Source organism: Bhargavaea massiliensis, from assembly GCF_050480245.1.
Taxonomy (GTDB): domain Bacteria; phylum Bacillota; class Bacilli; order Bacillales; family Anoxybacillaceae; genus Anoxybacillus.
The window spans coordinates 1-57,671 of record NZ_JBCNEQ010000055.1; the positions used below are offsets into that span (position 1 = coordinate 1).

Annotated in this window: 54 protein-coding genes and 5 pseudogenes (1 of these 59 running past the window's edge); 19 read left to right on the forward strand and 40 right to left on the reverse strand. The window is 36.6% G+C overall.

What is annotated here, in order from left to right:
* Nucleotides 1–301 precede the first annotated feature (301 nt).
* The gene (locus ABEV15_RS10630; RefSeq protein WP_498853178.1) at nt 302–430 is read right to left on the reverse strand and encodes a hypothetical protein; all 129 of its coding nucleotides are present in this window, start codon (nt 428–430) and stop codon (nt 302–304) included.
* Nucleotides 431–695: 265 nt separating this feature from the next.
* Between ABEV15_RS10630 and ABEV15_RS10635 the strand changes: the two genes are divergently transcribed.
* Nucleotides 696–851, forward strand: a complete 156-nt coding sequence (locus tag ABEV15_RS10635) for a hypothetical protein (RefSeq protein WP_498853179.1) — start codon at nt 696–698, stop codon at nt 849–851.
* A gap of 309 nt (nt 852–1,160) precedes the next feature.
* Nucleotides 1,161–4,673, forward strand: a complete 3,513-nt coding sequence (locus ABEV15_RS10640) for a CDC27 family protein (RefSeq protein WP_498853180.1) — start codon at nt 1,161–1,163, stop codon at nt 4,671–4,673.
* 427 nt (nt 4,674–5,100) lie between these two features.
* Here ABEV15_RS10640 and ABEV15_RS10645 read toward each other — a convergent pair.
* Nucleotides 5,101–6,759, reverse strand: a pseudogene (locus ABEV15_RS10645) (IS1634 family transposase).
* A gap of 160 nt (nt 6,760–6,919) precedes the next feature.
* Between ABEV15_RS10645 and ABEV15_RS10650 the strand changes: the two are divergent.
* The 9 genes from ABEV15_RS10650 (at nt 6,920) to ABEV15_RS10690 (ending at nt 22,807) form a co-directional block, all read left to right on the forward strand.
* Nucleotides 6,920–7,246, forward strand: a complete 327-nt coding sequence (locus tag ABEV15_RS10650) for a helix-turn-helix domain-containing protein (protein ID WP_498853181.1) — start codon at nt 6,920–6,922, stop codon at nt 7,244–7,246.
* A gap of 385 nt (nt 7,247–7,631) precedes the next feature.
* Nucleotides 7,632–8,261, forward strand: coding sequence for a BREX-6 system BrxE protein (gene brxE / locus ABEV15_RS10655; RefSeq protein ID WP_498853182.1), 630 nt, complete (start codon nt 7,632–7,634; stop codon nt 8,259–8,261).
* Complete coding sequence (locus tag ABEV15_RS10660) at nt 8,261–9,049, forward strand: BrxA family protein (protein ID WP_498853183.1); 789 nt, start codon at nt 8,261–8,263, stop codon at nt 9,047–9,049. Before brxE ends, ABEV15_RS10660 begins: the two co-directional genes overlap by 1 nt.
* Nucleotides 9,050–9,062: 13 nt before the next feature.
* On the forward strand, nt 9,063–9,575 hold the full coding sequence (locus ABEV15_RS10665; RefSeq protein ID WP_498853184.1) for a BREX protein BrxB domain-containing protein: 513 nt from the start codon (nt 9,063–9,065) through the stop codon (nt 9,573–9,575).
* 24 nt (nt 9,576–9,599) lie between these two features.
* Nucleotides 9,600–13,223 (forward strand): BREX system P-loop protein BrxC, encoded by a 3,624-nt coding sequence (gene brxC, locus ABEV15_RS10670; protein ID WP_498853185.1) that lies wholly within the window; start codon nt 9,600–9,602, stop codon nt 13,221–13,223.
* A 21-nt stretch (nt 13,224–13,244) separates the two neighbouring features.
* Nucleotides 13,245–16,754 carry a BREX-1 system adenine-specific DNA-methyltransferase PglX gene (gene pglX / locus ABEV15_RS10675; protein WP_498853186.1) on the forward strand — a complete coding sequence of 1,170 codons (3,510 nt, stop codon included), beginning with the start codon at nt 13,245–13,247 and terminating at the stop codon, nt 16,752–16,754.
* A gap of 64 nt (nt 16,755–16,818) precedes the next feature.
* The gene (locus ABEV15_RS10680) at nt 16,819–19,341 is read left to right on the forward strand and encodes a PglZ domain-containing protein (RefSeq protein WP_498853187.1); all 2,523 of its coding nucleotides are present in this window, start codon (nt 16,819–16,821) and stop codon (nt 19,339–19,341) included.
* A gap of 8 nt (nt 19,342–19,349) precedes the next feature.
* Nucleotides 19,350–20,678 carry a BREX system ATP-binding domain-containing protein gene (locus tag ABEV15_RS10685; RefSeq protein ID WP_498853188.1) on the forward strand — a complete coding sequence of 443 codons (1,329 nt, stop codon included), beginning with the start codon at nt 19,350–19,352 and terminating at the stop codon, nt 20,676–20,678.
* Nucleotides 20,675–22,807: a DEAD/DEAH box helicase gene (locus ABEV15_RS10690; protein ID WP_498853189.1), complete on the forward strand. Its 2,133-nt coding sequence runs from the start codon at nt 20,675–20,677 to the stop codon at nt 22,805–22,807. Before ABEV15_RS10685 ends, ABEV15_RS10690 begins: the two co-directional genes overlap by 4 nt.
* Here ABEV15_RS10690 and ABEV15_RS10695 read toward each other — a convergent pair.
* The 9 genes from ABEV15_RS10695 to ABEV15_RS10735 form a co-directional block, all read right to left on the reverse strand.
* Entirely contained in the window at nt 22,793–23,134 is a 342-nt protein-coding gene (locus ABEV15_RS10695; RefSeq protein ID WP_498853190.1) for a tyrosine-type recombinase/integrase, read from the reverse strand. The two genes, ABEV15_RS10690 and ABEV15_RS10695, sit on opposite strands and share 15 nt — an antisense overlap.
* Before the next feature lie 12 nt (nt 23,135–23,146).
* Nucleotides 23,147–23,533 carry a tyrosine-type recombinase/integrase gene (locus tag ABEV15_RS10700; protein ID WP_498853191.1) on the reverse strand — a complete coding sequence of 129 codons (387 nt, stop codon included), beginning with the start codon at nt 23,531–23,533 and terminating at the stop codon, nt 23,147–23,149.
* 383 nt (nt 23,534–23,916) lie between these two features.
* Nucleotides 23,917–24,111, reverse strand: coding sequence for a hypothetical protein (locus ABEV15_RS10705; protein WP_498853192.1), 195 nt, complete (start codon nt 24,109–24,111; stop codon nt 23,917–23,919).
* Nucleotides 24,112–24,257: 146 nt separating this feature from the next.
* Entirely contained in the window at nt 24,258–26,162 is a 1,905-nt protein-coding gene (locus tag ABEV15_RS10710) for a vWA domain-containing protein (RefSeq protein WP_498853193.1), read from the reverse strand.
* A 10-nt stretch (nt 26,163–26,172) separates the two neighbouring features.
* Entirely contained in the window at nt 26,173–26,994 is an 822-nt protein-coding gene (locus tag ABEV15_RS10715) for an AAA family ATPase (protein ID WP_498853242.1), read from the reverse strand.
* A 195-nt stretch (nt 26,995–27,189) separates the two neighbouring features.
* Nucleotides 27,190–27,453 (reverse strand): metal-sensitive transcriptional regulator, encoded by a 264-nt coding sequence (locus tag ABEV15_RS10720; protein ID WP_003397198.1) that lies wholly within the window; start codon nt 27,451–27,453, stop codon nt 27,190–27,192.
* Nucleotides 27,454–27,516: 63 nt separating this feature from the next.
* Nucleotides 27,517–27,891, reverse strand: coding sequence for a replication termination protein (locus tag ABEV15_RS10725; protein WP_498853194.1), 375 nt, complete (start codon nt 27,889–27,891; stop codon nt 27,517–27,519).
* 168 nt (nt 27,892–28,059) lie between these two features.
* Nucleotides 28,060–28,959, reverse strand: coding sequence for a formyltetrahydrofolate deformylase (purU, locus tag ABEV15_RS10730; RefSeq protein WP_498853195.1), 900 nt, complete (start codon nt 28,957–28,959; stop codon nt 28,060–28,062).
* A 72-nt stretch (nt 28,960–29,031) separates the two neighbouring features.
* Nucleotides 29,032–29,859 carry a formate/nitrite transporter family protein gene (locus ABEV15_RS10735; protein ID WP_498853196.1) on the reverse strand — a complete coding sequence of 276 codons (828 nt, stop codon included), beginning with the start codon at nt 29,857–29,859 and terminating at the stop codon, nt 29,032–29,034.
* 242 nt (nt 29,860–30,101) lie between these two features.
* Between ABEV15_RS10735 and speE the strand changes: the two genes are divergently transcribed.
* The gene (gene speE / locus ABEV15_RS10740) at nt 30,102–30,950 is read left to right on the forward strand and encodes a polyamine aminopropyltransferase (RefSeq protein ID WP_498853197.1); all 849 of its coding nucleotides are present in this window, start codon (nt 30,102–30,104) and stop codon (nt 30,948–30,950) included.
* Nucleotides 30,951–31,014: 64 nt separating this feature from the next.
* Here speE and ABEV15_RS10745 read toward each other — a convergent pair whose 3' ends face one another.
* The 4 genes from ABEV15_RS10745 to ABEV15_RS10760 all read right to left on the reverse strand — a co-directional run bounded on the left by ABEV15_RS10745 (nt 31,015) and on the right by ABEV15_RS10760 (nt 36,371).
* On the reverse strand, nt 31,015–31,401 hold the full coding sequence (locus ABEV15_RS10745; RefSeq protein WP_498853198.1) for a PilZ domain-containing protein: 387 nt from the start codon (nt 31,399–31,401) through the stop codon (nt 31,015–31,017).
* Between the two features lie 69 nt (nt 31,402–31,470).
* Nucleotides 31,471–33,867 (reverse strand): DNA topoisomerase IV subunit A, encoded by a 2,397-nt coding sequence (parC, locus tag ABEV15_RS10750; protein WP_429634294.1) that lies wholly within the window; start codon nt 33,865–33,867, stop codon nt 31,471–31,473.
* 4 nt (nt 33,868–33,871) lie between these two features.
* Nucleotides 33,872–35,845 (reverse strand): DNA topoisomerase IV subunit B, encoded by a 1,974-nt coding sequence (gene parE / locus ABEV15_RS10755; RefSeq protein ID WP_498853199.1) that lies wholly within the window; start codon nt 35,843–35,845, stop codon nt 33,872–33,874.
* Between the two features lie 121 nt (nt 35,846–35,966).
* Complete coding sequence (locus ABEV15_RS10760; RefSeq protein ID WP_498853200.1) at nt 35,967–36,371, reverse strand: CoA-binding protein; 405 nt, start codon at nt 36,369–36,371, stop codon at nt 35,967–35,969.
* A 136-nt stretch (nt 36,372–36,507) separates the two neighbouring features.
* Here ABEV15_RS10760 and plsY point away from each other — a divergent pair, with 136 nt between their 5' ends.
* On the forward strand, nt 36,508–37,089 hold the full coding sequence (gene plsY, locus ABEV15_RS10765) for a glycerol-3-phosphate 1-O-acyltransferase PlsY (protein ID WP_498853201.1): 582 nt from the start codon (nt 36,508–36,510) through the stop codon (nt 37,087–37,089).
* 1 nt (nt 37,090) lies between these two features.
* Nucleotides 37,091–38,455, forward strand: coding sequence for an RsmF rRNA methyltransferase first C-terminal domain-containing protein (locus ABEV15_RS10770; RefSeq protein WP_498853202.1), 1,365 nt, complete (start codon nt 37,091–37,093; stop codon nt 38,453–38,455).
* A gap of 27 nt (nt 38,456–38,482) precedes the next feature.
* Here the strand turns inward: ABEV15_RS10770 and ABEV15_RS10775 are convergent, their stop codons facing one another.
* The 11 genes from ABEV15_RS10775 to ABEV15_RS10825 form a co-directional block, all read right to left on the reverse strand.
* Entirely contained in the window at nt 38,483–39,043 is a 561-nt protein-coding gene (locus ABEV15_RS10775) for a YpmS family protein (RefSeq protein ID WP_498853203.1), read from the reverse strand.
* Nucleotides 39,044–39,046: 3 nt separating this feature from the next.
* The gene (locus tag ABEV15_RS10780; protein WP_429634306.1) at nt 39,047–39,796 is read right to left on the reverse strand and encodes an SGNH/GDSL hydrolase family protein; all 750 of its coding nucleotides are present in this window, start codon (nt 39,794–39,796) and stop codon (nt 39,047–39,049) included.
* Nucleotides 39,797–39,861: 65 nt separating this feature from the next.
* Complete coding sequence (locus ABEV15_RS10785) at nt 39,862–40,434, reverse strand: SCO family protein (protein ID WP_498853204.1); 573 nt, start codon at nt 40,432–40,434, stop codon at nt 39,862–39,864.
* Between the two features lie 12 nt (nt 40,435–40,446).
* Nucleotides 40,447–41,289: a DegV family protein gene (locus ABEV15_RS10790; protein ID WP_498853205.1), complete on the reverse strand. Its 843-nt coding sequence runs from the start codon at nt 41,287–41,289 to the stop codon at nt 40,447–40,449.
* Between the two features lie 143 nt (nt 41,290–41,432).
* Entirely contained in the window at nt 41,433–41,684 is a 252-nt protein-coding gene (locus ABEV15_RS10795) for a YpmP family protein (RefSeq protein ID WP_429634350.1), read from the reverse strand.
* Between the two features lie 97 nt (nt 41,685–41,781).
* Nucleotides 41,782–43,050 carry a threonine ammonia-lyase IlvA gene (gene ilvA / locus ABEV15_RS10800; protein ID WP_498853206.1) on the reverse strand — a complete coding sequence of 423 codons (1,269 nt, stop codon included), beginning with the start codon at nt 43,048–43,050 and terminating at the stop codon, nt 41,782–41,784.
* 123 nt (nt 43,051–43,173) lie between these two features.
* Nucleotides 43,174–43,692, reverse strand: coding sequence for a dihydrofolate reductase (locus tag ABEV15_RS10805; RefSeq protein ID WP_429634372.1), 519 nt, complete (start codon nt 43,690–43,692; stop codon nt 43,174–43,176).
* The gene (thyA, locus tag ABEV15_RS10810) at nt 43,679–44,473 is read right to left on the reverse strand and encodes a thymidylate synthase (RefSeq protein WP_192948441.1); all 795 of its coding nucleotides are present in this window, start codon (nt 44,471–44,473) and stop codon (nt 43,679–43,681) included. The genes ABEV15_RS10805 and thyA overlap by 14 nt, the downstream gene beginning before the upstream one ends.
* 94 nt (nt 44,474–44,567) lie before the next feature.
* On the reverse strand, nt 44,568–44,795 hold the full coding sequence (locus tag ABEV15_RS10815) for an AIR synthase-related protein (protein WP_498853207.1): 228 nt from the start codon (nt 44,793–44,795) through the stop codon (nt 44,568–44,570).
* A 10-nt stretch (nt 44,796–44,805) separates the two neighbouring features.
* Nucleotides 44,806–45,525, reverse strand: coding sequence for a twin-arginine translocase subunit TatC (tatC, locus tag ABEV15_RS10820; protein ID WP_498853243.1), 720 nt, complete (start codon nt 45,523–45,525; stop codon nt 44,806–44,808).
* A gap of 87 nt (nt 45,526–45,612) precedes the next feature.
* Nucleotides 45,613–45,807 (reverse strand): twin-arginine translocase TatA/TatE family subunit, encoded by a 195-nt coding sequence (locus tag ABEV15_RS10825; protein ID WP_429634376.1) that lies wholly within the window; start codon nt 45,805–45,807, stop codon nt 45,613–45,615.
* 92 nt (nt 45,808–45,899) lie between these two features.
* Here ABEV15_RS10825 and ABEV15_RS10830 point away from each other — a divergent pair, with 92 nt between their 5' ends.
* Entirely contained in the window at nt 45,900–46,262 is a 363-nt protein-coding gene (locus tag ABEV15_RS10830) for a GIY-YIG nuclease family protein (protein ID WP_498853208.1), read from the forward strand.
* A gap of 24 nt (nt 46,263–46,286) precedes the next feature.
* Here the strand turns inward: ABEV15_RS10830 and ABEV15_RS10835 are convergent, their stop codons facing one another.
* From ABEV15_RS10835 to ABEV15_RS10850, 4 genes are all read right to left on the reverse strand, one after another.
* A complete protein-coding gene (locus ABEV15_RS10835; protein WP_498853209.1) occupies nt 46,287–47,507 on the reverse strand; it encodes a dicarboxylate/amino acid:cation symporter in 1,221 nt (406 codons plus the stop codon).
* Between the two features lie 190 nt (nt 47,508–47,697).
* Nucleotides 47,698–47,829, reverse strand: coding sequence for a YuzL family protein (locus tag ABEV15_RS10840; RefSeq protein WP_077428359.1), 132 nt, complete (start codon nt 47,827–47,829; stop codon nt 47,698–47,700).
* Between the two features lie 34 nt (nt 47,830–47,863).
* Nucleotides 47,864–48,640, reverse strand: coding sequence for a class I SAM-dependent methyltransferase (locus ABEV15_RS10845; protein WP_498853210.1), 777 nt, complete (start codon nt 48,638–48,640; stop codon nt 47,864–47,866).
* Between the two features lie 41 nt (nt 48,641–48,681).
* Nucleotides 48,682–49,116, reverse strand: a complete 435-nt coding sequence (locus ABEV15_RS10850) for a BrxA/BrxB family bacilliredoxin (protein WP_498853211.1) — start codon at nt 49,114–49,116, stop codon at nt 48,682–48,684.
* 146 nt (nt 49,117–49,262) lie between these two features.
* Here ABEV15_RS10850 and metA point away from each other — a divergent pair, with 146 nt between their 5' ends.
* The gene (metA, locus tag ABEV15_RS10855; RefSeq protein WP_498853212.1) at nt 49,263–50,171 is read left to right on the forward strand and encodes a homoserine O-acetyltransferase MetA; all 909 of its coding nucleotides are present in this window, start codon (nt 49,263–49,265) and stop codon (nt 50,169–50,171) included.
* Nucleotides 50,172–50,290: 119 nt separating this feature from the next.
* Here the strand turns inward: metA and ABEV15_RS10860 are convergent.
* Nucleotides 50,291–50,611: pseudogene (locus ABEV15_RS10860) on the reverse strand (class I SAM-dependent methyltransferase); the annotation flags it as partial.
* A gap of 34 nt (nt 50,612–50,645) precedes the next feature.
* Between ABEV15_RS10860 and ABEV15_RS10865 the strand changes: the two are divergent.
* Nucleotides 50,646–50,780 carry a hypothetical protein gene (locus ABEV15_RS10865; RefSeq protein WP_498853213.1) on the forward strand — a complete coding sequence of 45 codons (135 nt, stop codon included), beginning with the start codon at nt 50,646–50,648 and terminating at the stop codon, nt 50,778–50,780.
* A gap of 183 nt (nt 50,781–50,963) precedes the next feature.
* Here the strand turns inward: ABEV15_RS10865 and ABEV15_RS10870 are convergent.
* From ABEV15_RS10870 to ABEV15_RS10895, 6 genes and pseudogenes are all read right to left on the reverse strand, one after another.
* Nucleotides 50,964–51,053 (reverse strand): annotated as a pseudogene (locus ABEV15_RS10870) (DUF1445 domain-containing protein); the annotation flags it as partial.
* Between the two features lie 10 nt (nt 51,054–51,063).
* The gene (locus tag ABEV15_RS10875) at nt 51,064–52,254 is read right to left on the reverse strand and encodes an NRAMP family divalent metal transporter (protein ID WP_498853214.1); all 1,191 of its coding nucleotides are present in this window, start codon (nt 52,252–52,254) and stop codon (nt 51,064–51,066) included.
* Between the two features lie 30 nt (nt 52,255–52,284).
* Nucleotides 52,285–53,055: a LamB/YcsF family protein gene (locus ABEV15_RS10880; protein WP_429632452.1), complete on the reverse strand. Its 771-nt coding sequence runs from the start codon at nt 53,053–53,055 to the stop codon at nt 52,285–52,287.
* Between the two features lies 1 nt (nt 53,056).
* Complete coding sequence (locus ABEV15_RS10885; RefSeq protein ID WP_498853215.1) at nt 53,057–54,067, reverse strand: 5-oxoprolinase subunit C family protein; 1,011 nt, start codon at nt 54,065–54,067, stop codon at nt 53,057–53,059.
* The gene (gene pxpB / locus ABEV15_RS10890) at nt 54,051–54,773 is read right to left on the reverse strand and encodes a 5-oxoprolinase subunit PxpB (RefSeq protein ID WP_429632447.1); all 723 of its coding nucleotides are present in this window, start codon (nt 54,771–54,773) and stop codon (nt 54,051–54,053) included. Before pxpB ends, ABEV15_RS10885 begins: the two co-directional genes overlap by 17 nt.
* 181 nt (nt 54,774–54,954) lie before the next feature.
* Nucleotides 54,955–55,131, reverse strand: a pseudogene (locus ABEV15_RS10895) (ATP-binding protein); the annotation flags it as partial.
* Here ABEV15_RS10895 and ABEV15_RS10900 point away from each other — a divergent pair.
* A pseudogene (locus tag ABEV15_RS10900) lies at nt 55,125–55,516 on the forward strand (IS3 family transposase); the annotation flags it as partial. The pseudogenes ABEV15_RS10895 and ABEV15_RS10900 sit on opposite strands and share 7 nt — an antisense overlap.
* A 72-nt stretch (nt 55,517–55,588) precedes the next feature.
* Here ABEV15_RS10900 and ABEV15_RS10905 read toward each other — a convergent pair.
* Genes ABEV15_RS10905 through ABEV15_RS10915 form a run of 3 tightly spaced genes read right to left on the reverse strand, consistent with a single transcriptional unit; the run spans nt 55,589 to nt 56,826 of the window.
* Nucleotides 55,589–55,741, reverse strand: a complete 153-nt coding sequence (locus ABEV15_RS10905) for a hypothetical protein (RefSeq protein ID WP_429632444.1) — start codon at nt 55,739–55,741, stop codon at nt 55,589–55,591.
* Between the two features lie 42 nt (nt 55,742–55,783).
* Nucleotides 55,784–56,260, reverse strand: coding sequence for a ribonuclease E activity regulator RraA (rraA, locus tag ABEV15_RS10910; protein ID WP_498853216.1), 477 nt, complete (start codon nt 56,258–56,260; stop codon nt 55,784–55,786).
* A 44-nt stretch (nt 56,261–56,304) separates the two neighbouring features.
* The gene (locus ABEV15_RS10915; RefSeq protein ID WP_498853217.1) at nt 56,305–56,826 is read right to left on the reverse strand and encodes a metal-dependent hydrolase; all 522 of its coding nucleotides are present in this window, start codon (nt 56,824–56,826) and stop codon (nt 56,305–56,307) included.
* Nucleotides 56,827–56,996: 170 nt separating this feature from the next.
* Between ABEV15_RS10915 and ABEV15_RS10920 the strand changes: the two genes are divergently transcribed.
* Nucleotides 56,997–57,671, forward strand: partial view of an acyltransferase gene (locus ABEV15_RS10920; RefSeq protein WP_498853218.1) — the 5' portion only. Its footprint extends 432 nt past the window's final position; only the first 675 of its 1,107 coding nucleotides appear in the window; the start codon lies at nt 56,997–56,999; the stop codon falls past the right edge of the window.

Below are 57,671 nucleotides of genomic sequence, written 5' to 3' on the forward strand. Positions count from 1 at the left end.
TCCTCCTTGGTCTGATGATAGGTGATTGTTGGTACCCCTGCATCATACCAAGAGGGCTTTTTTCTTTCAAGTCCCCGAAAACCTTTCTAACAGGAATGCTCCCTTTTTTCTTTTGTTCTAGCAAAATGCTTTACACAAACTTTTATACATCATCTAGATATGCAACGAGAAATTTTAAGAATAACCTAAAATAAGATAGGATGTGTCCAAAAATAGGGGGGATCAATCCGTATTTATGTTCAAACTCTCATTTGCTGAGCGGTCTAACAACGTTTATAGTGAAGGTAAGAAATTTTTTCGTTTATGATGGGGCACTGATGACAAGCTGATGATCTCTTCTTAACTGAATGGTCAGCTTGCGATATTCGTAGGCAAATCCTTCTCCCATCACAATCTCAGATAGCCATTCTTCGATTTGTTCGTCTGGCACTTTATCACCAGTTGTCGTTAGAGAGTAGCCGAGTGTTGGACGTCTCCCACCTACTGTTTTCTCCTCGACATTAGGGGGCTAATGAGTTAGTATAAATGATTGAAAAATCTTTTTCGGTCGAAAGTGGAGCGGAAATAACATAAAAAATCACATAGATTTATAATAAGAAGAATAAATCAACTCTTCCTATTTATGGTTAATGATGATAAAATAGAATTACTAAAATATCCATTTTAAAAATCATAAGGAGATAGAGGGAATAAAAATGAGCATAATAAAAGATAAAACATTCTGGCTAAAAGTTATTAAATTTATAATTGAATTAATCCTCGAAGGAAAATCTAAAGACAAAGCCTTTGCAGAAGCTTCAAGAAAATTTGCTGTATCTATAGACGAAATCAAAAAACATTATAAAAATTGAGTCATAAAATCAGCAAAGAGATCTTAAAAAAGAGAATAAAATGAACAATTGTACGACTGTACGACTAAAAAAGGGATTACGAACGGGCAGAAGCATATTTCAATACGCTTTAAAACTTCGCCCAGATGATGAGTATGTGAAACATAGATCAGCGGTTTATGAGCATCATTTATAATTCTTTACAACACAACTAAAAATGTGAGACATGTTGACTACACAAGGATTCATGTTTTTAGAGTAAAGTTATAAAAAGATATAAGATTTTAACAGTGTTAATAACGTTAATAACAAGGAAATTAGGTGATGTATGTGGATATAAGTTTACTACTAAAAGGTCTAGCAAGTGCTTTTTTTACTTTCACTATACCCAAACTAAAAAATTTAAAAGCTGTTCGTGATTTTAAAGATAAGTGGATGAAGGATAATTATTCACAGAAAATAACGCTTATGTTTCAAGCTGGTGTAGACGATGCAAAAGCGATTTTAGATCTCCCTGATGAGATAATAAAGGATTTACTTGAAGATAAAATAAATAGACAAGAAATTTTTAGATGGATTATTGAAGGAACATCGGATGATGACTTTAAACCAGATCATTTCTTTTTGGATCCTTATTTTGAAAAATATCCTCAACATCAGGATAAATTACTGCCGTTTTTTCAATTGATACTACTAAAAATAAATGAGTATAAAGAAAAAAATTGGGATCCAGAATTCCAAAATATCTTACATGGGATGGAAAGAATAAGAGAGGAACTTCGAACTGGCTTCGAACGTTTAGAAAAACAGAATGAAAGAAACATGAATCAAATTCAAAAAAATATACAGTCAACAATTCTTAATGCACTTGGTCCAGTTGGATACGATGATTTAAAAGAACTCCTTGAAAAAGAAAAAGTCACTACTGCACGAAAAAAAGCAGAGGAACGAATAAAGCACGCTCATTCTAATGAAGAAAAGCTAGAATTAAATGCAGTGATAGCAAACAGTTATATGAGTTCTGGTAACGAAAATGAGGCCATCCCATATCTATATGCAACCATCTCTTATTGTCAAGATGAACCAAGAAAAAATCGGCTATATGCTCTTATCAAAATCATCGAAGATAAACTAGATGAGGCTCTTGTATATGTTAATAAAAATGTATCTTTGGAAGGCTATACCCCAAAAAATATTGAACTACTTTTAAATATTTATTTTTTACAAAAGGATTATGAGAAATGCCTTTCTTTATTAGAAAAACATGGTGATACGGGTGTAAGAGAATTAAAAGCTCGAATATTACTATTCATAAATAAATTCGATCAAGTCTTAGATTTGACTAATGAGGAACTAAATCAAAACCCTCTTTCAAAAGAATGGATGTTGTTAAAAGCAGAGGCTCATGTTTTGCAATCGGAACATTTAATATCGAAAGGAATGCTAGTAAACCACGAAGAAACATTCAAGCTTGTGATCCCGCTATTGGAGAAAATTGAGGAAGAAAATGAAAACAGAAGACATTTAAGAAGAGTAAAGGAGCTCTATGCTGCTCTTTACTTCCGAACAAGACGCTTTAAGGAAGCAGCTTTATGTTATGAAGAGTTATATAAACTTACTTCGGATGATAAAAAAGATTCCTATTTTCAGAATTTGATTTGGTCTTATTATCTTTGTAAGGAATGGGAAAATGCAATTGAATTACTTGAGAATAAGATTAAAGATAGCAATCATGTAGAACATGTCACCTTATTAGCTAGAATTTATATGGAATCAGGAAATCCAAAGAATGCGTTACAGACATTAAGTGATTATGAAGATTCAATAGAGTTAGATGATAATCTCCCAATAGAATATTATTTTGTGAAACTTGAGATTCTCTATCGTTTATTTAAGCACAAAGAAATCATTTCCTTTATCAAAGAAGTGGAAGAAAAAGGCCAAGATCACCTTAAAGCTGTTATTAAGGGATATTATGCAATTTTACTAGATGACTGGGATACAGCAATTTCAAATTTTGAGTATGCAGTAAACCACTGGAAGGACCGAAATCTATTAGAAATAAAAATTCAATTAGTGGATGCCTACAGAAAAAGAGGCACCTTTGATGATTATCAAAAGTTAACAGAACTAATTCCTACTATTCCACATTGGATTCATTATGAATTATTTGTTAACACTTATATTCTCTCGTTGTACAAGCTTGGTCAATACGACAAAATTATATCTCTTTACTATAACGAATTAAAAGAACCAACTGTATTTGTTCAGGATATAGTAGCTACAATATTTTTTCAATCAGATTGGTACGAGATTTCAAAAGAAATGTATGAAAATCTTTTCCATCAAACAGAAGATATCAAGTTCTTGTTTCGATACTCTAGTTGTCTTTTCCGACTTGGTGATACAGAAGGGTGCTTAAACACCTTAAAATTAGCAGAAAAGAAAGTCCGTGAGAATGCTTCTATTGAAGATTTGCAACTACTAACCTTTGCCTATTTGGATGCCATGGAATATGAAAAAGCATTGGAGTATGCTTATCAGACCTTCAAATACGGAGAAAAAAACCCTGATGTTTGGCGTGCTTATTTTTGGCAATTCGTAGAAATAACACAAATACTTGAAAAACCTAAACAAGAGCATGTTAATTCTTTCCATAAAGTTATGAAAGAATTTCACGAAACATTCCCAGAAGAAGAAAAATTATTTGAGCAATTTCAGGCGATTGAAAATGGTCAATTATCAAAACACTTCCTGTCAAAACTTGAATCCCTTCAAACTTCACAAAAAGAGGTAGAGAAGCTTTTTATAAAATATAGAATGCCTTTACAAATTTTTTGTGATTTAACGAAAGAAAAGCCATATTTACTATGGGGATACGTAGCTAGCCAAAGAAAACTCCATTTTTGGGCGTACGAAACAGGAAATATTGAGGAAGTTCAAAAGGGACTACAATGTGTTTTATCATCAAAAAATATACTATGTGATTTATTTTCCATTCTGACACTTGATTATTTAGGTTTACTTGAACATTTATCTAAAGAATTTCGTGTTTATATTTTTCAAGAACAATTTAGTTCCCTGTTTTTTGAGCATTCGCAGTTAAAGTTGTCTCGTTATAAAGGACTTACGAGTATTTCATATGCTAATGGACGAATTATAGCTCATGAATGGACGTCGAAGGAAGTAGAAGAGTCACTTGCAAAGATGGAAAAGCTCATAAAGTGGATCAATGAAAACGGGAGAAAAGTTGGAAAAGCCTTTATTAATCCATCCAACAAACAAGAGAAGAATTTTTTAGATGACCAACTTCAATTATGCAAAGATAGTTTATTTACCATGATGGTGGACAGTTTTATAGTAAATAAATATGCAAAGTCTCAATATGAAATCAATACGTTTTCAGTTGTTGATTTTGTGAATTATTTACTGCTAAAAGGGGTGTTAGATAAGGAAACCTATTATGAAACGATTGGAAAATTAATCATGATCGGGTACCGTTATATCACGGCAAAAGCGGATGTTTTCATTTATTTTCTTAGGAAAAACCAATTTAACTTAGAAGAAGAGGTTGAATGGTTGTTTAGATACCTTCGGGAAGAAGAAGTAAACAGAGAATACGTCTTCTCTATAGTATTAGAAATTCTAGACTGGTTGTCGAAAGAACAAACGGAAAACGTAGAGCAATTATTAGAGTACTTATGTGATGTATTAGTAGGGGAAGAGAAAAAAATCGAATGGTTAGATAAACTTTTTTTGCTGTGTGACAAAGTATTCAAAGGAAACGATGAATATCTCAAAAGATTGAAAAAAGTACTAGAAAAGAAAATTATGGGTGAATAAGTTTATTTTGAATAACATATTGAAGTTGACACAACAGGAAAATTATCGAGTTTGGGTCATTTGGATATGAAATGGAATAATATCACCTCTTCAAATTCCTAAATCATTAAAAACCCAAAAACAATAACCTTGTAAGAATCAAGGAGATAGTTGTTTTTGGGTTTTCTACATCCTGTATTCTTAGAAAGCAAAAGAATCCTTGTAAAAGTAATGAAATGTTAGAAGTGTAAAAGTGATCATACAAAATTAAGCAACTCCTCATACTAGCATTTAATTAAATTACACTTACTTTCATTTAACTCACATTTCGCACCCCAGCAGTGCAGAAACAAAGGATTTTTTATTCATTTTTTTAAAATATTTTTTGAGCCAACACAACAAGCGACGGCAATCCTTTTTTTACCATCGTTCATCATTCCTTATGAGATTAGACATAAATGCTTTCGTCCATTCCCAACTCTTGCAGAATCCTTCGCTGCTCGTAGGTGAGCGGTTTACCCAACGCGCGTTGGATTTTCCCATCCGGCAGCTCCAACAGGACGACTTTCACATACCAGAACAACTGAAAAATCGCCTGCCCGGTCGGACGGGTCAGCTTGCGGCCCCCTACGCCCTTTAACGGGCGCTCCGGCGTAATAAACTGACGCACCCGGCGCTGGAAGACGCGGTAAATGGCCAATGCGAGGAGAAACAAATAGCCCAACACCGCCACTCGTTCCGGTTTTTTCACGTAAATCTCGTCCGTAAAGAACGGATCTTTCAGGAAGGAGAAGTTCATTTCCACCGAGATCTGCCCTTTATACAGCTTCAAGATCTCTTTCGCGTCCATTCGTCGGTCCTCGGTCCTTCCACTCCTCCGGCACCGTTGTGACGAGAACAAACCGGGACGCTTTCCGTCTCGCCTGTTCCCACGCGTCTTGGTCGAATTCCACGCTCAGGCGAAGGATGTACAGCGTCTCCATTTCCGGTTCCGCCCCTTTTTTCGGCCGTCCGCGCCGTTTTTTCGGACGCACGATCTCTTCGACGACGGCCTCCACTCGATGGAACCGGGGACGAAGGGATGCCTTGAGGGATGCCAAGGCTTGTTCGGCGTCTTCCCGGCACGAAAACGGGTGGCGCTCCCAACGGGCTTGTTCCTCGTGAAGAAACTCCGCTTCTTGTGCTCGTTCTTTTTCGAGCGTCTTTCCTTTCCGTTGGTCGAGGGCGCTCGATTCGACAACGACCAGCCGAACCGAATGACCTTCGTACGTCGATGTCGTTTCCCATACCCGATACGTGGCGCCGTTTTTCTCCGCCAGCGAAAATGGATCGCTCCACGTCGTGTCCCTGGCATCGGCTTCGGCCAGCGCGGTTTTCACGATCCGGAGCGACGACGGGCCTCTGGTGATCAAAAAGGCGTTCGCCGCTTTCGTTTGCGCCAGCGTGTCCTTCGTCATCGCGGCGGAATCTGCCACGTAAATCCATTCGTCCTCGATCTTCGCTTGCTTCAGCTGCTCATGGACACGGGACAGCACCTCGGGATTCCACGTTTTGTCCGGCAGGTTGCCGTCGTGCACATCTCCATAAAAAGGAACGCCATCCTCGTTGCCGATCAGTCCGAAGCCGATCTGCTTTTGCCAACGGTGTTGTCGGTTGTAACCATGGGCAATATGCAGGGTATCCGGCGAGGCCGATTCATACGTGCCGTAAACAGATACATCGGTCGTATCGGCATGGAACACCCGGAGGGGGATGCCTTCCTTCTTGTAGATCTGCACAAGGCAAGCCGAAATGACTTGATGGATGTTGGCATCATACAGGCGATCCAGATGGCGGGCGATGGCATCGTCATTGAACCAAGAAGGCTGGAGCTCCGGCCGGATCAGCTTGGGCAAATCGATTTCATGCGCCCATCGTTCCAAATGAGCTTGCCGACCGCTCAAGATATCCAAGGTAAGCAGCCAGACAACGTCGCTGGCTCGAGTTTGGCATTGAGGGTCCACGGGAACGAGACGATCAATCAACCGAGGGAGGCCAAGATCCTTGAAGATGGCACTTATTATTTCAAATAGGAACTTTCATAAATAGCACGAATTCGAACGTCCATGGTGTGGAAACTCCTTTGCTTTCCTTGTATTCCAAGGTTTTATTCGACAGGAAGATAAAAAAATCCTCCCGATTTTTGTCGAGAGGGTGCGAAATGTGAGGTAAAATGAGAAAACGATAAACTAAATACGAACTAATAAGTAAAAGTCGGGGATGTAGTGATGGATATAAACAAAAAAGTAGGAGAACGCATTAGGGAAGTTCGAAAAAAATATAATTTATCAATGATGCAATTAGCGGATGAGTTGGGAATTTCACAGCCGCGACTCTCGAGAATCGAAAATGGAGATCAGGAAATTCCTATTAGCTTAATCCAAAAATTCTGTGAAAGGTTTGATATTCCGCTAAGCAGCTTTTTTAGGTCGTTAGAAAAGGATGAGAAAGCGGGAGATAGTCTTATAAACGAACAATTAGAACAAGTTTTAGCTTCACTAAATTATGAACAAAAGAAAGCGCTGTATGTGTTTATCACTTCTTTTCAAAAATAAATGTATGTACGCCTTACAAGCTTAGCTACTTACCAACCTTACGCATGGCTAAGCCCCCAAAAAATCTTTTAATGCGGCAAATAAATGAAGATAAAGAGAGATAGCTACGCCATTCTAGAGAATGACGCAGAATTAACTCTAGAAACTTTATCACGTATTTTAAGCCGCTATATCGATTTTTCTTTGAAGATAAAATTGATTAGTCATTTAGGTGTTGAATTAGGTGTTGAAACAGAAAATAATTTACTGCTACAAAACATGCACTTTTACGATTATTAGTAAAAATGCATGTTTTTTATCGTATTTTATTCGACATGGATCTTTTTTACTACTTCTTTCTATGCCATAATAAAAGATAGATTATTTGTTGTAGAGGTGTGTTGCATTGAAAAAAGTTTATGAAATGATTTTACATACTCTGAAAGACAGCGATATACAGGATCGACGTGTTTCAAAAAAGCATCTTGCTAAGATTATTTATTACCGTTTAATGATTGCTAGACTCGGTGAAGAAGATAATAATTTTTGGTGGGAATCACGAATTTTGAGTTCGGTTGGACGTTTAAATTTGTTGCCATTTCTTCCAAAGACGTTTTATAAGCAAAGATTTGATATGGCTCAAAAAGTTGTTCGCCAAAAAGAAATTGACGCTATCAAGGTAAACAAAGTAATTACTTTATTTCATTTTGGTTATGATTTTGAAACTAATGTATTCAATCCTGCTATCAGAATGCTAGTAGAGAGACCTGATTGGAAAAATATACTTGATGAAGTGGAAAAACTTGAAAACATTTTTTTTGAACCCCACTGGGCAAGGGAATTTTTCAACGAACCCCGATTAGAATCATTTGATAATGTGACTGGTGAATCGTTTGAAATAGGTACAAAGAGAAGATACTTTTATATTTATCCAGAAGAATTAGAAGAAGTAATTCATAATCTTATTTCCGTATATGATTACGCCAAAAAAGGATTTGTTACTATACCATATTACAAGAGGGTTGCTGTGGAGTAATGAACGAAAAATTTACTGCAGATTTAAAAACAACAGGACCAGTACTAGATGATTCACTCCGAATACTTAAAAGGTTAAGCGAATTGAAAAGTATAGATGCTCTTGAAAAAGAACTTTTTGAGAATAATCTGTTACTTAAAGCATCTAAACGCCGTATTGAGAATGTATACAGATCAATAAAAAAACGATATCTACACAATCTCGAAAAACAAGATATATCTGTGAATCCTTTATTATTGGCAATACAATATTTAAGTAAAGAGGAATGTTACTTTTTGCTTTATTACCATATGTGTCGTTCGGATAGACTCTTGTTTAATTTTGTAAAAGAAGTGGTTTATCCTCGCTACATACAAGGCTTTCTTGGAGTTTCAAATGAGGATTCAGAACAATTTTTAATCGCTTCTTCCAAAACACACGAAGAGATGAGAAATTGGACCGAACGAACATTTAGAGATTTAAAAAGTGCATTGATTACTGTATTATTGGAAGTTGGTTTTCTAAAAAATAGAAAAAATCCAACCTTTAATGATGACATATATTTATCAAGTCGAGTTTTTGGTTATGTTCTTTATTCAAATATCAACTCAATCCAAACTCTAGAAGATGTTTACGAACACGATGATTTTGAGCTTTTTCTTCTAGATAGACAACAGCGAAAAATGTTAATTAAAGAACTAGAGGTTAGTGGAGTTATTCACCTAGAAGAACAAATAGAAACAAAAATAAATTACAAATTTCCATCTTTAAAGGAGTTTGTTATCCATTATGTTATCGGAGAAGATTAATCGTGTAAAAAACATGATTCTTAATCATCAACTATCGTGGAGTAGACATTCAGGTGTACCGTTTATTTTAGTTGCTATTAATCCTAGTGAACAATTATATTTGCTGCCGAAACTTGAAGATATAAAGCAAGATGGAGAAGCACAAGGATACAAGGTAGAAATTGTTAATATCGAGAAGCTACTCTACGATCTTTTACTGGAAGATGAAGATGGAGATTTAAATGACCTTTACGATTTTGAAAAGGAAGAATACATTGAGTTTAAAAAAGAAATGCAAGGGATTATGTTTAGATTGCTTTATGACTGGATTTTAGAAAAAGTTGATCAATTAGGTCCAAATGGAAGAATTTTATTTACACGTGTCGGGAGTATAGCTCCACATATTAGGCTTGTTCAATTACTTTCAAGGCTAGAAAACAAAGTTTCTATTCCATTATGTTTTTTCATTCCCGGTACTGTTAATTCATCTAAATTTATGATGCTTGACGATATAGACATTAGTGGTTCAAGGGCGTTTTACTTATAGAGAGATTTTAGAGAGGTGAGATTATTGACAAAGATACATTCAATATTTCGTGATGATATAAAAAGGGATATTAATTCAGTTGTCAAAGTTCAGGACGACAATTTAAAGCATATTCGTCAAGAATTACGCGAATATGTCATAACGGAGCAAATTCGAGGGCATTTCAAAAAAGCTTTTGATAAATATCTTCATGGTGATAAATATTGCTATTGGATCTCTGGATGGTTCGGATCGGGTAAATCCCATTTCACGAAATTATTTGGACATGTACTAGGTAATTATCAATTTGAACATTCGACAAGTGCCGACGAATTTTTAAGTAGGGATGATTCAAATGAGTTACGTCCGCTAGTTGAGCAAATTCGTGATAAATATGACACCGAAGTATTAATGTTTGATATTTTAGAAGCCACAGCATATGACCAAAGTGGGCAACAGGAAAGCATCTCCATAACAATTTACAAGCAATTTCTCCAATTTTTAGGTTTTTATAGTGATATTTTATGGGTTGGGGAACTCGAATATGATCTATTTCAACAGGGCTTGTATGAGGACTTTAAAAATGAGTTTGAAAAAATAAGCGGTAAGAGCTGGACTGAGGCACGCCAAAAACCACATCGTCAAAAAACAAAAATAGCGAAAGCGTTGTGCAAGGTTAATCCAGATGATTATCCGTCAGAAACGATTGCTAGTGACGCAATCAATAGTATTCAAAACGATTTCTCAATGTCACCTAAAAAATTAATTGAAATTCTAAAATCCTATGTTGAGAAACGAAATAGTCTAAATGGGAAAGAAGCTAGGTTATTCCTACTTATTGATGAGATGGGACAATTTATAGCACGAGATGACCAAAAAATTAGTGAATTGCAAGGAATTGCCCACCAAATAGAAATAACAGGTCAGGGAAAAATATGGCTTGGGGTAACGGCGCAGGAAGAATTAAAAGCTATTGTTGAAGATGCAATAAAATTTAATGACAAACTAGGTAAAATTGCTGATCGTTTTGAGGTGAAAATTCATTTAACACCTGAAAACTTAGATTCTGTACTGTACGAACGAATTTTAAAGAAAAAACCAGAAGCAAAAGAAGAGTTAGAAAATAAGTATGATAAGTATTCCGGCAAATTAGAAACCATTTTAGAATTCACAGATGCAGACAGAAAGTTACCTAAATTATCGAAAGAAGTTTTTGTTAAGGCGTACCCATTTCTTCCTTATCAGCTAGGAATTATCAAAGATATATTCGTGAAATTCCTTCAACGTACTGAGTCAAACAAGAAACTCGGTGGTACTAACCGTAGCATGATTAAAACAACACAAGGCATATTAATAAATCCTGAAAATCGTTTTGAAGAAGCTAACGTTGGATCGCTAGTTACACTAGATCAAGTTTTTGCAGAGGCAAGAGCAGCAAATTTCGTTCCTTCAACTGTCATCGATACTATAAATGAGGTAGATAAAGCTGATCCGGAAAATCCCGATTTTACAAAAAAAGTGTTGAAAGTTTTATATCTGCTTGACTCTATTAGCTATATACCAAGAACTGCTGATAATTTGACAAAGATGCTTTTTAGTGATATTGAGCTTAACTTTCATGAATTAAAAGGGAATGTAGAATCTTCCCTCAAGAAACTTTTAAGAGCTGGTTTGATAGAAAAAGAAGGGGAAATATATAGTTTCTTGTCACCGGAAGAGCAAAATTTTCGACATGAAGTTTTAGCTGAACAAGAATATATTAGAACTAGAGCGATTTCAATATACGTACGGGATATCGTAAAAGAGTTATTTAATCAAAACAAGGTTTTCTATAAACAAATTCGCACCTTTTCAGTAAATATGGTAGCAGATGATGAAAAATATTTAACAGGAAGCGAAATCACTTTTGAATCATTGAGCCCGGTTGTGCTTGCAAATGATGAATCTCTAAGGGATAAAAAGAAAAGAGATTCTATAAAGGACGAGAGACGAATATATTGGCTTGCTGAACCAAATGACGAAATAGAAGACATGGTTCGAGAATATCTCGCCCGTCAATCAGCAATAAGTAAACAGCGCGAGAAAGCTGATGAAGAAAGAATGTTCTTTTTAAGAAAAGAGGAACAAAAAAATCAAAATTTAGCCGCTGAAATAAAACGAAAAATAAGAGCAGCATTTCTTTCCGGTTCTTATCTTTACCGTGGAAAAGAATATGACCTTCCTAAAGGAGAAGAAATCAAATCAATATTCGACGCATTAATAAGTCTTATTATCCCAACCGTTTATACTCGTTTTGACGATGTTGGGGTAAAAATTGATCAATCTCATATTGCAGAATGCTTTAAAGAAAAACTTTACTCAGTCTCTTCGGTTTTTAAAGATTTAAATGTACTGGACGATGAACAACAAATTAATTTGAGTTCTAAAGTGTTAAGCGAGGTTCTAAATGAAATAAAATCTCGATACAATCGTTTCGGCATTTGCACGGGAAGTGATTTATTAGACTATTTTGGTGGTAATCAATATGGTTGGGATTCATTAGCTATCCGCTTTTTTACAGCATTACTGTTCCGCGGCGGGTTTATTGAGATTGAATTGAAAGGAAAGACCATTAGAAGCTATACCGAATCAGGCGTAAAAGAACTATTTGAAAAAGAACCACAATTTAAAGCGTGTCAGTTTATTGAAGTGAAAAATGTCGATCCCGCCATACGTCAACAATGTAAAAAGATATTAGAGTCTGATTTTGATGAAACTGTAAACACGGATACAATTCCTGAGTATTATCAGAAAATAGTCAAGGTAGCCAACCGAATTTTACTTCAAGTTAATGGATTAATTATTTCTGCTAGAGAAAATCAATTAAATATTATTGATAGATTGAAAAAAATTGAAGATGGTTATAGAAGTGTTGTAAATAAAAATCATTCCAGCGAAGCCATTATTACTTTCGTTGATGTTTATCAGAAATTAAGAGAAGAAATGTCTTTTATGAGAAAGTTTGAACGATTTGTTGAAAATGGAAACCTAAAATTCCTACAAGAAATACGAAAATTTATTTCCGATGTTTGGAATCCGCAGCATTTTCCGAAAGATGAGCTTCGACAGCAAAAAGTACAAGCTATAATTACTGAAATAGCATCAAACACATTTATAGACAATTGGACCAGTATCCAAACAGATTATTTAGATTTAAAAAATTATTATGAAGTGATCTATAATAATCTTCATTCACGTGTGATGAAAAGAATAGAGGAAACAATGGAAGAAATCGAACATTTTCCATTATTTGATAGATTTGATGCGTTTGAACAAAGGAAAGTTTTAGAACCTTTAAATAGACACTATCAACCTGATCCATCACAAGATCGACGTAATTATGATTTCCTAGAGCAACTGGAGAACGCTTTGCCTAGCTATAAACAGGCATCGATTGAAATATATGGTCAATTGATTGAGGAATTAAATAGGCCCGTTTCGCCTTCAACAGATACAAATGATGGGGATAGCAAAGCCGATAAAAAGCCGAAATTTAAACATATTCGAGTTAGTGAAATAATGAAAACTAGACAAATTTCTTCTGAAGAAGAATTGAAAGATTACTTAAATACGCTAGAAAAGAAATTAAAAGAAGAATTGAGAAAAGTGGATTATTTCTTCTTATCCTAAAAATGCAAGAGGGATGAAGTTATGAAACCTGAACAAAAAAAAGCGATAAATCGTACGATATTAAAGTGTCGTGCCATCTTAGAGAAAGATATAGAAAATCAGCTTATAACATATGGAATTATTATAGATGAACCTTGGATTGAAAAGGATAAGTTATCACTTACAGACGAACAAGAGCAGATATATAAAGATCTTCGTGATGCAATTGCAAAGGAAATGAAAGGTGGGCTTTCTGAAAAGGAAGCCCTAATCTCCTACATACGTGAAGTAACCTATACGTACCTAAACCGGCTTGCAGCACTTCGGGTAATGGAAGTACGGGGACTAATGGAAGAAGTGCTTATTCAAAGAGATGAATATGGCAATCGTTCATACGGACATCGAAATTTCTTTGAAGTAGCTCGTGAATTTTGTAAATCGCAATCTGACGAAGGGTTATCTTACTTTATTTCGTTAATTTTCAACGAAATATCATCAGATATTGGTTTATTATTTAACACCGATGATGAATATTCGATCATCTCACCAAGTAATCAAGCTTTGATTGAAACGATTCGGCTATTAACTACTGAAATTGATGAAGATGCATGGCAGCAAGATGAGATTATTGGTTGGATTTATCAGTATTTTAATGAAAAAGAAAAAGATAATGTATTTGATCGTTTATATAATAAAAAGGAAAAAATAAGAAGTATTGATATTCCAGCGGCGACTCAATTATTTACGCCAGATTGGATTGTTGAATGGATCGTTAATAACTCTTTAGGGAAACTGCGGGAAGAAATTATTAATGGCGAACGAGAGTATAAGAAACTTGAGGATATCAAGCTATTGGACCCTGCTTGTGGGAGCGGCCACTTCTTAGTAAAAGCATATGATTTATTTTATAAATATTATGTTGAAGACGGGTATCCTAAAGAAAAAATTCCATTTTTAATACTGCGTCATAACTTACACGGTATTGATATTGATGCTAGAGCAATACAACTTACAGCACTGATATTGTATATTAAAGTAAGAACATCACTAAAAAATATTGGTATTAATGAACTAACCGAGAATATTACAGTTAACCTAGTTTGTGCAGATGCAGTTTTGCTAAATGGCGAACGTTTAGCAAAACTGAAAAAACAATTTGAAAACAATCCAACTGTTCTCAAAATGATTAAAATTATTTATGAGGAATTTACTGAGACTCGTTTAAAGGGAAGCTTAATTCAACCAGAAAAAAGATTAATAACACTAATAGAGGAATATAAACAACAAAAACAAAAAGACTTGGAAAAAAGCAAGAAAAAGGAAGACTTGGGCTTTTTTGAAGGACTTGAAGGGTTTGAAAAAGAGCAAGAAGAATTAGTGTTGACAAAAAGTGAGAGAGAATTGCTTCAATATCTAGAGCAAATATATATTCAAGCAATAAGAGCAAACGATATTAACAATTTGTTATTTGCGAATGAAGCTAAAAAATCTATACATTTATTGAATATTTTATTCCAAAAGTATGATATTGTGGTGACAAACCCTCCTTATATGGGTAAATCTAACATGAATGACATTCTAAAGAATTACGTAAATAATCATTATTCTATTGCTAATCAGGATTTATACTCAATCTTTATATTAAGAGTTTTTGACTTTGTAAAAGATAACGGATTCATCGGGATGATTACTCAAGAATCATTTATGTTTATTAAATCTTATATTTCATTGAGGGAATTTATTTTAGAAAATTCCTTTATATTTAAGTTTGCTCACTTGGGAACCAGAGCATTTGATGATATAAGCGGAGAACGAGTAAGTACGGCTATGTTTGTTTTACAAAAAAATAGAGGTATAAGAAAAAATTCTAATAGTTTATTTATAAAATTAGATCATTATTCTAATTCAGAGGAAAAAAGAGCAAATCTCAATAATCAGAAAGAACATTTCTTTATTCAGCAAAATTTCTTTAGAAAATTTGAAGGAAGTCCATTTTTATACTATATTCCAAATGAGATAAGAGAAATTTTAGAAACAAATCCTTCCTTTCTTGAAATTTTTGGTGAAGCAAAAACAGGAATTAACACAGGCAATAATGATTATTTTGTGAAATTTTGGTGGGAAGTTAAAGGAGAATCCGAAAGAAATTTTGTACCATATGCTAAAGGTGGGGGATCAGAAAAATTCTATGGAGCGCTAAGAACGGTTGTTGATTGGCGACCGGAAAAAATGAAAGAATATCAAGGTTGCAGACTAATGAATCAAAATCTCTTTTTTAAAGAGGGTCTTACATTTTCTGGTGTGGGAAGTAAAGGTTTTGGAATAAGATTTTTGCCAGAGGGATATATATTTGATTCAGGTGGATCTTTTATCAATATAAAGGATCATAATAATATCTACTATATTCTTGGGATTTTAGCTTCTGACTTTGTCGATTATTTATTAAATTTGTACAATCCTACAATTAATTTTAAAAACAATGATATACATAGACTTCCAGCAGTCTATAATGAAAAACTTCACGAAAAAATATCGAACAATGTAAAAAAAATAATTCAGTTAAAGAAAGAAATACTATCATTTGACGATAAAGAGAGAAATTTCAAAATTGAGAACTACTTAGATAACAATGGTTCATTTATTGATCTAGTAAAAAAAATTCTTAAAATTGAGAAGGAGTACTTACAGTTAGTCGAAAAAAATAATTCTTTGGTTTTTGATTTATATGGTATTGGAGAACAAACGAGGGATTTTATTACACAAGAAGTTAAGAAGATTAGAAAAACAATTGACCAAATAGAGGATAAAGAAAATTTTGAAAAATGGTTTGATAAAGAAGGAAAAAATGTTAATCGACTAAATTTAATTGAATACATTGAAAAAAATAATTTTCTTCCGAACAGAATTTTAAAGGATTACTTTACTACTTTCGTTTCAATTGTATTGGGCATTTTATTTGGAAGATGGAATATTAATCAATTTAATAATGTACAAAAAGACGGAATTATTATTTTGGATGAGAATTTTATCGAAGATTTATTTTATAATTTAATAGAGCGAATATTCGGTGAAGATAATTTTGAGAATATTATCGAGAATGAATTTCCGAGAATAATGGGAAAGGATTTATTGGAATGGTTCAATAAAGATTTTTTTGCCGAACATATTAAGAAAGAACAATATCAAAATCGACCTATTTACTGGCATGTTTGCAGTCCTAATAAGACATTTAATGCTCTTATATACTACCATGCTCTAACTTCTGATACTCTTTACAAGCTAAAGTCTAATTATTTAAAACCGATGTTAGAAAACATACGTGAGGATTTAAGTTTTTACCGTGAGAAGATGAAAACTGCTGGTGATAAAAAACAAGCAAAACAGTTTGAAAAAAGAGTGATTGAATTAGAAAAACAAGTGGACGATTTGGAAGCTTTTGATAAGCAAATCGATGATATTATCGCTTCAGGTTATGAACCAGACATTGATCAAGGTGTTTTATATAATATCAAACCACTGAATCCGATTTTAGCAAAAAAAATCGAAAAATAATGTAACGGAAAGGAGCAAGAGAAGAAAGCACCTGCAGATTATTGTAGGTGCTTTTATACAAAATATGAAAAAGACATTTTACGACATGATCGAAAGTGATTTGAATAAATGTTTTCAAAAAAGATCAGTTGTAATTTGGTTAGATCTCTATCAATCATTCACAGCTGAATACGAAAGGTTCATTCAAGAAAAAAATTTAAATAGATTCGTGTTTGAAGGAAGTTCGCTTCAATTGAGACACAATATCGTTAAATACTCCCCAAACTTTGAAAAACCGATATTAATTTACATTCCGGGTAGGGTCCAAGACTTATCGCTACTAAAAGAATACTTTTGGTTAGCTGAAGTATTTGACGATTCCATTCAAGATTTATTATCAAAACACTATAATATTCATTTACCATTGAACGATGGCGAACGTTTACAAAAAAAATTATTGTTTGTAAAAACAAAATGGGATATTTTATCAGAAGATCTAATCGAAAATTTAAACGAAGAAACATTGGAACAATTTATCTTAAACGATCATTTATCTATGGATGAGCTTGATAAAAAGGAAACGGTTCTCCGCTTTATGACAGATCAAACTTATTATCAAACTTTGAAAGAATTAGAAAACTTACATGCTTTTTGTCAGCTTGCAAACGAATATTACGATTTCCATTTGAATGAGCAACAATCATATGAGGAAATTGTTGAGGTAATCGCAAATGCATTAATTAAAACGGAACTTTCTTTAGATGCGCCAGATGATATACAGTATAAAGAAACTGATCCTAAAATAGCACACCGACGAGAGGAACTATTTCATCTTTGGTCTAAACATGATTTTTATCGTAGTCATTTTGAAGAATGGTCTAAACGTTTATCCGATAAATATAAGCAGAAGATAGCCGTAAAAGATACTGAGGAACTATATACTATAAAAGGATTCCCAATCATTGATGAGGAATTATGGGAGAGAATGGAAAAACAAATTCTTACTAATGATGGTATTAATATTGATGTTTTAAAATCACCGACAATAGATCAACTCATTTTGATTGCGAATGCGCGACTTACAAGAGCAACAGATGAAGAGTTTATTCAAAAGTGGGATGCTTTGTCCCAGTTATTGAATTTTATCTTGGAATTAAACAAATTCAAGGATTACATAAATCAAGGATCACGCTTTCAAGATGCTGAACGGATTGTAAAAGAATATATCCAGCAAAAGTGGTGGGCAATAGATTATCATTTCCGCAAAGCTCAAGAACTCTATAATGAAAATAACTCACTAATTTTATCGCTTATTAAATATGCCAACGGTCAGTACGTGCACCATTTCTTAAAACCATTAAATACTCAATTTCAACAATGTCTCGAATCTACACAAGATTATTCAATTAGTGGAATTACCCATCAAAGGCATTTTTGGCGTAATTACATTAAGGATTCACGTGGCAAAACAGCTGTTATTTTTGTCGATGCTTTACGGTATGAAATGGGCGTTGAATTGCAGCATATGATTGATGAAGAATGGAATATTGAAATTGATACACTACTTTCATCATTGCCGTCTATCACTAAAGTTGGGATGACAGCTTTATTACCATTATCGTCATCAATATTAAAATGGGAGAGTGAAAAAGGGGATTATAAAATCTACACAGAAGACAATATCCCGATGAATAAAAAATCTGACCGTGTCCATTTTCTTGATAACGTTTTAGGGAACATTGGTAAAGTCTATAACCTTGAAAATTTTTATCGCCTTTCAGAACAAGAAATTTCAGATGAAATCAATGATAAAGAAAAAATCATCATATATACTAATGAAATTGATGCTACTGGAGAAAACATTGAAGATTCTGCTGTTTATTTATTCCCTAAACTTTTGAAAAAAATTAAAATTGTAACGGAAAAATTATTAAAATCAGGGATTGAAAAAGTAGTAATTACTGCAGATCATGGATTTTTACTAACAAACGGACTGGAAGGATGGAATGAAATACGTTTGTCAAATGAAATTGAAACGGTAAGAAAATCTCGGCGATACGCTATTGCGACTAATAAGGTAAAGGGAGATTGGATTGTTAAGGAATTGTCTTGGTCACACCATGATGGAAATTTGTATCAGTATTATCCTTTGAGTAATTATTATTTTACAGCAAGTGGTGGAGCTAAGTTTAGTCATGGAGGAATATCAGTTCAAGAATTAATACTCCCTGTTCTAGTAGTTTCAGCAAAAGTACAACAGAAAGAGTATATAATCGATCCTAGATTAGAGCAAGAACAATCCGTTTTAGAAGAACTTACAAAAATGGATGAAACGTTAAATGTACAAGAACAAATTAAATCATTCCTAATGGTACAGGGGGACAACCTGTCTAAACGTGAAAAGTTCTTGTTAGAGTGTTTTCTTGATAGTTCAAAATGGAATGAAAATGAGCTTATTCAGGGAGCTTCTTCTAAAGGAATTAAGTTTAAATCTGTTCTAGTATCTGAAGCTATGTCAGATTTAATTGAAATGTTAAAAAATCAAGGAAAAGATTGGTTTAAAGTTGAAATGATCAATGGCACAATTTATGAATATTCAATTAAGTAGGTGAGAGTATGGAGAAAAATATTGGCGAAGCTATATTACGTGCATTACGCAATGGTACTGTACCAAGTGTTGGAACACATTTGCTACTTACCGGAAATAAAGAAGAAAAAGAATACTTAAACAAAGAATTAGACTATATTTCATTTGAAAACGACAATGGGCATGCTGGTTTTAAATTTATTTATGGGCCATATGGTTCCGGAAAATCTTTTTTATGTGAAGTACTAAAAGAAGATGCATTTAAAAAAGGATTTGTGGTATCTGAAGTGGTAATAAGTAAAGCTGTTCAACTCCAAAATTTTGAAACAGTATACCAAGCAATCATGACTGGACTGAGGACTAGTTCTCAAAGGGAATATTCTGCATTTAGACAAATAATTCAAGAATGGCTCTCAAAAGAAAAGAAAGATATTCTTCGTAAGTTTAATCTTGATCCAGACGAAAGTGATGAAGATGAGAAACAATTGATGGAACTTTTAGAACAAAGAATTAGCGATGAATTATCAAAAGCAAATGCAACGACACCCGGTATTGTTCAAGCCTTTCATAGTTTTTATAAAGGATTAATGGACGGTAACCGGCAGCTTTCTGACTGGGCACTAGGTTGGCTTGCTGGTGATAGTAGTATAGATCGAGCGGCTAAAGCAAAAATTGGAGTGACTGGTAAGGTTGATAAAACTAATGCTTTTGAGTTTTTACTTGCACTTCTTCATATTTTAAAATTGTCTGGATATAAAGGATTGTTAATCATTATTGATGAAGTAGAAACGGTACGGAAAGAGCGTAAAGATGTGAGATATCAAGCGTTTGAAAATTTAAGGTTTTTAATCGATATGGTAAGTAAAGACCGTCTAAAAGGATGTTACATGTTGTTTACAGGTACGGAAGAGCTAATTGAAAATGAGGATAGATCAATTAAGGAGCACGATGCCTTATTTTCAAGAATCAAACCTCTTTCTTTACAGCAAAAAGACGGGATCAATAAAGTATTTTCTACTCCTTTGATGAAATTGAATCGCTTTTCAACTGATCAATTAATTGAAATTTCCTACAAAGTACGTGATATTCACGGAATAGTTCATGAATGGGTACCAAGTACGGTTATTGATGATTCTTTTATTTCACAATATGTCAAGTCGTTCACTGTAGCGTTTGACCAAGAGATTACAGTTTTGCCTCGAACATTTCTGAGAGAATTCATATTTGTATTAGATGCGGCAAAAGAAGGAAATGATGTTAGATCATTGTTAAATATAGATTCTAATACTGTAGAGAGAATAAAACATAATATTGAAGTTGCTGGTGGAAGAGAAATGGCAGTTGATTTAGAATTATGAGCCAGTCCTTTCGATTGTTAACTAAGAGACTTCAACAAGGTATTATCGATCAATTAGGTTGGAAATCATTAAGAAGCGTACAGGAAAATAGTATTCCAGAAATATTATCAGGAAATAATGCCATCATACAAGCAGCGACTGCGGGGGGAAAGACAGAAGCTGCTTTCCTCCCTATATTAAGTATTATACACGATGAAGGTTTAGCACCTTTGTCAGCTATTTATATTAGTCCTATAAAAGCATTATTAAATAATCAAGAATATCGTTTAAAGAGGTTTACCTCATTAGTTGGTATTGATGCATTTAAATGGCATGGCGAAGTTTCGTCAAGTGATAAAAAACAATTTAAAAAAAGCCCTGAGCATATCATGGCAACAACACCTGAATCATTAGAAGTTCTTTTGATGAATGGAACTAATCGTTGTAACAGTCTATTTGAGAATCTTCGATTTATTGTCATTGATGAAGTACATTATTTTGCAGGGAATGATCGTGGTATACAACTAATGTCAATTATTGAGCGGATTCAACAATACTCTAAATATGATATTCAAAGAATTGGGCTATCTGCAACCATTGGAAATCCTAATGAATTATTAAATTGGATGCAAGGTACTAGTCAAAGAAATCAGTCGTGGATACAACCGGAACCAAATAGTAAAAGAAAAACAAAATTGTTTGTTAGATATATGAAGGAATGGTCCGACGAAGAACTCTCTAGAAAAGTAATTCCAGTATTAACAAAGCAAAAAAGTTTGTTTTTTGCTGATAGTAGATCTCTAGCTGAAAAAATCGCAAATACAGTGAATAATTTAGGTATTAAGAGCCGACTTCATCACTCTTCGATATCTAAAATTCATCGAGAATATACAGAATCCCTTTTGCAAAGTGAAAATGAACTTATGGTAGCTTGTACTAGCACAATGGAGTTAGGAATAGATGTAGGTGACCTAGATGTCATTTTACAGTATAATGCTCCAAATACTGTTTCTTCTTTTTTACAGCGGTTGGGACGAACCGGACGGAGAGAGGGAAGGCCTGCTCATTATGAATTTCTAACTGTTGACAGAGAAGCTTTGTTAAGAAGCATTGCCTTAGTAGAGTTAGCTCGCGAAAAGTGGGTGGAATCTGTAAGATTCTATACTCATTCTTATCATGTATTAATCCAACAAATCTTTTCGACTATTAGAGAAAAACAAGGTGCCACTCAAAAGCAACTGCTAACTTTGCTAAAGGGAAATCTAAATTTCAGCAGTATAAATGAAGATAGCTTCCGACAACTCTTAAATGGCTTAATTGAAGTAGGTTATTTATCAATTGTGGATGGAGTGTATTTTTTATCAGACGAGTTAGAAGAGAAATTTGCTCGAAAGAACTTCTTAGAGTTATGTTCGGTCTTTGAGACTTTTCCAGAGTTTGTTGTAAAGTATCAAAATCGAGATATTGGATCATTAGATTCGTGGTTCGTACAAGCTTTTTACAAGAGAAATGAGCCGTTTCTTTTTATTCTAAACGGTTACGTATGGAAAGCAGTTGAAATCGATAAAAAACGCTTTATAATCCATGTACAAAGAGCTGAAAAAGGGGCCATTCCATTATGGCAAGGTTCTAGCCAAAAAACATCATTTCATATTGCCCAAAAGATATTAAAGATTCTTTCAAGTAACGATGAGTATCCCTATATTGATCGAGATGCTAAAGAAAAATTGCAAGAATATCGAACAGATTTTCAATACTTCGGAATGAAACCCGGAATGATGGTAATTGAGGAGGAACCTAAAGGATTTACTCTTCATACTTTTGCAGGAGATGAAGTCAATTTTACATTGGCACTACTATTAAAACATTACACAGGTGCAGAAGTAAAATCAAATTACCAAAAAGTAAAGTTTAATTTGGAAGGCTATCCATCCGAACGACTTGAACAAATACTTGATCAGATAAAAAACAATACTAGTGAAGATGAATTATTAGAATTAGTACATTATGTTGGAGATATCAAAATCGCGAAATTTCAAAAATACTTGCCCGAATTCGCTGAGAAGTGTTTTCTAAGGGAGAGGTTGTTCGATTTAAATTTATTAAAAACTTTTCTGAATAATTGTGAGATCGAATTAAGAACTTTGTAAACTGATACTTTTGTTTATTAAGACTATGTGTAAGATTTCTTTAAATATCTTATGTAAACCACGCGGATTCAGTTTTTTGCCGTTTTTATTTAAAAATACCGGTTGGGAAGGATGGAGCTGATATTCTTCTAAACTTCCCATATAGCTCTTAATTAAAGGGACAACCATGGGATGAAGAGGGAGTAAGCGCTCTTTTTTTCCTTTCCCATATATGCGTATCGTGTTGTTCGATAAATCAATTTGTTCCCAAGTTAGTTCAACAATTTCAGATCTTCGCATACCCGTAGTGGCTAACAGTTTAAATAGAAGATGGTTTCGCATCGCCATTCGGCTATTGTCTTACTCCAAAAAATGGAACAGCTTTCGTAGTTCAGACAAAGACATATAAGTCGGTAATTTGCTATCCGTTTTAGGAGTATCAATTCCGATCATAAAATCGCTGTCGATTAGATTTTCTTTGACACAGTATTTACTGAACGATTTCAAGCAAGAAATTCTCCGATAGACCGTTCTAGGCTTGACATTTTCTTTTGTAATCTGATGCTGGATGAAGCGACGAACATGCGTTTTTGTAATGTCATGAAGTTGTACAGAATAACCGTGTTGAATTAAGAAGTTCTCGAAACATCTCAAATCATAAGCATAACCATCAACGGTGTTAAGTGAATAGTTTTTTTCAATTTGCAAGTACAACACAAATTCATCAATGGCTTGTCGAAACAACATAAAAAACACCTCCAGTTGATAATCAACGACCGATGATAATCGATAAAAAAATAATGATAACTCGTTTAAAAAATGATAATTCGTAGACACAAAAAATTATGAGGAACTTAGGTTAACAAGTTCCGGATAATTGATTTTATGGGTACTTGAGGGAAGAAACCCTCAAATTTCGGGAAAATTGATAAGTTTACATAACATAAATTATAGGAAGTTGAAAGAAAGAAATCTCAATAAATAAGTAAACTTTTGTTTTTGAGACAAAACAAAAAAAATATAAACGCAGCTGTTTGCTGTTTATAGTTAACTACAAAAACGAACAGCTGCGTTTGGCGATGAACTACGCACCACATTATCCGTCCTTTCTCATTTCACAAAAAATAAAATTAAGCAATATCTTCGTTGTAATAGCGAACACCTTTATATTGAATGCGGATCGGAATTTGTTTCTCACGCTCATGCTGGCGACATAATTTTTTTGCTTTTGTGCACGCATCCATCATTCCATCAGCAATAATTGCTTCTTCCCATACAATTGGTTGTTGATGATGTGTGCTAAAAGTGAAAATGTACTGTTTCATATAAATCCTCCTTTCTTTTTCTTTTATATTCAACCATTCATTATTATAATGTAAATCTGTATTACAATAAAGATTGAAACTGTTACAACATTGTAAACTTTTACAATAAAGTTTGTAAATAAAAACACCCGAAACATTGGGTGTTTTTACAATTTGTATAACAATAATTTCCTTAACAATGGCGCTAAAAATGTTGGCAATTGCTCTACATTTGGAACAAGTACACTATAATGCCCATATATATTTTCGATCGTTTTTTGTTGACTTTCGGTAATCATTCCGTTAGCTAAAAACACATTTACTACTTCAATTTGTAATTTCCGCGCTTCCATGACCGCTTCATGTGTATCTACAATTCCGTTTTGATCATACCCGAAAGCCGCTGGTTCTCCGTCAGAAAAGACAAGTAAAAATTTTTGTTTTTCACTTCTTTTCTGCAACTCTTGCGTCATTAACCGAATAGCAAAACCATCACGATTATCTTCTTGGGGTTCAAGTTGCATAATCTCCGTACCATGTCTCATTTTTAAAGACATATCAAAATCGATAACGGTTTGGAAATAATTTGGTTGATAAGATGAGTTTGCTTCGTTTGTATCCTCCCAAAAACCGACAATTTTATGCGGAACACGGAGCGATTTGAGCGACTCGTGGAATAAAACAATTCCCCTTTTTGTTTCTTCCATTTTGTCATACATCGATGCCGAACAATCGACAAGCAATACAAAAACAGCATCTAACAATGGAGATGTTTCATGTTTTTTATAAAATAAACGCGGATGTTCCTCCATAAAAAAGCGTAATAGCTTTTTGTTTAAACGTCCTGCATGCAAGTCTGTGCGCGGGTGTATTTTTTTATGTTCAAGCACTTTTTCGATCGTTTGCGTTAATTTTTTTTGATATGGTACAATCGTTTCCCGATGGTGTTCATATTTTCTGATTTGCTCTACTGTCGGTGGCGAGGCAGTCACAAATATCGGCCTAGCATACCGATTCTCTTTTCCGTATTCGCACACTGAACGTCCAACAAGTTCTTGGCGTTGCTCTTGTTGTTCTAGTTGTGCATAATCATTATGTGTCGTTTTTTGTGATGAGCCATGCACAATTCCAAGTGCTTGATCTCCCGCTTCACCTTGCCGAATGCCTTCCCCGAGTAAATCCGTCTGTGAGCCTTGTTCTAAATCAAACTGTAAAAAACTATTCGTCATATCGCTTGTTTCGCGATGCCATGTATGCATCACCTCTTGAAAAACGTCTTCATTTTCTGCTTTTTTATCAAGCACATCATGATTTTTTAGCGGATCTTTACGGCGAATATCCGCTCTTTCTTCTTGTTGATCAATGTAAATGTATGCAGGGAGATGAAAATACGTATTTAGCATATCGGCATCTAATAATTCTTCTAACACATCTATGATTGTAAGGACAATACGTGAAATATGAGCAGTTGATTTTGCATCATATACGTATCGTATTTCACGCTCAATAAACGGGAGGGCTAATCGTAAATGTTCAGGGAGAAAATCGTTTTGCGCTGGTTGTTCCGCTGTTAATAGTAAATATAAATAATTAAACAACGCATCTGTATGGACGCTTTTTACCATATTTACATTCCATTGTGTTTGAAAATAATGACGATATACATGCTTCCGAATTGCGAATGCTTTTTTCGTTCCAGCGCGATCAAGTCGACATATATCTTCTAAACGAAGATCTTCGAGCAAAACAAACAATTGTTTCGCAAAATTCGGGATAGAGTACGGCTGGATTTGATTAAGAAAGAAAATAATATCATCATCATCTGTATGATAAAAATTCCCAATCGTTCGCAAAAATACATCGCTTTTTAATCCATATACGTAATGCTCTTTCGGACGATTATCCCAAAAATGACTAACAACGACTTTTTTATGTTTCCGATCAAGATACGACTGATAACCAAATTCGAGCTCCATTTGCTCATCTTTTGTTAATGTTTTCACTAAATCAGATAGCTCCATAAACAAAAAAGAATCGACTTTTTTATCGTTAAACATAATAAAACGATTCATTTAGCCACCCTCATTCATCAAACAACGTTTCTGCCAAATTACGCACAGCAGCTTTTTCGCGATCATCTTCTAATTTTTCAACAATAGCGCGCTCGATCGCTCGTAACGGTGGAATGTACACAGCTAAATCGCAAGCATCAATTAATGCCCGAATCGATGCTGCTTCCTCTGATACATATCCTTGCTTCACTTGAACAATTAAATCGGCAGACAACGTAACAAAACGATTTAATAATGTCTCATTTGTTAACTTCGTTTGCTGTTGTAAAATACGTTTTAATGCCTCCCCTTGAACATACGGTACATCAATAACAACAAAGCGATTTTTTAACGCTTCATTTAGCGGAACCGTCCCGACATATCCTTCATTAATCGCTGCAATAACACCAAATGTTGGTTTTGCCTTTACAACTTCAGCAGTAAATGGATTTGTAATCATTTTTCGATAATCGAGCACTCCGTTTAAAATTGGTAACGTCTCTGGCTTAGCCATATTAATTTCATCAATGTATAATAAATGCCCTTTTGTCATCGCTTGAATGACCGGTCCAGGAATAAATTCAATCGTCGCTTGTCCGTTCGTTTGTTGGATTGTTTTAAATCCAAGCATCGCTTCAGCATCTAAATCGATCGAACAGTTAATGCTATGCATTGGCTGTCCAAAGAAAAGCGATAACGTTTCGGCTAGTTTTGTTTTCCCTGATCCTGTCGGCCCCTTTAACAACACATTTTTTCCTAGAGCCAAAGCAATAATTGCGTCATATAAAATGGACTCATGAGCGGGTGTATATGCCGTATATTCAGCCTGTTCGTCTATGTTATTTTTAAACATCTCTCTTCTTTCTTTAACGATCGCTTCAATCGTTTCTGGTAGTGTAAATGACTGTGTATAAATCATGATGTCATTCCTCTCTATATTTTCATACGTACGTATTGTACAAAAAACAAATGAATTTGTGCAAACAAAAGAACAGTTTAACATAATTGTATTATGTTAACAAAATATAAAAAGGAGAGCCACTCGGCTTTATCGACTTTTGACGAGTAGCTCAACTGCTTCTTGAATTAATTTTTCACTTTCTAATGACCCTGTTTCAATATCTTTGCGAATGCAACGTTCCAAATTAGCGCTTACGACAACTGCAATGGCACGATCTACAGCGCTACGAATGGCTGATAGTTGCGCGACAACTTCTTTGCAGTCTTTTTGCTCGTCCATCATTTTGAGCACACCACGAACTTGTCCTTCGATTCGTTTTAACCGGTTTTTGACTTGGTTATCGTATGTCATGTTTATCGAACTCCCTTTCTTATATACCCTTATAAGTATATTAAATGAAACATCATTCTTTTGTCAACTAAAATTATCTTTAATCGCTTTACGAATGAGCGCTTCACAGCGATCCAGTTCTGTTTTTAGTTGTCGTTTATATAGCTGGGCTTTTTTATATCCTTCCTCAGTAAAACGATAATAAACAACCTCCTGATATTTCATCCCTTCTTTCTTCTTTTTCACTTGTTCTAAAATTCCATCTTCAATTAAATCGTGTAATGCTTTATACACTTCGGAATGATTTGGACGATAACCAAATGGTTGAAACTCTTCGCGAAGTACGTCTAACAATTTAAGCCCGTACAGTCGTTCTTGTTCTGTTAACGTAATTAAGTATAGTTTTAAAAACGCTCGTTGTTTTAGTAAAAATCCACTCGGCCTTCTTTTTTCACTCATCTTTTTTCCTCCTCCTTTCACATGACACATTCTTCATCTAAAAGAAAATCCCTTCCTTACTTCATTATAATTGAACATTTTTATTTTTATTCAATTTTTATTTAGAACATAGTTTTATTATATAAATTTTCACAAAAAAGAAGAGGGGATTCCCTCTTCTTCTCTATTTTACTTGAACACAATTGTTTTGTTTTCATGAATAATCACGCGATCTTCTAAATGCCATTTTAATGCGCGGACAAGGACGGTTTTTTCGATCATGCGTCCTATTCGTTTTAAGTCTTCTACATGATGTTTATGATCGACTCGCTCGACATCTTGTTCAATAATTGGTCCTTCATCTAAATCATCTGTTACATAATGAGAAGTGGCCCCGATCAGCTTCACCCCACGTTGATAAGCTTGTTCATACGGCCGAGCACCAATAAACGCTGGTAAAAACGAGTGATGAATATTAATGATTTGCGCTGGAAACGTTGCAACAAATTGAGGCGATAAAATTTGCATATAACGAGCAAGTACAATGACATCAATACCATATTCCTTTAACAATTGTATTTGTTTTGCTTCTGCTTCCTGTTTTGTTTCTTTTGTCACAGGTATGTAATAGTACGGAATTCCAAATGACTCCACTGTTTCTCTCATTTGTTCATGATTGCTAATAACTAGAGCAAAATCCGCAAGCAATTCACCCGCTTGCCACTCCCACAGTAACTCTAATAAACAATGCTCCTCTTTTGAAACGAATATAGCTATTTTTTTTATATGCGTATGCAAACTAAGTCGCCATTTCATCTCAAAACGTTGCGCAATCACCGCAAATTTCTTTTCCATTTCTTCTTTTCTTTCGGATATATTTGGGGCATCAAACTCAATTCGCAAAAAAAACGTACCACCTTCAGGATCTGTCGAATATTGACTCGACTCAACAATATTAGCTCCTTGCTCATACAAAAAAGTTGTGACAGCAGCAACGATTCCTGGTTGATCTGGACATGAAATAAGCAAACGTGCTCGATGTTTATATTTGTCCATAAACTTTTGAACGTGTTTCTGCTGAAAATACATTATAACTTCCTCCCCCTGACAGAAAAATGATAATAGCAAATATTATAACAAATAGTCGAGAACATGTCTCGACTATTTGTTTTTACTCGGTATTTTCCATAATCCAAACGCCCTTTTCCGCATAGAAGCAGGCTGTTTAACAGGAGAAGAAAGATACGTATATAATGCACCCATAAATAATGAACCACCAACAATATTACCAAGTGTGACAGGTACGATGTTATGAATAACTCCAGCCACGTGAATCGTATCTGGATGTTGAACAGCCAGAGCAAGAGAGAAAATAACAAAATTCGCGATAGAGTGTTCATATCCTGAAGCAAAAAAGATAAAAACGATTAAAATCATCGCAAACATTTTTGCGGTATCTTCCTTCATTTGCATTGGAATAAAAATAGCCAAACAAACGAGCCAGTTACACAAAATCCCTTTAACAAATAATTGCATCGTTGTTGCATGCATTTTTTTCGATGCGATGTTGAACAGTAAATGATCCATCGGAATATCGTGAAAAATACCCGACTGTGCGATTAAAAAGGCAAATAAAATAGCACCAAGCAAGTTACCGCTATAACAAGTTATCCAGTTACGAAGCGTATCTCCAATTGTCGTTTCTTTTTGTAACGTGCTAACAGTAAAATACATTGTATTTCCTGTAAACAGCTCCGCTCCACCGTATATAATAAGAACAAGGGCAATTCCGAAAAAGATGCCGCTCACTAAATAAGTTGCTGGTGAGTGCGCTTCATAAAAATATTGGCCGACACGCACACAAAGAATAAGAGCAAAACCGATATATATACCTGCCAAAGCGGCACGAATCATGTATTGAAGCGGTGATTTGCGCAAAATCTCCCGTTTCTTTAATGCTAGCTCCTTACACGTTTGTAAAGCTTCCATTGTTCCCTCACTTCTCTTTCTCTGTTTTGTGATGTTTTTCACACTCTATCCTACCTCTCTTCCTTCTGTTTTTCAATGTATTTATGTAAATGTTAAAAGAACTGTCAACACTTTATTTTTGTAAGCGATTGCGCAAAAATAACTATTGCAATTTTTTGTCGTGTTGTTCTCTCCTTTTGCAAATTGACGCAGAAATATATTAATATAAGAAGGGTGTAAAATTTTTGTTATAGGAGGAAGCTATGAACTACATCAAAGAAGAGAACGGTCAATTATGGTTAACAGAAGATGAACGTGAAAATTTAAAAATTAGTTATCGCATAAAAAAAGTCATTTACTCCGAGCACTCACCATTTCAACATGTCATGATTTTAGACTCATACGACTTCGGAAGAATGCTCGTGCTAGATGGGGTCGTACAAACAACTTCGATCGATGGTCATATTTATAATGAAATGATCACACATGTCCCTCTTTCTCTTCATCCGTCGCCAAAAAAAGTTTTAATTATTGGTGGGGGCGATTGCGGCGCAGCTCGCGAAGTGACGAAATATGCAGGGGTAGAAGAAATACATCTCGTTGAAATTGATGAACTTGTTGTTCAAGCATGTAAAGCGTATTTACCTGAAGTATCTGGAAATCTTTCTGATCCACGTGTGCAATACGTATATAAAGATGGCGTTCAGTTTGTAAAAGATCACGTCAATACGTACGATATCATTATTATTGATTCGTCTGATCCAATCGGCCCTGCTCAAGTATTATTTGAATACGATTTTTACAAAAGTGTACATGAAGCATTAAAAGAAGACGGGATGATGGTTTGTCAAAGTCAATCCCCTATTTTCCATATGAATGTATTGAAACAAACATATACAAATATTCGTCATTTATTTCCGTACGCACACGTATATACAGCTACTGTTCCAACATATCCTGGTGGGCTATGGAGCTTTACTCTCGGAACAAAACAAGTTGTTTCATTTGAGCGCCTCAATACATTTGCAAAACAAACGAAATACGTAAATGCTGATGTATTAAACCAATGCTTTTGTCTGCCGCAATTTATGAAAGAACATCTGCAATCGTAGTCGGCATCATTCCGGCTACGATTGTTAAAGAAAAAAGATGCCCATGTGGACATCTTTTTCACATTTATTTACTTTCTTTTTTTTGTGCATACATCGCCGCATGTCTTTTAATTTCACCAATTAATCGCATTTCATCTTGCTTAGAAATCTCTAATGAAAGACCGTATTGAAACTCATTTGCATATGCTTTTTTCCAAATCACAATGCCTCGAACGACTATTGGTTGATCGACAATCTTAAACTGCAACTCCACTTCGATTTCACCTTTTGCGGAGTCAATGGGTAAATTTAAGTTTGTCTCCAGTCGAATACCGCGTGGACTAATGTCGTGAATTTCAGCTGCTCCTTTATCTGTTTCGACTTCTCGTTCACCGATACGTGTGATACGAAACGTACATGGAAGCGGTTGACCAAATTGATATCGAAAAGGCTCTTGGCGTTTAAATCTCATCATAAATCCCCCACATAAAATTATACACCTTTTTCAATATAATTGAAATCCCAAATGAATTCAAGGGAATTATGACCATTTCACCCACGTATCCGTAACGTTACCAACTTCATCACAATCAAGCACGTATGTCACATTGCCATATCGATCGCTTAATCGTAGCTCGTCAACGTTCACTTCTTCAATTATTCCTTTCTCTGTTTTTAAAACAACATGTCCGTGTGAAAGGAAATGACAGCTTACTACTCGATGCGGATTTGTTTTCACTTCTTTAATAAGAAGCTGGCCCCGTTTCGCGCGAGTCGATTCGTCAATTTCCGTTCGAGCTATTTTTTTCACCGCCCCACGTTTTGTTACAAGAACAACGTTTTCCTCTGTCGCTTGTTGACCAGAAACGACACAATCTCCATCTTTTAGATGGACTCCTTTTACTCCCGCTGCACGAACACCAACTTCTCCGATTTCTTCTTCTTGAAATAACAAACCGTATCCGTATTGTGTCATGAGAAATACACGTCCAACGCCATCTGTTCGATACACATGCACAACTTCATCATCCTCTTTTAATCGCATAGCTACAAGTGGTTTAGAATACCGTTGTGCCTTATAATGAACGAGGCTTGTTTTTTTTACCAATCCTTGTTTCGTAATAAATAATAAATATCCATTTGAAAAATCTACAATCGGGATGGCGCTAATTAGTTGTTCATCACGATCAATCGGGATTATATTAGAGATGTGCTGACCGAGATCTTTCCAGCGAATGTCAGGAAGTTCATAAACAGGACAATATAAGTAATTCCCTTTATTTGTGAATAACAATAACGTATGTGTTGTATTCATCTCAAACATCCCGAGCAACCTATCTCCCTCTTTCATACCAATATCTTGTCCGTTAGAGGCGCTGTAAGAGCGAAGACTTGTTCGTTTCATATATCCATCTTTTGTAACAGTGACGATCACATCCTCTTCTGGAACAACAACGTTCATTTCGATTTTAATTTCTTTTATTTCTTCTTCAATCATCGTTCTTCGCTCGTCACCGTACATTTTTTTCATTTTTCTTAAGTCAGCTTTAATTACAGATAGAAGCTTTTTCTCGCTATCTAAAATAGCTGTTAATTCCTCGATTTTGCGATTTAACGCATTTGCTTCTTCACGCAAATCATCAATATCTGTATTTGTTAGACGATACAACTGCAATGTAACGATTGCTTCCGCTTGAGGCTCTGTAAATCCATAGCGATTCATCAAATTCCCTTTGGCGTCTTTTTTATCCTGCGAAGCACGAATCGTTGCAATGACATCATCTAAAATCGACATAGCTTTCATTAACCCTTCAACAATATGAGCACGTTCTTTTGCTTTTCCCAATTCATAACGCGAACGATTGGTAACGACTTCTTTTTGATGTTCAATATACGCATCTAATAGTTGTGGTAAGCTTAATAACTTTGGGCGACGCTCATGAATAGCAACCATATTAAAATTGTACGTGATCTGCAAATCTGTGTTTTTATATAAATAGTTCAAAATGCCCTCTGCATTCCCGTCTTTTCTCACTTCAATGACAATACGTAACCCTGTGCGATCCGTTTCGTCACGCACATCAATAATTCCGTCTAACTTTTTTTCAAGCCGCAATTCATCAATTTTTTTAACTAAATTGGCTTTATTTACTTCGTAAGGGATTTCCGTAATAACAATCGCTTGTTTGCCACCTTTTCCTTGCTCGATCGTTGCTTTGCCGCGAATAATTATTTTCCCTTTTCCGGTTTCGTAGGCGGCTTTAATCCCTTCTTTTCCTTGGATGATACCGCCCGTTGGAAAATCTGGCCCTTGTAATACAGTCATTAAATCATCGACCGTACAAGTTGGATGATCAATACGCATAATGACGGCATCAATGACTTCTCCTAAATGATGCGGTGGAATTTCTGTCGCATAACCAGCTGAAATGCCTGTTGAACCATTAACAAGCAAATTCGGAAACATCGCTGGCAACACAACCGGCTCTTTGCTTGTATCATCGAAGTTCGGTACAAACTCTACTGTTTCCTTATCGATGTCGCGCAATAATTCCGAGGCGATGGCGGATAATCTAGCTTCTGTATAACGCATCGCTGCTGGTGGATCCCCATCAATACTTCCGTTATTCCCATGCATTTCAATGAGCACGTTTCTTACTTTCCATTCTTGACTCATGCGAACCATCGCTTCATATACAGAAGAATCGCCATGCGGGTGGAAATTACCAATGACATTTCCGACGGTTTTGGCTGATTTGCGAAACGGTTTGTCGTACGTATTCCCATCTACATACATCGCATATAAAATGCGACGTTGCACCGGTTTTAATCCATCGCGCACATCAGGCAGAGCACGTTCTTGAATAATATATTTACTATATCGACCAAATCGGTCTCCTAAGACATCTTCAAACGGTAAATCTAATACACGTTCCATGTTCTTATTCCCCCTCAGCTGTCATCACATGATCATTTTCTAAAATGTTTACGTCTTCCTCTAAACCGAATTGTACATTGGACTCAATCCATTTTCTTCTCGGCTCTACTTTATCACCCATTAATGTCGTTACGCGACGTTCAGCACGTGCTGCATCATCAATACGAACACGAATAAGCGTCCGCGTTTCAGGGTTCATTGTCGTCTCCCATAATTGATCCGCATTCATTTCCCCAAGTCCTTTATACCGCTGAATCGTATATCCTTTTCCGATCTTTTTCAAAATCGATTGTAGTTGTTCATCTGTCCATGCATATTCAACCACTTCTTTTTTGCCAACTTTTTTACTCACTTTATAAAGTGGTGGAAGGGCGATAAACACCTTACCAGCTTCAATGAGCGGACGCATATAGCGATAAAAAAAAGTTAACAACAACACTTGAATGTGTGCTCCGTCCGTATCTGCGTCAGTCATAATGATCACTTTGTCATAATGAATATCATCAAGCGAAAAATCTGCTCCCACACCGCCACCGATCGCGTGAATGATTGTATTAATTTCTTCATTTTTAAAAATGTCGGTGAGTTTCGCTTTCTCCGTGTTAATCACCTTTCCTCGAAGAGGTAATACAGCTTGAAAACGACGATCACGCCCTTGTTTAGCAGAACCGCCTGCTGAATCCCCCTCGACTAAATATAATTCATTTTTTTGTGGATTGCGTGTTTGGGCTGGGGTTAATTTTCCGCTTAATACATGTTCTTTTCCTTTGCGCTTTTTTCCAGATCGTGCTTCTTCCCGTGCTTTTCGAGCTTCTTCACGCGCCTGAAACGCACGAATCGCCTTTTTAATTAACATCGTTGCAACATCTGGGTTTTCATTTAAAAAGTACGTCAGCTGCTCGCTAACGACCGCTTCGACTATGGAACGAGCCTCAGGTGTTCCTAGTTTTCCTTTCGTTTGTCCTTCAAATTGCAAGAGCGCTTCAGGAATACGAACCGATACAATGGCAGATAGTCCTTCACGAATGTCTGCACCTTCTAAATTTTTATCTCGTTCTTTCAATAAACCTGCTTTTCGTGCATATTCGTTAAACACGCGAGTCATGGCCGTTTTAGCTCCAATTTCATGCGTTCCCCCGTCTTTTGTTCGCACATGGTTAACAAACGAAAGCATATGCTCTGCATAACCGTCATGAAATTGGAAGGCAAACTCTACTTCAATGCCGTTTTGCTCACCGCTAAAAAATACGACAGGATGTAACACATCTTTTTCTTCGTTTAAATATTTTACAAACGCCTCAATTCCACTTTCATAGTAAAATGTATCATGTAAACCTGTTCGTTCATCATATAATTCGATTTTTAAGCCCTTTAATAAAAATGCAGATTCACGCAAACGCTCACTAATCGTTTCATAATGAAACGTTGTCGTACTAAAAATCGTTGGATCCGGTTTAAATCGAATTGTCGTTCCTGTTTGTTTTGTTACTCCAATTCTCTCCAGGGTAGTCACAGGTTTTCCACCATGTTCAAACCGTTGGTAGTACACAAATCCGTCACGTTGAATCGTCACTTCTAACCATTCAGATAAAGCGTTCACAACAGAGGCGCCAACGCCATGCAAACCGCCACTCGTTTTATATCCTCCCTGACCAAACTTTCCGCCTGCATGTAAAACCGTTAAAATGACTTCTGGGGTTGGTTTTCCTAATTTATGCATACCTGTAGGCATCCCACGTCCTTCATCTTGGACGCTTACACTTTGATCACTATGTATCGTTACAACAATGCGTCTCCCATATCCTGCGAGCGCCTCATCGACCGCATTATCAACAATTTCATATACGAGATGATGCAGACCGCGACTATCTGTACTTCCGATATACATGCCCGGTCGTTTACGAACAGCTTCTAATCCTTCCAACACTTGAATCGTATCTTCGTTATATGTAAGAAGTTGTTTATCTGTCACAATCATTCCCCTTTCACAACAAGAACATTTGTTTCTATTTTTTTGACTTTCTCTATTTTAACATACATTCGTAAAACGTCCAACGTCATGAAGAAAAAGAACGACCATTACAAAAGAATGGTCGTTTTTAACGTGTGAGCGCATGTTCTACTTTGATGCAGCGATCCATCACAACCGTATAGCCTTTTTCTGTTAAGTCACGGTACACTTCTTCATCATACACACCTAATTGCGCCCAAAACACGTCTGCATCCATTCGGACAAATTGATCAGCAATTTCACGTAGATGTTCGGAGCGTCGAAACACATTAACAATATCTACATGCCCTTCAATATCTGTTAATGTCGCGACGGCTGGGATACCTTCCCATTCTTTAATGAGCGGGTTGACCGGAATAATTTCATACCCTGCTTCTTTCATCGCTTTCGCAACCATGTAAGATGTGCGCTCCGGACGATCTGACAGTCCTACCACAGCAATTCGCTTTGCTTTGTTTAAAATTTGTTTGATTTGTTCACGACTTGGATTCATATCATCTGCCTCCCATGATAAACTAGTATTTCTTCATATAAAAAAATAATCCTGCCTTCATTTTTTAAAAAAGCGTGTTACAATAAAAGCATGACCTCCATACGAGGTAATACTAATGAAGTAAAGGGTGCATATGATGTCCATTTTGCTTATGATCATTGGTTATTTACTTGGTTCAATTCCGTTCGCGTTGCTCGTTGGAAAAATTGGATACGGAATTGATATACGCGAACATGGAAGTGGCAATTTAGGCGGAACAAATACGTTTCGCGTGCTCGGTGTAAAAGCGGGATTAGTTGTTACAATTGCCGACATTTTAAAAGGAACGTTAGCCGCAAGCCTACCTTTATTGTTTTCTGTCGATATTCATCCGCTTATTACAGGAATGTGTGCCGTATTTGGTCATACATATCCAATATTCGCGCAATTTCGCGGTGGAAAAGCGGTTGCTACATCTGGTGGAGTATTGTTGTTTTATTCGCATGTTCTTTTTATGACGATGTTAGCCGTCTTTTTGCTCATTTTATATATATCGAAATACGTTTCGCTTTCATCCATGTTAACGGGCGTGTATGCGACCATCTACGCATTCGTGTGGACGGATGACGTTCCTTTGCGCATTGTCGTCACCATATTAACGCTTTTTGTATTTTATCGCCACCGAGCAAATATTAAACGAATTTTAAACAAAACTGAACCGAAAGTGAAGTGGTTATAGCGTGACAGCATGTCATTTACCAAAAGAATTCACCATGAAAATGAATGCTTTGCTTCGAGACGAAGCGGAGCGTTTTTTTGCGACGTATAAGGAAGAAAAAATAAATGGTTTACGCGTCAATTCATTGAAAATTTCCCCATCATCATTTTTAAATATAAGTCCATGGAAACTTGAACCTATTCCTTTTTGTCCAACAGGATTTTATTATTACAACGCTCAACCAGGTAAACATCCATACCATGCGGCTGGGCTATATTACATTCAAGAACCAAGTGCGATGTTTGTAGCAGAAGTGCTTGCCCCATCTCCAGGAGAGCGAGTGCTGGACTTATGTGCAGCGCCCGGAGGAAAAACGACACAGCTAGCCGCTTTGATGAATAACGAAGGATTTTTATTAGCAAACGAAATTCATCCAAAACGCGTAAAAGCTTTATCAGAAAATATTGAGCGACTTGGAATTACAAATGCTGTTGTCACAAATGAAACACCTGAAAAACTATCGGAAACATTTGAAGGGTTTTTCGATAAAATTTTGGTTGATGCCCCATGTTCAGGTGAAGGGATGTTTCGAAAGGACGAGGAAGCGATTCAATTTTGGAGTTTAGACCATGTTCAAAAATGTACACAAACACAACGACATATTTTATCGTGCGCTTACAAAATGCTAAATGAAGGTGGAACACTCGTTTATTCGACATGCACATTTTCTCCTGAAGAAAATGAACAAATTATCGATTGGTTTTTGACGACTTATGCTGATATCGAATTACTTCCGATCCAAAAAGAACATGGCATTCAACCAGGCGTTGCCGATTGGACAACCACAAACAATGAACAAATCGCACATACAGCAAGATTATGGCCTCATCATATAAAAGGGGAAGGCCATTTCGTCGCGAAAATGCGCAAACGCGGCGAAGCGAAGCAATGGAATGGGAAATTGGCCACTTCTAACATATCTAAAGCGATGTGGCGCGATTACGAAACGTTTATGAACGATACGATACGAGCGACAATAAAAGGAACGATGTATGCGTTTGGAACACACTTATTCGCTCTCCCACATCCTTGCCCTCGCTTAGACGGCTTAAAAGTTATTCGGCCGGGTCTTCACATCGGGGAATGGAAAAAAAATCGCTTTGAACCAAACCATGCTTTGGCGATGGCATTAACAAAACAGCAAGCACAAGCACATCTTTCTCTTACATTTGAGGAAAGCATCCGATATATGAAAGGAGAAACATTACAAACGAATGGCGATCGTGGTTGGATATTAATGACGATTGAAGGATATCCACTCGGTTGGGGAAAAGAAGTAAAAGGAGTCGTAAAAAACTTTTATCCTAAAGGGTTACGGGTCAAATAGGATGTCCCTTGTAGCGAGGGACATCCTTTATTTTGTTATAGTAACTGTAAAAGTGATATCATCTTTATTTAAATCGAACGTTTTCGCTTTTAACACATATCCTTTTTTAATATGGATGTTGCTTACAACAATGTAGATGCGTTCTTGTTTTGCATCCACTTTCACCCAATTTGGTAAAGAAGCATGCTTATTTATATACCCTAGCACATACGGTACAGGTAAATGAAGTTGACCTAACGTCATCGTCGGATGAGCAAGCACAATATTTCCATGTTCATCAACAGTCGGATCAAACGCCATGGCCAAATCGACCGATTTTTCGAATATCGGAATGGTGCTTGTTACGTACAGACGATCAGCTAATTGAACATCATAAGATAATTTGCCTGTTTTTCCATGTTTCTGAATATAATCGTTCACTAACGTATTAAGATGTTGTTTAGATGTTTGAACAGTAAATATCGGTCCTTCCTTTTTGACATTCGGAATATTTGGAACAGAAGATGGCTGAAACATATAAAAAAATAATAACACGATCATCAAACCGTTGATTGTTAACAAGCTAAAAAATAAAATTTTCCATTTCACATTTCATTCTCCTTTTATCCACTCGCTACGTTTTTGCAAGTATTCATATATACGTTGTGCGATTTGTTCATACCCAAGTGCATTTGGATGAAATTGGTCGTCACACAATACATTGTCACGTCCTTCAAATAAATCCGCAATAGGTACAAACAATGCACGATCATAGCGGGAAATGACTTCCTTACTTCCCTCGTTCCATATGTGCATAATCTTATCCGTTTCCGATATATTAGGAAAAACCGACGAAAATGGGTTGTATAACCCAACCAATACAATGTAAGCGTCTTTATTTATGTGACGAAGCAACTGCAACTGCTCATCAAGTCGTGAAGCAAACGCTTGTTGTTCTTTAACAAACAAATCATATGTTAAAGATAAAAAATGTGAACGAACCACTTTCATAACATCGTTTCCGCCAATCGTAATAAAAATAAGATCCGCTTGCTGAATGACCGATTCGTTATTCAACATGACGTCTGCAAGTTGTGTACTACGTAGTCCCCGCTTGCCGAAATTGCTTACAAACACTTTATTCACATCGTCACGATTTTCTAAATATTGCTTGATTAATGTAACATATCCTCCTTTCTCATCGCCTACTCCTTCTGTTAATGAATCACCTAACGCCACAACTTGCAAATCACGCGGCTTCGTTTGTTCTTGTTTATTTTCTTTCGTGATGGTCGTGATGGTTGGTGAAGAAGAACATCCGACTAAACACATACAAAAGAACAGAAGAAAAAATTTGTTCACATGTAATCCCCTCTCTATAAAAGAAAAGACAAAAATGACAGGGTTATCATTTTTGCCTGCATGTTCTATTCTTGTAACATGTCAATATGTTTTAAAATTTCTTCGTAAGGTACGTTATTTAAACCACTATAATACTTAACAATTGTTCCGTTTTGATCAACAAGATAAAAATCTGTACCGTGAATAACTTGATCTCCTTCTTGCGGCTTTTTTACAACGGCTTTAAAGTTTTTTTGAGCAAAACGTTCAATGTCTTGTTGCGTGTATCCTGTAAGCAAATGCCAATTACTTAAATCTCCTTGAAACTTCTTTATATACGCTTTGAGCTCCTCTGGTGTATCATGCTCAGGATCTACACTAAATGAAACAAAATGAACGTCTAACCCTTCTTCTTTTGCCATCTTTTGCAGTTTTGCCATATTTGCTGTCATTGGTGGGCACACATCAGCGCATCGTGTAAAAATAAAATCAGCTACCCACACTTTTCCTTTCAAATCAGCTAGACCAAATGTTTGACCATTTTGATCAGTAAATGCAAAATCTTCAATCGGCCAATTTTTTGCATCTGGAATCGATTGTTGGCAAGCAACAAGCAAGGTTAATAACAGAACGGACAACCATAAACGTACACGTCTCAACGATAACTCCTCCTACCCCGTATAGTACATAAATCCAATTGCCCCTGGACCTGTGTGCACAGAAATAATCGGGGTTGTATACACAATTTCAGTTTGTGTCCATCCTGTTGCTTCCGCAATCGACTGCTTTAATCGTTCGCTTAAATCAAGTGCATCGGCATGAGCAATCCCTACGGCTCGGATCGTTTTTCCTTTCGTATGTTCAACAAACTGATTTGTTAAATATTTAACGATTTGAGACTGACTACGCACTTTTGTTGCTGGTGTGTATACCCCATCTTCTAATGAAGCGATCGGTTTAATGTTCAATAGCGAACCAATCATTGCTTTTCCTCGTCCAATTCGTCCACCTTTGACGAGGTTTTCAAGCGTATCAACAACGACGAATAAATGTGTATTTGCGCGGATCGCATCAAGACGTGAAACAATTTCTGCTACCGTTTTTCCTTCAGCAGCCATTTTTGCCGCTTCTAACACTTGAAAGCCAAGCGCAAGGGAAATGAAACGCGAATCGATGACTGTGACGTTCGCCTTTGTCATAGCCGCTGCGCTTTCCGCTGAACGCACAGTACCGCTCATTCCACCTGTCATATGAATCGAGATGACATCATATCCTGCTTCACCTAATTCATCGTACACTTGTAAAAACTGACCTGTAGACGGTTGGGAACTTTTTGGTAGCTCATCTGCCTGCTTCATTTTTTCAATAAATTGCTGTGGAGTTAAGTCAATGCCATCTAAATATGTTTGACCATCAATGGAGATAGATAATGGTACAACACGAATGTCCCACGTCTCCATTTGCTCTTTTGACAAATCGACTGTAGAATCTGTCACAATCTTTACTTTACTCATTTTCTTCACTTCCTATATGTCATTCTAAAATTTTCGTACGGTGAAATTATATAATAAAATCCTCCGATATGTCGCCAGTTTCATAAAATTTTTTGTAAAAAAAAGAGCTGATTTGCACATTAGCAAAACAGCTCCTTAACCATTTATGCATTGTTTTTCAAAATTTCAGATTTAAATATTTGTTCGTATACCGGCCACTTTAACACACGCTTTAAGTATTCTTTAAACGAGTATACCTTTTTCGGATGTTGGTTCGCATACACTTGCGCAATAAACATTTGTAATCTTACTTTTACAATAAATTGATAAGGGTTATCGTCCTCCAATAACGGAATTTCGATAATTTTTACTTTTTGCCCATCTCCGTTTTTAAACTCTAGGCTTTTAAATAACAAAATATCAATCCTCTTTTTTGACCGATTTACTTACATTATACACGATTTTTAAGTTGAAGTATGTTACATTTCGTCGTTAATTTATAAAAAATTTTTGTCAAATAAGCAAATGAAATAAGCTACTATCTTTATTTACTTCCATAAACGGGAACCCTTTTTTCTTCATTCGTTCAACAAGCGGACCATAATCTTCGCGACATTTTAATTCGACACCAACGAGAGCCGGCCCACTATCTTTATTGTTTTTTTTCGTATATTCAAAAAGTGTAATATCATCCGTTGGCCCTAACACTTCGTCAAGAAATTCTCGTAAAGCTCCAGCCCGTTGTGGAAAGTTCACAATAAAATAGTGTTGTAGCCCTTCATAAATCATAGACCGCTCTTTAATTTCTTGCATGCGTCCAATATCGTTGTTTCCTCCACTAATAATGCAAACAACGGTCTTACCGCGGATTTGCTCTTTATATAAATCAAGCGCGGCCAACGGCAACGCTCCAGCAGGTTCGACAACAATCGCATTCTCATTATAAAGTTGCAAAATCGTCGTACATACTTTTCCTTCAGGAACGACGACAATATCGTCAACAAGCTCTTTCGCTAACGCAAATGTTTTTTCACCCACACGCTTAACCGCCGCACCGTCTACAAACGGATCAATATCACTTAAAGTAACCACTTCTTTTGCTTCGAATGATTTTTTCATTGACGGTGCTCCTTCAGGTTCAATACCGATAAGCTTTGTTGCCGGAGAAATACTTTTCATATATGTGCCGACACCAGAAATGAGCCCCCCTCCACCGATGCTTGCAAACACATAATCAATCGGTTCTTCACAATCATTTAAAATTTCCACACCAACCGTCCCTTGACCTGCGATGACAGCTTCATCATCAAATGGGTGGATAAACGTTCGCTGCTCTTGCTTTGCACAAATGAGTGCCTGTCCATAAGAATCGTCAAATGTATCGCCGACTAAAATAATATCGACAAACTCCCGCCCGAAAAATTGTACTTGTGATACTTTTTGTCTCGGAGTTGTAGAAGGCATATAAATTTTCCCATGCACACCGAGCGCTCGACACGAATAAGCAACTCCTTGTGCGTGATTACCTGCACTTGCACAAACAATTCCGTTTTTCTTTTCTTCTTCACGTAAACTTTTCATGCGATAATATGCTCCACGAATTTTAAACGATCGAACGACTTGTAAATCTTCACGTTTCAAATATACATGGCAACCATAACGTTCTGAAAGTAATTCATTTTTTTGTAAAGGGGTATGATACACGACATCTTTTAACGTTTGATAAGCAATTAAAATATCTTCTACATATACACCTTGTTTTCGTTTCACTTGTTGTTCCATCTTCTCATTTCCTTTCCGTTTATAATTTCGGTGTCAAAATTATGTTATTCTAAAATATATCATATTTTCGGATAAAGAAAAGTAAATTTTCTAAAAATTATTTAGAAAGATGAAGCTCGCTTATTAGCGAGCTGTTCGTTCATATACGCAAAATGTATGCGGGTAACGGTTTTTTTCATCTTGTACACCAGGTTGAGCGGTACGAAGCATCCATTCTTTTTCATCAATCGGTGGGAAAAATGTATCTCCTGTAAACGTTGCATCAATGTGTGTGACATACAATCGATCCGCTAATAGCATCGCTTGTTCAAATACTTGCGCCCCTCCAATGATGAACACATGTCCATATTGCTGTTCAATTTGCTTAATATCCTCCATCGAATGAATGACTTCAACATGCGAATTTGTTGAAAACGTTTTGTCTCGTGTAAGTATCATATTGATTCTCCCTGGGAGTGGTCGACCGATTGATGCAAATGTTTTTCGCCCCATGACAATCGGATGTCCCATAGTTACCCGCTTGAAATAAGCTAAATCTGCTGGTAAATGCCAAGGTAACGTATTGTTATAACCGATGACCCGATTTCGATCCATAGCCACAATAATAGAAATCAATTGACTCACTTCCTTATATAGACACATCTGCTTTAATATGCGGATGTGGATCATAATCAACAATTTCAAAATCTTCAAAACGATACTCAAAAATAGAAGCTGGCTTTCGTTTTATTATTAATTTCGGAAGTGGACGCGGTTCTCTCGTTAATTGCAATTTGGCTTGCTCGATATGATTCATATATAAATGAACATCACCACCGGTAAAAATGAGTTCTTTCGGTTGTAGATTGCATTGTTGAGCAACCATATGCGTAAGTAGTGCATAACTTGCAATATTGAACGGAAGACCTAAAAATGTATCAACAGATCGCTGTTGCCACATGCATGATAACATGCCATTTTCCACGTAAAACTGAAAAGCGTAATGACAAGGTGGCAATTTCATACGATCTAATTCCGCCACATTCCACGCGCTCACTAAAAGTCTGCGGGAGTTCGGATTTGTTTTTATTTGTTCAATCACTTCGCTAATTTGATCAATCGTTCGGCCGTCCGCTCCTTTCCATGAACGCCATTGCGCTCCATATACCGGCCCTAAATCTCCGTTTTCATCAGCCCATTCATCCCAAATCGTTACACTATTCTCTTTTAAATAACGAATATTTGTGTCCCCACTCAAAAACCAAAGCAACTCATGAATAATGGAACGAATATGTAATTTTTTTGTTGTAAGTAAAGGAAACCCTTCACGTAAATCAAAACGCAATTGACGTCCAAATACAGAAAGCGTCCCTGTCCCTGTACGATCGTCTTTATACACACCGTTTTGCAAAATATCTTCAAGTAATTGTAAATATTGCTTCATGATACTCTCACCCTTTTTTATTTGCTCTCACTTATTATGACATAAAGCATAAAAGTAGGAAAGACAAAAAACCGCAGGATTTCTCCTCACGGTTTTAACAAATGCGCGGCAGCATGAGTCCTGTTAATCGATATAGTCGTCGTGTCGTACCGAGCGGTGTTCGCAATAAGAGTTGACCTTTGTTTGTTGCTCGAACCGTTCCGATCACAGCTACGTCTTTTCCTTCTAGTTGGGAACGAAGTACATCAAGAATGGTCTGTTCATCTTCTTTTGGTACGATCATGACTACTTTTCCTTCGTTAGCCAAATAATTAAAAAACAAAAAGCGCCTTCTACTCTGAAGACGCTTCTTGCTCAAACCGTTTTTCTTTTCGTTTATAAACGAATTTTGAAATGGATATGCTCACCTCATATAACACCAATAATGGAATTGTCACTAAAAAATCAGAAATAAAATCTGGAGGTGTAATCGTTACCGCAATAATAACTAATACAAAATATGCGTATTTTCTCATTTTTTGTAGCGCGTATGGATTGATAAGGCCAATACTTGTTAAAAACATTACGATAATTGGCAACTCAAACAATACAGCAAACGGAACGGTCATGTTTAAAATAAACCGAAAATACTTTTCTGTTGTAAACATCGTTGCAAACAAATTTTCACCAAGGCTCATTAAAAAGTGGAACACCATCGGCAATACAACAAAGTAACCAAAACATAAACCGAGAACAAATAACAAAAACGTCGCTGGGATATACGATAACGTTACTTTTCGTTCTCTTGGAGTAAGAGCAGGCTTAACAAACATCCATACTTGCCACACAAATACCGGAATCGTCATTGTAATCGCAAATACCCCAGCTAACATCACATATACCCACAAAATATCGGTCGGCCCTAAAATCGTTAGCTTGACATCTAAATCGGCGATCAGCCAACGATATAAATCTTGAACAAAAACAAATCCTACAATAAAAAATAAAATCAGTGCTCCAACAACAATAAAAATGCGCTTGCGTAACTCTTCTAAGTGTTCGACTAACGTCATCTCTTTATCTTCATATCGTTTTTTTTCTTTCACGAGCGTAAACACCAACCTTTTCCATGTTAAAAACGGCAACACATCGTTGCCGCTTCATGATTTACGCGCTTCTTTATTTTCATCAAGCTCCTCTAATACTTCATCCCGCAATCCTTTTGTTGACTTTTTAAACTCACGCAACGTTTCACCGAAAGCACGTCCAATTTCAGGCAGTTTTTTCGGTCCGAAAATGACAAGAGCGATGACAAGAATTAAAATTAAACCAGGCACTCCGATATTTGAAAGCATAACGTCATCTCCTTTTTTTCATACATACGCTCCTTTTATTGTATTGCTAAGATCTTCATTTTTCAATGACAATTTTTTTAGAGGTGTGAGAAATGTTTGATAATCATCATACTATTTATGCAGTTTTCTTTACAATATCTAGTGATGTAACCGTTGAAATAGGTAAATTAGGCACTTTTTTATTCCCGAGCGGAAACTATATTTATGTAGGGAGTGCGAAACGAAACATTCAATCACGTATTCGACGTCATATGCAACTGGAAAAACGAAAACGTTGGCATATCGATTACATTCGTCCATATGGAGAAATTACACACGTTCAAACATATTCTTCTGAGCTTAGCGAATGTGAGCGTGCCCAACAACTTTTACAACAATATAAAGGAACATGGCTCGTGAAAAAATTCGGTTCATCGGACTGTCATTGTTTCTCTCATCTCATCTATTATAAATAATAAACGAGGGATGGATTCCCTCGTTTATCTCGCCTTTTCATATTTCTCTTCTGATTTCGCCACAATCACCGCACATACCGCATCACCTGTAATATTCACAACTGTTCTCGTCATATCAAGCAAGCGATCAACTCCTAAAATAAGGGCAATTCCTTCAACAGGTAGGCCGACGGATGTCAGTACCATAGAAAGCATAATTAAGCCGACGCCCGGAACGCCTGCTGTACCGATGCTAGCAAGTGTTGCCGTCAAAATGACTGTCAAAAGATCACTTAATGTCAAATCTACACCGTACACTTGTGCGATAAACATTGTTGCCACACCTTGCATAATGGCCGTTCCGTCCATATTAATTGTCGCTCCAAGCGGCTGGACAAAACCACTGATGCTTTTTGGGACGTTTAAGTTTTTTTGTGCGGTTTCCATCGATACTGGTAATGTAGCGTTGCTACTTGATGTACTAAATGCTACAGCCATTGCTGGAGAAAACCCTTTAATAAACGCAATCGGGCTCATTTTTCCAAGTGTCCGCACAGCTATGCCGTATACGACAAAGAAATGAATAAACAAGGCTAACAATACCGCAAACATGTATTTCCCCATCGCCGCAATTGCATCGAATCCTTGTCCACCGATCGCAATCGCAATTAATGCAAACGCACCGTATGGGGCAAACTTCATGACCCATTCTACTAAGTACATGAGAATATCATTCGCTTGCTCTATTATCCCTCGTACTTGTTTTACCCGATCACCTAAATGAGCAATGGCCATTCCAACAAGCACCGCAAAAACAATCACTTGCAACATATTTCCTTCTACCATGGCTTGGAATGGGTTTGTTGGGATAATGTTTAATAACGTATCTACAACAGGTGGAGCTTCTTTTTTTTCAAACGCTGCTCCTTCTAAATTAAAATTCCCTTCTCCTGGGCGGATCACAGATCCTAACGTTAAAGAGATAACGAGCGCAAGGAATGTAGTAATTAAAAAGAATGCAATTGTTTTCATACCAATACGACCAAGTTTTTTCGGATCACCGACACCCGCTGTACCTAAAATAAGAGATACAAGTACGATCGGAACAACGAGCAATTTGATTAAGTTAATAAATATTGTGCCAAGTGGATTAAGTACGTACGTCTTTGCGAGGTCAAACCATTCTGTCGGAAGGGCTAGGTTAAAAACGAGACCTACGATGATTCCTGTAAGCATTCCAAGTAAAATTTTCTTCGTCATCGACATATCCACACCTCCATCAATTTCTGCTGCTGTAAAACGTATTCAACTTCGCATGGTAAAAGGGTTAAGGGAGAGGACCCATCTAATTCTAAATGTTTTTTTTAAGATTGTAAAGAAAGGATGAGTATAATTGTTAGAAAAGTATTTGAATTTCTTTTTTTTTACAAAAAAACTACCACAATGATGTGGTAGCCTACGCGCGCTTTGTTTTTTTACGACTTGAATCCAACTCAATGTTTCCTGTTTCATAGTCAGTCGTACCTTGCCCTTTGATCTCCGGTGAGCTTAATCCCGCTTTCGAAGCATCTTTTTTTCGTTTTCCCATCTGATTCACCCCCTACTGCTTTATTTTGTGCCATTTACGAAAGTTCAATCGTACCGAAATGAAATTTTGCTGTTTTTCTTCGATAAACAGAGAAACCAAATTGATGAAATCGCGAGCTTTGCCAATGATCTTTCAACACAACTCGTTGACGGGCTACTCGTTTCGCCTGTTCGATATCTTCTTTTGTTACGTTCGTATATAGCGCTACCTGTTTTAATCCCTTTATCCCATCCGACTCTTCAATACTTACTTCAAACATCGGATCCAAATAAACAACATCATATGATTTATCATCGCATTGCGCTAAAAATGAGCGAAAATCATCATGATGCACACAAATACGTCGCATCGCTTCATTAAGTTCAACTACATCGCTATCCCAATGACGTAACCCTTGTTTTGTTAAGTAAGCGATATATACACTCCCCTCAATTCCTACCACTTTTCCTTCCGAACCAACAGCTAAGCTGGCGATAATACTATCGGTCGCCAATCCAAGCGTACAATCTAAAAACGTCATCCCCTTTTGTAACTTCGTAGCTTGTAAAAACGGTTCACTTTCTCCTTTTAAAATGCGCTTTGCTCGAAAAGAAGCAGAATTAGGATGAAAAAATAACGGTTCTTGTCCATGTGGGAAATGAATTTCTAGCCTTTCTTTTCCGACGACAAGAATCGGTTCGTGTATTTGTTGTTGAATCGAAGCAATGGATCGTTTTCGACGTGGTACATATGAAATTTGTAATTCCAACGCAATTTGCCTCGCTTTTTCAATCATCTGTTCATTTGTTCTGCCAGCTGTCGTCACAATCATGCATTCACCTCAAAAGAAAAAAGGATGTCAATCGGACACCCTTAACAATGTTTTTCAAACGCTTGCATAATATTTTGCATAATATTTTCAATTGAATTCGCTTCAATATCGTGACGTGGAATAAAATGAACAACTTCTTTACCTTTTAATAATGCCATCGATGGAGAAGAAGGTTCGATACCGACAAAATACTCACGCATTTTAGCTGTCGCTTCTCGATCTTGCCCTGCAAAAACCGTAACGAGATGATTCGGTTTTTTCTCGCTCATTTGTACCGCCTGAATAGCCGCTGGACGCGCAAGCCCTGCTGCACAACCACAAACAGAATTAACGACAACAAAAGTTGTTCCCTCTACCTGTTCCATAAACTGTTCCACTTCTTCACTCGTGCGCAATTCTTTAAATCCACCGTTTACTAATTCATCACGCATCGGTTGTATAACTTGGCGCATATATTCTTCATATGACATAAACATACGTACATCCCTCCAAATCGTTCTTGCTTTTACAAGAATACAACAATGTAAATAGAAAAATCAATAAAATAAAAAAACATTGAATAATTTTTTTAAAATTTTTATAATTAATGTATTTATATGATGTAAAATGGAGGTTGAGGACATTGCCAATTAATATTCCACGTGATCTTCCGGCAAAAGAAATATTAGAACAAGAAAATATTTTTGTCATGGATGAGGATCGCGCCTATTCTCAAGACATTCGTCCTTTGAATATTATCATTCTCAATTTAATGCCGCAAAAAGAAAAAGCAGAAACACAACTGTTACGTTTGCTTGGAAATTCACCATTACAAGTAAATATTACCTTTTTACGTCCCGAAACACATGAAGCAAAAACGACATCGAAACATCATCTTGATCAGTTTTACACAACATTCCAACATGTTCAGCACCGAAAATATGACGGTATGATTATTACCGGTGCACCTGTTGAACACTTACCATTTGAACAAGTCGATTACTGGGATGAGTTAACAAAAATTATGGAATGGACGAAAACAAACGTCACATCCACGTTACATATTTGTTGGGGTGCACAAGCAGGAATGTACTATCATTACGGCATTCCGAAATACGACTTGCCACAAAAATGTTTCGGTGTATTTGATCATATGTTAGAACAAAAGCACGTCAAACTTATTCGTGGGTTTGATGATATTCATAAGATTCCACACTCACGCCATACAGATGTAAAACGCGAACATATCGAAGCGGTTTCAGAGTTAACGATTTTATCTTCATCCGAAGAAGCTGGCGTCTGTCTCGTCATTTCAAACGATGGCAAACAAGTGTTTTTAACAGGGCATCCAGAGTATGATGCCACAACGCTAAAAGAAGAATATGAACGAGATGTGGCTAAAGGGTTGGATATTCAAATCCCAAAATACTATTTTCCACATGACGATCCAAATAGACAACCATATAACACATGGCGCTCTCATGCTAATTTATTGTTCGTCAACTGGCTCAATTATTACGTGTATCAGGAAACCCCCTACATTTGGGAGTAAGCTTTCGCTTTTCTGCGAGAGCTTTTTTATTTGTAAGTATGTATAATGTTTCGTATACATGAAGAAAGGAGACATGCAAGATGGTTGAACAAACCAAACATATTTCTTTTATTGTAGCAGGCTTGTTGAAAATGAAGGTGTTCATGGGATCTTCGTTTTCTTGCTAACTCAATCATTTCACTTGATAAATCTAATCCGATCACACGGTATCCTTGTTCACACAATTTATATGACCCATATCCATCACCGCAACCAATATCCGCAATATATCCCTCTTTCGGCATATATGTGGTAACAAACGGAACAATCGTCTTCCGGCTTCCACGCCCCCACATCTCTTCACTGCTTTGATGCCACCATTCCGCTCGTTCGTCCCATTGTTTTTCCGCCTCTTTATGCCACGCGTGCATAACTCCACCCCTTTTCGAAAAAATAAACATATTACGTCTATTGTAGCAGAAAGGAGCGAGAAACATGACAAAAAAGGTGAGTCAAGGAAGCGAAAATCAAAATGCCCCAGCACAACATGGGAAGTTGCACGGACATACCGGAGACAATAGCAAAGGACGGAAGCAAAACAAAAGTCAAAACGATAAAACCGAACATTAAAAAAGTCGGGCGATTAGTCCGACTACAGACTGTTGGCAAAATGGGTTTCAGACGAATGTCTGAAACCCATTTTGTTCCATTTAAACCTAAAAAACGAGGAAACTCCCCACCATAAAACAGCAGGACCTTCTGCGATAGGCATTCGGTGAACAAAAACACTTTGAACGATCGAAACGAGACCAATGTTAATTCGCCATTCCGATAAATTCGGTACTTTGGGAGATCCACGCGCAAATCAGCTTCCAGTGCCACTAAAGTAGGCACCCATGATCCCCATCGATTCTTATTCAAATAGTTTTGGTATACCATTAATTAAAGAGTAAACACCCATATAAGCCATAGCAATAACTATAATAACGCCAAAAATGGTCATCCATAATGGATGTTTGTAATCTCCGACAATTTTTGTTCTGTATGCCGCCACTAACATCACGCCTAGAGAAATTGGTAAGATCAGACCGTTTAATGAGCCTACTAAAATTAAGATTTTCACTGGTCTTCCGACTAAAACGAAAACTAACGTTGAAATGGCAATGAATCCGATAATAATCCACTTTTGGTACTTTTCCAAAATTGGATGAAATGTACGAATAAATGAAACCGATGTATACGCGGCGCCTACAACGGAAGTAATGGCTGCTGCCCACATAACCACTCCGAATATTTTGTAACCAATATTGCCTGCAGCTAATTTAAATACGGATGCCGGAGGGTTAGAAGGATCAAGGGTTAACCCTTGCGCGACAATACCTAAAGATGCCAAAAATAAGAAAATTCGCATGATAGATGCAATACCGATTCCTGAAATCGAACTACGGGTCACCTCAGGAAGTGCTTCCTTTCCTTTTATTCCAGCATCCAATAAGCGGTGCCCGCCCGCAAACGTAATATATCCTCCAACCGTTCCGCCAACAAGTGTAACAATAGCAAGAACATCGATCGTATCTGGAACAAAGGTTTTTACCACTGCTTCTCCGATAGGTGGCTTAGCTGTAAACATCACATATAACGTTAGAGCAATCATGACAAAACCCATCAATTGCGCGAAGCGATCCATAATTTTTCCAGCTTCCCGTACGATAAAAATAGCGATCGCGACGATCCCGCTTAATAATGCCCCCATTTCCGGAGAAATCCCGAATAATACATTGATCCCTAATCCAGCACCGGCAATGTTTCCAATGTTAAAAGCTAGACCACCGGCGACAATAAGTGCAGCAAGAAAATATCCCAATCCCGGCAATACTTCGTTGGCAATATCTTGAGCTCTTTTTTCTGCGACCGCCATAATGCGCCAAATGTTCATTTGTGCTCCAATATCAATAATTATGGACATTAAAATAACAAATCCGAAGCTTGCTGCAAGCACTTGTGTGAAATGCGTCGTTTGTGTCAAAAATCCAGGACCGATGGCCGAAGTAGCCATCAAAAACGCCGCACCTAAAAGTACACTTATATTCTTTTTTTGTTGCATTTTCTATCCCTCCTAAGAACTTATGAATCTTTATTTTAGAAAATCACCAAGTTTTGTAACTGTAATATTGGCTTCCTTCAATGCTTTACGTATATATTTTGCAAAGTCTAGTGCATGTTCCCCATCTCCGTGTATGCAGATCGTATCGGCTTGAATCGATACATCTTTCCCTTGAAGAGATGTAACTTTCCCTTCTTTTACCATACGAATAACTTGCCGGCAAGATACGTCATGGTCTTTGATGAGAGCATTTGCTTCCCGTCTTGGTGTTAAGGACCCATCCTCTTGGTAAGTGCGGTCAGAGAACACTTCACTAGCGGTCTTAAGGCCGATTTTTTTTCCCGCTTTGACAAGCTCTCCAGCCGCTAGTCCTAACAAGATTAATTCCGGATCTACTTTATAAACCGCTTCTGCAATGGCTTGAGCAATCGCAGCGTTTTTAGCGGCAATGTTATATAATGCTCCATGCGGCTTTACATGCTGAAGCTTTCCACCTTCAGATTTTACAAATGCATATAAGGCGCCAATTTGATACACAACAATGTCGTAAGCTTCCTGAGGAGTAATATCGATGTTTCTTCTACCAAATCCCACTAAATCTTGAAATCCGGGATGAGCGCCAATTCCGACGTTTTTTTCAAGGGCTAAACGGACTGTTTTCCTCATCGTTGACGGATCGCCCGCATGGAAACCACAAGCGATATTGGCTGATGTAACATAATCTAAAATTTCTTCGTCTCTCCCCATTTTATAAGCACCAAAGCTCTCTCCCATATCACAGTTCAAATCGACAACATGCATGTTACATTTCTCCTTTCCATTTTATTGATAATGCTCGTTTCAGTTGTTGGATCTCTCTTTCTCTTTCTAAATAAAGTCTTTGTGCTTCTTCATGAGAAACTTCAACAAACTTTATTTTGTCACCCGGTTTTAATTGGGCGATGTATGGTAAATCCACGGTGGCAACTTGTCCGATTTTCGGATAACCACCTGTCGTTTGCCGGTCAGCTAGAAGCACAATCGGATTTCCATCAGGCGGAACTTGAATGGTACCAAAATTTACGGCTTCCGAAATCATTTCTTCCGCGGATGTTAACGACAAAATGGGGCCTTTCAAACGATATCCCATCCGGTCGGATTGGGTTGTAATTTCAAATGGTTCACGGAAAAAACTTTTTTGACTTTCTTTTGAAAATAGTTGGTATTGTCTCCCTTTTATTACCCGAATGGAAGGGATTTTATTAGAAATGGGAATAAATTCAGCAGATACCGACCATTTCGTCGCTACAAACTTTCGATCTCCTATTTTTGTAGAAAAATCATGAATCATTTGGACCGATCGATTATTAGGGGGAGATAATTTTAACTCGTCACCGATCTTTAATGGACGTCCTTTAAATCCGCCGATGCCCGCTCTAAGGTAGGTGGATGCACTCCCCATTACACGCGGAACATCGAATCCTCCCGCAACAGCTAGATAGCTTCGGCAGCCTGCTTTACATTGTCCAAAACGAAGCTGACTACCTTCCTTTACAAGAACTGGTCGCCATAACGGAACAAATTTTCCATCAATAGAAGGCGATAAATCTCCTCCGCAAATAGATATTAGTGTATCCCTTTCAAATTCAATAACAGGACCTACCATTGTTATTTCTAAAGTAGGGACATTTTCTTCGTTACCAACTAATAGATTTGCAATTCTGTGTGACAGTGAATCCATTACCCCGCTTACAATCACTCCAAATTTTTGAAAACCGTATCTTCCTAAATCTTGAATGGTCGTAAGGAGGCCCGGCTTAATGATTTTTATCACTGACGTCCTCCTTCCATTGTTTGTATTCTCCTATAGTGATGGGTTTAAACCGGATTTTATCCCCCGCCTTTAATAAGCTAGGTGATTTGTCATCAGGACGAAACAGCTTTATCGGTGTTCGGCCAATAAGTTGCCATCCTCCTGGCGTTTCGATCGGATAAATACCGGTCTGTTTACCAGCAATACCAACAGAACCGGCAGGAATTTTTAATCGCGGAGATTCTCTTCGCGGTGTGGCAATTTTCTCCGACATGCCTCCTATGTATGGAAATCCAGGGGCAAATCCGATCATATACACTAAATAATCACCGCTGGAATGGATATGAATGACTTCTTCAGGCGTGAGACCATTATATTCCGCAACATATTCCAAATCAGGTCCTAGCTCTCCCCCGTAACAAACTGGAATCTCCACAATCCTTTCAGATGAAAATTCACCGATCTTAAGTGATTCCAATAAGGGTTTCAATTGCCCACAAACGTAATCATACGGGAGTGTATGAGAGCTAAAATCTGAAATCTTTAACGGATCATAAAACACAGTTACTGTTGTAAATGCAGGAACATATTCGATCATCCACTCGAATGGCTGTTGATCAAACAAGGTTGTAACCATGTTTACCTTTTGATGAGTCTCTAAATTAATATCTTCGCCCAGTTCAATTATTACTGCGTTATCACCCAATGGATGAAAAAGATAATCCATTTTTACAACTCCTAACCATTTTTAGGAATAAGCAAAATCTTACTTTTTATATTAACATTTATTAATTTTCACACAATTATGTATTATAATATAATATTCCATCTTATTTCACCTAGCAATATGTGTCAAGACCGATTATTTTCCCCAAAAAATCGCCGGTTCAAAATTCCCCAGAAGGACCTCATTGACCCTTCTGTTTTTCTTGTTGGAGCCCTTTTTCCCGCAATCGATAGCTTTCCCCCTTTAGGTTGAAAATAATAGAATGATGCGGTAGTCGATCTAACATCACTGTCGCAAGAACCGAATCTCCCACGATTTCTCCTCATTCCCCAAAGCTTTTGTTGGAAGTAAGGAAAGGCGGTCGCTCAAACCGCAAGACAACTCGATATTTCGCCAAAAACGCTTCATAAATGAGTAGCAGATTATAAAAAAGATGCTGAGCATAGCTTTGTCGGGAGTGGAAACCTCAAGCCAGAAGATCGTGAAAAGCGTGAACTTCAAAAACGTATTCGGAATCTGGGGGAGGAAAACGCGATCTTAAAAAAGGCCATGAGCATCTTCGCCAAAAACTAGAAGTAATTTATGCATTTATTCATACGCATAGAAAGGAGTTTCGCGTGGCGAAGATATGTGAAGTCTTCGGCGTTTCAAGAAGTGGATGCTATGCATGGGTCAAACGACCAGAAAGTCAACAAAAGAAAAGACAGGAAGCATTGAAAAAGCAAATCAAAAAGATTCATATTATTTTTTGACATAATACCATAAAACAGCTTGTCGACAAAGTCGACAAGCTGAAGTCGGGCTAATCGCCCGACTTACTCTCCTTGCTTACTAATGCGAATGGCTGGCGTATTGTTGCCGATATAAAATGGGACAACATCTTCTGATTGATGGTCATAAAAATAACGGTTTATCTCGTGTTCAGCAAATGCTACTTCGTCTTCTATAATTGTTCGCTTTTTATCCATCGTCTATTCCCCCTTTAGACGATAGGATAACCTAAAACATTGCTATTCATGTAATGGATCGTCTGAAACGATCACACCATCTTCATCAACATATACGTATGTACCCGGCTTCCACTCAATATCCCCAAAATGCACAATCGTATCTCGCGCCCCTTTTCCTTCTTTTTTACTTTTTCGTGGGCATGTCCCAAGCGCAAGTACGCCAATTGGCATATTCCCTATTTCTTTTGAATCACGAATACACCCATGTACAATAATGCCCGCTAATTGACGGTCATATGCGATTTGTGCGAGACGATCACCAACAAGTGCACATTGTTTCGAACCTTTTCCATCAACAACGACTACACTCCCTGAGGACACCGTTTCTAGCGCTTCTCGAACGAGTACATTATCTTCAAAGACATCTACCGTTGCAATAGGTCCATAAAACGATTTTTTTCCTCCATAATGTTGAAATGCCGAAGAACAAACTCGTACACGTTCCCCGTATTGATCACATAAATCTGCCGTTTTCATCCTCATCCCCCACTTTTATCAATCTCATCATAATAATAGTCAATCTATTCTAAAAAATCAATAAATAAAAACGTGAAGAACGAGCGGTTCTCTTCGATCGCACCGTTTGTTAAAAAATAAATGAATAAAGCAAGAAAGCAATAAAAAAGCAACGTTTCAAAAAAACTTGACGTACGATATGTAACAATAAACCGATATCGCTTTTTAGAAAATGGCCATAATAACGGAACGCCTTGACTCGAACAATAATCAGCTAGAACATGAAACGCATAACCGAGACATAATCCGAGCGTAAAAGGAGAAAAATGTTGTAATAATAAAACAGCAGTAATTGCCCCCCACGCTAATAACGAGTGAGTGAATCCTCGATGACCGAACGCTTTTTTCACTTGTTTTGCCATGCCAAGCGAACGACGACCGATATACGAATTCGGTTCATCAATGTCAGGGAGTAACCCGCCAAGCGCTAATCCCGCTGCATAAGCAATGGTAAAAGAAACAGGTGTATATGAAGCAATTCCAGCACCAATAGCTAATGACGAAACAATATGAGTATGATAACGCATTGTTTTTCACCTTCTTTTTTTGTAAACGTTTTACATAATATTCGTTATTAACATTCATGAATTTGCGACTGTTTTTTCAATAAATGTTCACCTCTTAAACTAACTTTGTGAAACTATTAGCATTATACTAATATATGAACAAACTGACAAATAAAGCTGGTGAGAAAAAAATGATAAAAAAAACACCTGCAGAACTAATTGTTATGAAAAGTTTAGCATTTTTAGCTGTCGTTTTTCAAAGTGCATTATTATACGTTATGAATCATCGTTCACCTCATCCTGAGGAAGCGATTATGATCGGCATGTTGTTTCATTTCGTCAAATTTTCCGCTCCTGTATTCGTATTTTTAGTTGGATTTCATATGGTGCAACAGAAAGAAGCGATTCATTATCGACGTTACGTATCCCATAAATGGGTAGAACTCATGATTCCGTATATCATATGGTCATTTGTTTACTTTATATTATTTTCTAGTCATCTGCATGTACTTGATGCAATGAAACAACTACTGCTCGGCGAGGCAGCACCGCATTTATGGTACGTCGTAATGATTATACAATTTCATTTACTCATTTTAATCATTGTTCCATTTTTCCGTTGGCTTGACCAAAAAAAGTATTGGAAATCATTTATTATCATTAGCGCAATTATTTACATTGGCTTCATTACGTTCATTTCTCCAATTGTTCAAAGCGAATCATATATACATTATGTAGACCGTACGTTTTTAGCTTATTTCTTTTATTTTTGTTTAGGTGGTATGGCTGCATACACGTTACCAGCATGGCGAAAGTTTGTCATTCGAGCCATTCCGTTCAACACATTTTTATTTTTATCGCTTTTT

Bases quoted from the DNA above. Each gene is read 5' to 3' on its own strand.
- ABEV15_RS10635 (WP_498853179.1), top strand. From the start codon at position 696: ATGAGCATAATAAAAGATAAAACATTCTGGCTAAAAGTTATTAAATTT.
- ABEV15_RS10650 (WP_498853181.1), top strand. From the start codon at position 6,920: ATGGATATAAACAAAAAAGTAGGAGAACGCATTAGGGAAGTTCGAAAA.
- ABEV15_RS10660 (WP_498853183.1), top strand. From the start codon at position 8,261: ATGAACGAAAAATTTACTGCAGATTTAAAAACAACAGGACCAGTACTA.
- ABEV15_RS10665 (WP_498853184.1), top strand. From the start codon at position 9,063: ATGATTCTTAATCATCAACTATCGTGGAGTAGACATTCAGGTGTACCG.
- pglX (WP_498853186.1), top strand. From the start codon at position 13,245: ATGAAACCTGAACAAAAAAAAGCGATAAATCGTACGATATTAAAGTGT.
- ABEV15_RS10680 (WP_498853187.1), top strand. From the start codon at position 16,819: ATGAAAAAGACATTTTACGACATGATCGAAAGTGATTTGAATAAATGT.
- ABEV15_RS10685 (WP_498853188.1), top strand. From the start codon at position 19,350: ATGGAGAAAAATATTGGCGAAGCTATATTACGTGCATTACGCAATGGT.
- ABEV15_RS10690 (WP_498853189.1), top strand. From the start codon at position 20,675: ATGAGCCAGTCCTTTCGATTGTTAACTAAGAGACTTCAACAAGGTATT.
- ABEV15_RS10695 (WP_498853190.1), bottom strand. From the start codon at position 23,134: ATGGCGATGCGAAACCATCTTCTATTTAAACTGTTAGCCACTACGGGT.
- ABEV15_RS10700 (WP_498853191.1), bottom strand. From the start codon at position 23,533: ATGTTGTTTCGACAAGCCATTGATGAATTTGTGTTGTACTTGCAAATT.
- ABEV15_RS10705 (WP_498853192.1), bottom strand. From the start codon at position 24,111: ATGAAACAGTACATTTTCACTTTTAGCACACATCATCAACAACCAATT.
- ABEV15_RS10710 (WP_498853193.1), bottom strand. From the start codon at position 26,162: ATGAATCGTTTTATTATGTTTAACGATAAAAAAGTCGATTCTTTTTTG.
- ABEV15_RS10715 (WP_498853242.1), bottom strand. From the start codon at position 26,994: ATGTTTAAAAATAACATAGACGAACAGGCTGAATATACGGCATATACA.
- ABEV15_RS10720 (WP_003397198.1), bottom strand. From the start codon at position 27,453: ATGACATACGATAACCAAGTCAAAAACCGGTTAAAACGAATCGAAGGA.
- ABEV15_RS10725 (WP_498853194.1), bottom strand. From the start codon at position 27,891: ATGAGTGAAAAAAGAAGGCCGAGTGGATTTTTACTAAAACAACGAGCG.
- purU (WP_498853195.1), bottom strand. From the start codon at position 28,959: ATGTATTTTCAGCAGAAACACGTTCAAAAGTTTATGGACAAATATAAA.
- ABEV15_RS10735 (WP_498853196.1), bottom strand. From the start codon at position 29,859: ATGGAAGCTTTACAAACGTGTAAGGAGCTAGCATTAAAGAAACGGGAG.
- speE (WP_498853197.1), top strand. From the start codon at position 30,102: ATGAACTACATCAAAGAAGAGAACGGTCAATTATGGTTAACAGAAGAT.
- ABEV15_RS10745 (WP_498853198.1), bottom strand. From the start codon at position 31,401: ATGAGATTTAAACGCCAAGAGCCTTTTCGATATCAATTTGGTCAACCG.
- parC (WP_429634294.1), bottom strand. From the start codon at position 33,867: ATGGAACGTGTATTAGATTTACCGTTTGAAGATGTCTTAGGAGACCGA.
- parE (WP_498853199.1), bottom strand. From the start codon at position 35,845: ATGATTGTGACAGATAAACAACTTCTTACATATAACGAAGATACGATT.
- ABEV15_RS10760 (WP_498853200.1), bottom strand. From the start codon at position 36,371: ATGAATCCAAGTCGTGAACAAATCAAACAAATTTTAAACAAAGCAAAG.
- plsY (WP_498853201.1), top strand. From the start codon at position 36,508: ATGTCCATTTTGCTTATGATCATTGGTTATTTACTTGGTTCAATTCCG.
- ABEV15_RS10790 (WP_498853205.1), bottom strand. From the start codon at position 41,289: ATGAGTAAAGTAAAGATTGTGACAGATTCTACAGTCGATTTGTCAAAA.
- ilvA (WP_498853206.1), bottom strand. From the start codon at position 43,050: ATGGAACAACAAGTGAAACGAAAACAAGGTGTATATGTAGAAGATATT.
- ABEV15_RS10805 (WP_429634372.1), bottom strand. From the start codon at position 43,692: ATGTGTCTATATAAGGAAGTGAGTCAATTGATTTCTATTATTGTGGCT.
- thyA (WP_192948441.1), bottom strand. From the start codon at position 44,473: ATGAAGCAATATTTACAATTACTTGAAGATATTTTGCAAAACGGTGTG.
- tatC (WP_498853243.1), bottom strand. From the start codon at position 45,525: ATGACGTTAGTCGAACACTTAGAAGAGTTACGCAAGCGCATTTTTATT.
- ABEV15_RS10825 (WP_429634376.1), bottom strand. From the start codon at position 45,807: ATGCTTTCAAATATCGGAGTGCCTGGTTTAATTTTAATTCTTGTCATC.
- ABEV15_RS10830 (WP_498853208.1), top strand. From the start codon at position 45,900: ATGTTTGATAATCATCATACTATTTATGCAGTTTTCTTTACAATATCT.
- ABEV15_RS10835 (WP_498853209.1), bottom strand. From the start codon at position 47,507: ATGTCGATGACGAAGAAAATTTTACTTGGAATGCTTACAGGAATCATC.
- ABEV15_RS10840 (WP_077428359.1), bottom strand. From the start codon at position 47,829: ATGGGAAAACGAAAAAAAGATGCTTCGAAAGCGGGATTAAGCTCACCG.
- ABEV15_RS10845 (WP_498853210.1), bottom strand. From the start codon at position 48,640: ATGATTGTGACGACAGCTGGCAGAACAAATGAACAGATGATTGAAAAA.
- ABEV15_RS10850 (WP_498853211.1), bottom strand. From the start codon at position 49,116: ATGTTTATGTCATATGAAGAATATATGCGCCAAGTTATACAACCGATG.
- ABEV15_RS10865 (WP_498853213.1), top strand. From the start codon at position 50,646: ATGACAAAAAAGGTGAGTCAAGGAAGCGAAAATCAAAATGCCCCAGCA.
- ABEV15_RS10875 (WP_498853214.1), bottom strand. From the start codon at position 52,254: ATGCAACAAAAAAAGAATATAAGTGTACTTTTAGGTGCGGCGTTTTTG.
- ABEV15_RS10880 (WP_429632452.1), bottom strand. From the start codon at position 53,055: ATGCATGTTGTCGATTTGAACTGTGATATGGGAGAGAGCTTTGGTGCT.
- pxpB (WP_429632447.1), bottom strand. From the start codon at position 54,773: ATGGATTATCTTTTTCATCCATTGGGTGATAACGCAGTAATAATTGAA.
- ABEV15_RS10905 (WP_429632444.1), bottom strand. From the start codon at position 55,741: ATGGATAAAAAGCGAACAATTATAGAAGACGAAGTAGCATTTGCTGAA.
- rraA (WP_498853216.1), bottom strand. From the start codon at position 56,260: ATGAAAACGGCAGATTTATGTGATCAATACGGGGAACGTGTACGAGTT.
- ABEV15_RS10915 (WP_498853217.1), bottom strand. From the start codon at position 56,826: ATGCGTTATCATACTCATATTGTTTCGTCATTAGCTATTGGTGCTGGA.